This is a genomic window from Halomonas sp. I1 (genome assembly GCF_032334135.1).
GTDB lineage: Bacteria > Pseudomonadota > Gammaproteobacteria > Pseudomonadales > Halomonadaceae > Halomonas.
This window is the reverse complement of the sequence record NZ_JAVXUS010000018.1, coordinates 1-57,671: the sequence shown is the minus strand read 5'-3', so window position 1 is coordinate 57,671 and position 57,671 is coordinate 1. Positions and strand designations below refer to the sequence as shown.

The 57,671-nt window shown below is 64.2% G+C and carries 47 protein-coding genes (1 of these 47 running past the window's edge); 26 read left to right on the top strand and 21 right to left on the bottom strand.

Going from position 1 to position 57,671, the window contains the following annotated elements; genetic code table 11:
* The 4 genes from RSO41_RS15750 to RSO41_RS15735 all read left to right on the top strand — a co-directional run.
* Positions 1-235: the 3' portion of a spermidine/putrescine ABC transporter substrate-binding protein gene (locus tag RSO41_RS15750; protein WP_315620147.1), read on the top strand. The gene continues 830 nt to the left of window position 1, outside the view; only the last 235 of its 1,065 coding nucleotides appear in the window; its start codon lies beyond the left edge, outside the window; its stop codon occupies positions 233-235.
* Between the two features lie 160 nt (positions 236-395).
* Positions 396-1,763 (top strand): glutamine synthetase family protein, encoded by a 1,368-nt coding sequence (locus RSO41_RS15745; protein ID WP_315620146.1) that lies wholly within the window; start codon positions 396-398, stop codon positions 1,761-1,763.
* 73 nt (positions 1,764-1,836) lie between these two features.
* Complete coding sequence (locus tag RSO41_RS15740) at positions 1,837-2,901, top strand: spermidine/putrescine ABC transporter substrate-binding protein (protein WP_315620145.1); 1,065 nt, start codon at positions 1,837-1,839, stop codon at positions 2,899-2,901.
* 156 nt (positions 2,902-3,057) lie between these two features.
* Entirely contained in the window at positions 3,058-4,350 is a 1,293-nt protein-coding gene (locus RSO41_RS15735; protein WP_315620144.1) for an FAD-binding oxidoreductase, read from the top strand.
* 66 nt (positions 4,351-4,416) lie between these two features.
* On the opposite strand, the gene RSO41_RS15730 is transcribed toward RSO41_RS15735, so the two are convergent.
* The gene (locus RSO41_RS15730; RefSeq protein ID WP_315620143.1) at positions 4,417-6,984 is read right to left on the bottom strand and encodes an FAD-dependent oxidoreductase; all 2,568 of its coding nucleotides are present in this window, start codon (positions 6,982-6,984) and stop codon (positions 4,417-4,419) included.
* A 332-nt stretch (positions 6,985-7,316) separates the two neighbouring features.
* Between RSO41_RS15730 and RSO41_RS15725 the strand changes: the two genes are divergently transcribed.
* Complete coding sequence (locus RSO41_RS15725) at positions 7,317-7,865, top strand: glycine zipper 2TM domain-containing protein (protein WP_315620142.1); 549 nt, start codon at positions 7,317-7,319, stop codon at positions 7,863-7,865.
* Between the two features lie 408 nt (positions 7,866-8,273).
* On the opposite strand, the gene RSO41_RS15720 is transcribed toward RSO41_RS15725, so the two are convergent.
* The 5 genes from RSO41_RS15720 to RSO41_RS15700 all read right to left on the bottom strand — a co-directional run bounded on the left by RSO41_RS15720 (position 8,274) and on the right by RSO41_RS15700 (position 14,759).
* On the bottom strand, positions 8,274-9,305 hold the full coding sequence (locus RSO41_RS15720) for a leucyl aminopeptidase (protein WP_315620141.1): 1,032 nt from the start codon (positions 9,303-9,305) through the stop codon (positions 8,274-8,276).
* Positions 9,306-9,549: 244 nt separating this feature from the next.
* Positions 9,550-11,076 carry a sodium:solute symporter family protein gene (locus RSO41_RS15715; RefSeq protein WP_315620139.1) on the bottom strand — a complete coding sequence of 509 codons (1,527 nt, stop codon included), beginning with the start codon at positions 11,074-11,076 and terminating at the stop codon, positions 9,550-9,552.
* Entirely contained in the window at positions 11,069-11,257 is a 189-nt protein-coding gene (locus RSO41_RS15710) for a hypothetical protein (protein WP_315620138.1), read from the bottom strand. Before RSO41_RS15710 ends, RSO41_RS15715 begins: the two co-directional genes overlap by 8 nt.
* Before the next feature lie 24 nt (positions 11,258-11,281).
* Positions 11,282-14,272 carry a c-type cytochrome gene (locus RSO41_RS15705; RefSeq protein ID WP_315620137.1) on the bottom strand — a complete coding sequence of 997 codons (2,991 nt, stop codon included), beginning with the start codon at positions 14,270-14,272 and terminating at the stop codon, positions 11,282-11,284.
* A complete protein-coding gene (locus RSO41_RS15700) occupies positions 14,265-14,759 on the bottom strand; it encodes a (2Fe-2S)-binding protein (protein WP_315620136.1) in 495 nt (164 codons plus the stop codon). The genes RSO41_RS15705 and RSO41_RS15700 overlap by 8 nt, the downstream gene beginning before the upstream one ends.
* Positions 14,760-15,162: 403 nt before the next feature.
* Here RSO41_RS15700 and RSO41_RS15695 point away from each other — a divergent pair, with 403 nt between their 5' ends.
* From RSO41_RS15695 to RSO41_RS15665, 7 genes are all read left to right on the top strand, one after another.
* Positions 15,163-16,374 (top strand): FAD-dependent monooxygenase, encoded by a 1,212-nt coding sequence (locus RSO41_RS15695; RefSeq protein WP_315620135.1) that lies wholly within the window; start codon positions 15,163-15,165, stop codon positions 16,372-16,374.
* A complete protein-coding gene (locus tag RSO41_RS15690) occupies positions 16,371-17,189 on the top strand; it encodes an alpha/beta hydrolase (protein ID WP_315620134.1) in 819 nt (272 codons plus the stop codon). The genes RSO41_RS15695 and RSO41_RS15690 overlap by 4 nt, the downstream gene beginning before the upstream one ends.
* Before the next feature lie 66 nt (positions 17,190-17,255).
* Positions 17,256-17,957, top strand: a complete 702-nt coding sequence (locus RSO41_RS15685; RefSeq protein ID WP_315620163.1) for an Asp/Glu racemase — start codon at positions 17,256-17,258, stop codon at positions 17,955-17,957.
* 10 nt (positions 17,958-17,967) lie between these two features.
* The gene (locus tag RSO41_RS15680) at positions 17,968-18,603 is read left to right on the top strand and encodes an N-carbamoylsarcosine amidohydrolase (RefSeq protein ID WP_315620133.1); all 636 of its coding nucleotides are present in this window, start codon (positions 17,968-17,970) and stop codon (positions 18,601-18,603) included.
* 20 nt (positions 18,604-18,623) lie between these two features.
* Entirely contained in the window at positions 18,624-19,589 is a 966-nt protein-coding gene (locus RSO41_RS15675) for a tripartite tricarboxylate transporter substrate binding protein (protein ID WP_315620132.1), read from the top strand.
* A gap of 2 nt (positions 19,590-19,591) precedes the next feature.
* Positions 19,592-20,116, top strand: a complete 525-nt coding sequence (locus RSO41_RS15670; protein WP_315620130.1) for a tripartite tricarboxylate transporter TctB family protein — start codon at positions 19,592-19,594, stop codon at positions 20,114-20,116.
* Between the two features lie 11 nt (positions 20,117-20,127).
* Complete coding sequence (locus tag RSO41_RS15665; protein ID WP_315620129.1) at positions 20,128-21,660, top strand: tripartite tricarboxylate transporter permease; 1,533 nt, start codon at positions 20,128-20,130, stop codon at positions 21,658-21,660.
* On the opposite strand, the gene RSO41_RS15660 is transcribed toward RSO41_RS15665, so the two are convergent.
* A complete protein-coding gene (locus RSO41_RS15660) occupies positions 21,657-22,151 on the bottom strand; it encodes a MarR family winged helix-turn-helix transcriptional regulator (protein WP_315620128.1) in 495 nt (164 codons plus the stop codon). The genes RSO41_RS15665 and RSO41_RS15660 overlap by 4 nt on opposite strands.
* Before the next feature lie 263 nt (positions 22,152-22,414).
* Between RSO41_RS15660 and RSO41_RS15655 the strand changes: the two genes are divergently transcribed.
* Entirely contained in the window at positions 22,415-24,685 is a 2,271-nt protein-coding gene (locus RSO41_RS15655) for a xanthine dehydrogenase family protein molybdopterin-binding subunit (protein WP_315620127.1), read from the top strand.
* Complete coding sequence (locus RSO41_RS15650; protein WP_315620126.1) at positions 24,685-25,662, top strand: XdhC family protein; 978 nt, start codon at positions 24,685-24,687, stop codon at positions 25,660-25,662. Before RSO41_RS15655 ends, RSO41_RS15650 begins: the two co-directional genes overlap by 1 nt.
* Before the next feature lie 302 nt (positions 25,663-25,964).
* Here RSO41_RS15650 and RSO41_RS15645 read toward each other — a convergent pair whose 3' ends face one another.
* Genes RSO41_RS15645 through RSO41_RS15625 form a run of 5 tightly spaced genes read right to left on the bottom strand, consistent with a single transcriptional unit; the run spans position 25,965 to position 31,968 of the window.
* Positions 25,965-26,207, bottom strand: a complete 243-nt coding sequence (locus tag RSO41_RS15645; RefSeq protein ID WP_315620125.1) for a formate dehydrogenase subunit delta — start codon at positions 26,205-26,207, stop codon at positions 25,965-25,967.
* A gap of 10 nt (positions 26,208-26,217) precedes the next feature.
* Complete coding sequence (gene fdhD / locus RSO41_RS15640; RefSeq protein WP_315620124.1) at positions 26,218-27,042, bottom strand: formate dehydrogenase accessory sulfurtransferase FdhD; 825 nt, start codon at positions 27,040-27,042, stop codon at positions 26,218-26,220.
* A complete protein-coding gene (fdhF, locus tag RSO41_RS15635; protein WP_315620123.1) occupies positions 27,039-29,924 on the bottom strand; it encodes a formate dehydrogenase subunit alpha in 2,886 nt (961 codons plus the stop codon). Before fdhF ends, fdhD begins: the two co-directional genes overlap by 4 nt.
* Positions 29,925-29,944: 20 nt before the next feature.
* Positions 29,945-31,480, bottom strand: a complete 1,536-nt coding sequence (locus tag RSO41_RS15630; protein ID WP_315620122.1) for a formate dehydrogenase beta subunit — start codon at positions 31,478-31,480, stop codon at positions 29,945-29,947.
* Positions 31,477-31,968 carry a formate dehydrogenase subunit gamma gene (locus RSO41_RS15625; RefSeq protein WP_315620121.1) on the bottom strand — a complete coding sequence of 164 codons (492 nt, stop codon included), beginning with the start codon at positions 31,966-31,968 and terminating at the stop codon, positions 31,477-31,479. Before RSO41_RS15625 ends, RSO41_RS15630 begins: the two co-directional genes overlap by 4 nt.
* Positions 31,969-32,095: 127 nt before the next feature.
* On the opposite strand from RSO41_RS15625, the gene RSO41_RS15620 reads away from it, so the two are divergent.
* A complete protein-coding gene (locus tag RSO41_RS15620; protein ID WP_315620120.1) occupies positions 32,096-33,157 on the top strand; it encodes a substrate-binding domain-containing protein in 1,062 nt (353 codons plus the stop codon).
* 39 nt (positions 33,158-33,196) lie between these two features.
* Here RSO41_RS15620 and RSO41_RS15615 read toward each other — a convergent pair whose 3' ends face one another.
* Together RSO41_RS15615 and RSO41_RS15610 are read right to left on the bottom strand one after the other, a co-directional pair.
* The gene (locus tag RSO41_RS15615) at positions 33,197-34,687 is read right to left on the bottom strand and encodes a Na+/H+ antiporter NhaC family protein (protein WP_315620119.1); all 1,491 of its coding nucleotides are present in this window, start codon (positions 34,685-34,687) and stop codon (positions 33,197-33,199) included.
* Between the two features lie 215 nt (positions 34,688-34,902).
* A complete protein-coding gene (locus tag RSO41_RS15610; RefSeq protein WP_315620118.1) occupies positions 34,903-36,279 on the bottom strand; it encodes a glutamine synthetase family protein in 1,377 nt (458 codons plus the stop codon).
* Positions 36,280-36,535: 256 nt separating this feature from the next.
* On the opposite strand from RSO41_RS15610, the gene RSO41_RS15605 reads away from it, so the two are divergent.
* The 3 genes from RSO41_RS15605 to RSO41_RS15595 all read left to right on the top strand — a co-directional run bounded on the left by RSO41_RS15605 (position 36,536) and on the right by RSO41_RS15595 (position 40,297).
* Complete coding sequence (locus RSO41_RS15605; protein WP_315620117.1) at positions 36,536-37,312, top strand: gamma-glutamyl-gamma-aminobutyrate hydrolase family protein; 777 nt, start codon at positions 36,536-36,538, stop codon at positions 37,310-37,312.
* A 67-nt stretch (positions 37,313-37,379) separates the two neighbouring features.
* Positions 37,380-38,777 carry an aspartate aminotransferase family protein gene (locus tag RSO41_RS15600; protein ID WP_315620116.1) on the top strand — a complete coding sequence of 466 codons (1,398 nt, stop codon included), beginning with the start codon at positions 37,380-37,382 and terminating at the stop codon, positions 38,775-38,777.
* Complete coding sequence (locus tag RSO41_RS15595) at positions 38,774-40,297, top strand: aldehyde dehydrogenase (RefSeq protein WP_315620115.1); 1,524 nt, start codon at positions 38,774-38,776, stop codon at positions 40,295-40,297. The genes RSO41_RS15600 and RSO41_RS15595 overlap by 4 nt, the downstream gene beginning before the upstream one ends.
* A 129-nt stretch (positions 40,298-40,426) precedes the next feature.
* Here the strand turns inward: RSO41_RS15595 and RSO41_RS15590 are convergent, their stop codons facing one another.
* The 6 genes from RSO41_RS15590 to gatC form a co-directional block, all read right to left on the bottom strand.
* Positions 40,427-40,636, bottom strand: a complete 210-nt coding sequence (locus tag RSO41_RS15590; RefSeq protein ID WP_315620114.1) for a 2-hydroxymuconate tautomerase — start codon at positions 40,634-40,636, stop codon at positions 40,427-40,429.
* 132 nt (positions 40,637-40,768) lie between these two features.
* Complete coding sequence (locus RSO41_RS15585) at positions 40,769-41,320, bottom strand: cupin domain-containing protein (protein ID WP_315620162.1); 552 nt, start codon at positions 41,318-41,320, stop codon at positions 40,769-40,771.
* Between the two features lie 72 nt (positions 41,321-41,392).
* Positions 41,393-41,920 carry a DUF421 domain-containing protein gene (locus RSO41_RS15580; RefSeq protein ID WP_315620113.1) on the bottom strand — a complete coding sequence of 176 codons (528 nt, stop codon included), beginning with the start codon at positions 41,918-41,920 and terminating at the stop codon, positions 41,393-41,395.
* A gap of 57 nt (positions 41,921-41,977) precedes the next feature.
* A complete protein-coding gene (gene gatB / locus RSO41_RS15575) occupies positions 41,978-43,432 on the bottom strand; it encodes an Asp-tRNA(Asn)/Glu-tRNA(Gln) amidotransferase subunit GatB (RefSeq protein WP_315620112.1) in 1,455 nt (484 codons plus the stop codon).
* Positions 43,432-44,892, bottom strand: coding sequence for an Asp-tRNA(Asn)/Glu-tRNA(Gln) amidotransferase subunit GatA (gene gatA, locus RSO41_RS15570; protein WP_315620110.1), 1,461 nt, complete (start codon positions 44,890-44,892; stop codon positions 43,432-43,434). Before gatA ends, gatB begins: the two co-directional genes overlap by 1 nt.
* Before the next feature lie 45 nt (positions 44,893-44,937).
* Positions 44,938-45,225: an Asp-tRNA(Asn)/Glu-tRNA(Gln) amidotransferase subunit GatC gene (gene gatC / locus RSO41_RS15565; protein ID WP_315620109.1), complete on the bottom strand. Its 288-nt coding sequence runs from the start codon at positions 45,223-45,225 to the stop codon at positions 44,938-44,940.
* Positions 45,226-45,396: 171 nt separating this feature from the next.
* Here gatC and RSO41_RS15560 point away from each other — a divergent pair, with 171 nt between their 5' ends.
* The 7 genes from RSO41_RS15560 to tldD all read left to right on the top strand — a co-directional run bounded on the left by RSO41_RS15560 (position 45,397) and on the right by tldD (position 55,346).
* Positions 45,397-46,434, top strand: a complete 1,038-nt coding sequence (locus RSO41_RS15560) for a rod shape-determining protein (protein ID WP_013331666.1) — start codon at positions 45,397-45,399, stop codon at positions 46,432-46,434.
* A 58-nt stretch (positions 46,435-46,492) separates the two neighbouring features.
* Positions 46,493-47,383 carry a rod shape-determining protein MreC gene (gene mreC, locus RSO41_RS15555; RefSeq protein WP_315620108.1) on the top strand — a complete coding sequence of 297 codons (891 nt, stop codon included), beginning with the start codon at positions 46,493-46,495 and terminating at the stop codon, positions 47,381-47,383.
* Positions 47,383-47,871: a rod shape-determining protein MreD gene (mreD, locus tag RSO41_RS15550; protein ID WP_315620107.1), complete on the top strand. Its 489-nt coding sequence runs from the start codon at positions 47,383-47,385 to the stop codon at positions 47,869-47,871. The genes mreC and mreD overlap by 1 nt, the downstream gene beginning before the upstream one ends.
* Before the next feature lie 11 nt (positions 47,872-47,882).
* On the top strand, positions 47,883-48,479 hold the full coding sequence (locus RSO41_RS15545; RefSeq protein ID WP_315620106.1) for a Maf family protein: 597 nt from the start codon (positions 47,883-47,885) through the stop codon (positions 48,477-48,479).
* Between the two features lie 70 nt (positions 48,480-48,549).
* Positions 48,550-50,013, top strand: a complete 1,464-nt coding sequence (gene rng, locus RSO41_RS15540) for a ribonuclease G (protein ID WP_315620105.1) — start codon at positions 48,550-48,552, stop codon at positions 50,011-50,013.
* A gap of 3 nt (positions 50,014-50,016) precedes the next feature.
* Positions 50,017-53,895, top strand: a complete 3,879-nt coding sequence (locus tag RSO41_RS15535) for a YhdP family protein (protein WP_315620104.1) — start codon at positions 50,017-50,019, stop codon at positions 53,893-53,895.
* Entirely contained in the window at positions 53,892-55,346 is a 1,455-nt protein-coding gene (gene tldD / locus RSO41_RS15530; RefSeq protein WP_315620102.1) for a metalloprotease TldD, read from the top strand. Before RSO41_RS15535 ends, tldD begins: the two co-directional genes overlap by 4 nt.
* A gap of 126 nt (positions 55,347-55,472) precedes the next feature.
* Here the strand turns inward: tldD and yjgA are convergent, their stop codons facing one another.
* Positions 55,473-55,979: a ribosome biogenesis factor YjgA gene (gene yjgA, locus RSO41_RS15525; protein ID WP_315620101.1), complete on the bottom strand. Its 507-nt coding sequence runs from the start codon at positions 55,977-55,979 to the stop codon at positions 55,473-55,475.
* Positions 55,980-56,105: 126 nt separating this feature from the next.
* Between yjgA and pmbA the strand changes: the two genes are divergently transcribed.
* The gene (gene pmbA, locus RSO41_RS15520) at positions 56,106-57,446 is read left to right on the top strand and encodes a metalloprotease PmbA (RefSeq protein ID WP_315620100.1); all 1,341 of its coding nucleotides are present in this window, start codon (positions 56,106-56,108) and stop codon (positions 57,444-57,446) included.
* Positions 57,447-57,671 lie beyond the last annotated feature (225 nt).

Here is a 57,671-nt window from a genome sequence, read left to right as displayed (position 1 = left end):
GGCCTACAAGTTCATCGATTTCATTCTCGATGCCGAGATTGGTGCCCAGCTTTCCAACTACAACTACTATGCCAGCCCCAACGCTGCGGCCCGTCCCTACCTTGACGAGGTGTTGACCCAACCCCCGGTCCAGCCAAGTGAAGCGGATATGGAGCGACTGCGCTTCACGCCGACCCTGGAAGGGGAAAAGCTGCAGACGTTCCAGCAGCTGTGGTCGGAAGTGAAGTCGCGTTGATGCGTTGGTCCCTGTGAGATGCGAGCCACGAGCCACGAGCCACGAGCCGAGAGCTCTGGTTGGTGGGGGGAGGGTCTCGCATCTCGCATCTTGCCGCTCGCCTGTCGCGAGCGGCTATCGATGGAACCTGGCGCCCGTATTCAGCAGCAAGGATATTCCCATGAGTAACCGTCAGGAGCTTCCGCTCCTCAACGATTGGTTTCAACAGCACGGCATCACCGAGGTCGAGTGCCTGGTTGCCGACCTGACCGGCATTCTGAAGGGCAAGATCATGCCCGCCGGCAAGTATCTCAATGGTGGTCGCCCGCGACTGCCGGATTCGATCTTCATTCAGACCGTTACCGGCGGCTATCCCGATGACGAGGATACCCAGTTCTGGAATCCCGTGGAACGTGACATGGAGCTGGTGCCCGACCCGAATGCTGTCTACCTGGTGCCCTGGACGGAGGATGCCACCGCTCAGATCATCCACGACTGTCACTACCTGACCGGTGAAGCAGTGGAGCTGTCGCCGCGTCATGTTCTCAAGCGTGTGCTGTCACTGTACGAGGCTCGAGGCTGGAAGCCGGTCGTTGCGCCCGAAGTGGAGTTCTTTCTGGTCAAGACCAATACCGATTCGGATTATCCGCTGGAGCCGCCGATCGGCCGCAATGGGCGGCAGGAAAGCAGCCGCCAGTCGTTTTCCATCGACGCGGTCAACGAGTTCGATCCGTTGTTCGAGGAAATGTACGACTACTGCGAGGCCATGGGGCTGGACCTGGATACCCTGATCCACGAGGAGGGGGCCGGCCAGATGGAAGTCAACTTTCAGCATGGTGATCCACTGACACTGGCCGATCAGGTGATACTCTTCAAGCGAACCCTGCGTGAGACGGCATTGCGCCACGGCATGTATGCCACCTTCATGGCGAAGCCCATGGCGGGAGAGCCGGGCAGCTCGATGCATCTTCACCAGAGCCTGATGGATGCCGATAAGGGCCATAACCTCTTCTCCGGCGACGATGATCAGCCCAGCCGTCTTTTCCACCATTTCATCGGTGGTCTGCAACGTTATCTACCGGCTGCCATGCCGCTGCTGGCGCCCAACGTCAATTCCTATCGACGGTTGCTGCGAACCGAAAGCAGTGGTTCGGCGCCGATCAACGTGGAGTGGGGCATGGATAATCGCACCGTGGGTTTGCGGGTACCGGTATCCACGCCCGAGGCCACCCGGGTCGAGAATCGGCTGGCCGGCGCCGATGCCAACCCCTATCTGGTGATGGCTGCCTCGCTGGCCTGCGGTTATCTGGGCATGCTCAGCCAGCTCGAGCCGCGTCCTCCCATGGTCGGTTCGGCCTGGTCCCAGGGTAACAAGCTGCCCGACGATATCGGGCCGGCACTGGAGCTGTTGCGGGAGTGCAAGCCTCTCGCCGATATCCTGGGGGAACGTTTCACCAACAGTTATCTGGCGGTCAAGAGCGCCGAGCACCGCGAGTACTTCCAGGTCATCAGTTCCTGGGAGCGGGAGCACCTGCTCCTGAGAGTCTGAAGCGCAGCGGGACGGCCGGCATGTCACCAGCTAGGCTGGAAGGGTCTCTTCACCACACCACGGAGGTACTTTCATGCGACCCTTCCTGACCGTAATGGCCGGCGCCTGTCTGCTCGGTGCCGGCAGCATGGCCATCGCCGCCGACGGCGACAAGCTGTATGTGTTCAACTGGACCGAATACATGGACCCCGAGGTCGTGTCGGACTTCGAGGAAGCACACGATGTGGAGGTCGTGCAGAACTACTTCACCTCCAACGCCGAGATGTTCTCGAAGCTTTCGGCAGGCGGTGATGCCCAGTACGACGTCGTAGTGCCCACCGACTACTTCGTGCCCAGGCTTATCGAAGCGGGGCTCATCCAGCCGCTCGACCCTTCCTTGCTCCAGGGGCGCGAGCATTTGATGGAGGCATTTCGGCACCCTTCTTATGACCCGGAGGAACGCTATAGCGTGCCCTATCTCTGGGGCGTGACCGGCATCGTCTACAATACCGAGACTTTCCCCGATCCGCCGACCTCCTGGCGTCTGCTTTTCGACCCGGAAGCGAATCCCGACCAACCGTTCGCGCTGCTTGGCGGCGATCCTCAGGTTGCGTTGGGCATGGCTTGTGCCTATCAGGGGACAGGTTTCGATTGCGTTGGCCAGCAACCCTGGGTCGAGGCAGCGAGCCTGGTCGGCGAGACACTGGACCGTCCCAACTTCACGGGCTTCGTCGATAGCACGGCGGCCGTCGAACAGGTGGCCAGGGGTGTTGCTCAGGTTGCCGTGACCTACAGTGGTGATGTGGATTACCGCAAGGCGGCGTCTCCGGAGACTTATGAGCATCTCGAGTTCTTCGTGCCCGAAGAAGGCTCGCAGCTGGGTGTGGATACGCTGGTGATTCCCGCCCGGGCACCACATCCAGAACTGGCCCATGCCTTCATCGATTTCCTGATGCGCCCCGAGAATGCTGCGCGCTCGGCCAACTACGCCTACTATCGAACGCCCAACGAGGCGGCGCTCGAGCGACTGCCTCAAGCGCTCGCCGAGAGCTCGCGGCTGGAGGACGGTCGTCGTGATCGCCTGGTCACCACGCCACTCATCGAGGGGGAGCAGTTGCAGCTGCTTCAGCAGTTGTGGTCGGAAGTGCGTAGTCGCTAGGCTCCGATCCCGGTCATGTCCCTGCAAGCCAGGCAATGGACTATCCCATTGCCTGGCTTTTGGTGATTATTATATGTCGTAATATTTGCCTTGACGCGGAATGATGCCTATCATCGGCGATATTGTGTTGAATAAAATAACCACCTGGAGGTCTTCATGACAGGCACCTCACCCATGGAACACGTCGCATCCTGGTATGCGGCATCCGCGAACCCTGCGCCGCGGCGTCCTCCTCTGGAAGGAGAGGTCGACTGTGATATCTGTGTGGTCGGCGCCGGCTTCACCGGCATCTCGGCGGCTTTGCACCTGGTCGAGAAAGGGTTCGACGTGGTGGTGCTGGAGGCCTCCAGAGTGGGGTTCGGCGCGTCCGGACGCAATGGCGGACAGATCGTCAATAGCTACAGCCGTGACATGGACATGATCGAATCCCGGTATGGTGCCGAGACGGCCCGGGCCCTGGGCGACATGGCGTTCGAGGGCAATCGTATCATCCGCGAGCGCGTGGCCGATTATGACATCGCCTGCGACCTGCGCGATGGCAACCTCTTTGCGGCCTGCAACGCCAAGCAACTCGACGGGCTACGTGAGCACAAGGCGCTCTGGGAGCGCTATGGCCATCGGGAGCTGGAGTTGCTGGAGGGGGCAGCGGTCAAGCGCGAGGTGAATTCGGACCGCTACACGGGCGCGCTGGTCGATCATTCGGGCGGCCACCTGCATCCGCTCAATCTGGTGCAGGGGCAGGCTGCTGCCTTCGAGTCGCGAGGCGGCGTGATCTACGAACAGACACCGGTAAACCGTCTGACGCATGGTGACCCGGTACAACTGACGACGCCCGCCGGCATGGTGCGTGCCAAACGTGTCGTGATGGCCGGCAATGCCTATCTGCAGGGCGTGCTGCCCGAACTGGAAGGCAAGTCCATGCCCTGTGGTACCCAGATCATCACCACTGAGCCGCTGGAGGAGGATCGCGCCCGAGCCCTGCTGCCGAACGGCATGGCGGTAGAGGATTGCAACTACCTGCTGGATTACTTTCGTCTCACCGCCGATAACCGGCTGCTCTATGGCGGTGGTGTCAATTATGGCGGTCAGGACCCGAACGATATCGAATCGGTGATCCGGCCGAAGATGGAGAAGACCTTTCCCGGCCTTAAGGGGGTGGGGGTCGATCATGCCTGGAGCGGCACCTTCCTGATGACGCTCAATCGGTTACCCCAGTTCGGCGTGCTCAATGACAACGTCTATTATGCTCAGGGCTATTCAGGACATGGCGTGACCTGCACCCACCTTGCCGGGCGCCTGATCGCCGAAGTCATGACCGGTCGCGACGAACGCTTCGATGCCTTCGCCGGTCTGCCGCACCTGCCGTTCCCCGGCGGCCGAATGTTGCGCGTGCCGCTTTCGGCCATCGGTGCCTGGTATTATCAGGTGCGCGACCGCCTGGGGATCTGAAATATTCATGCATGCCCCGGCTCACTCCTCACTCCCTTACCCCGGCAATGACCTCCGGGACGCCTTTCAGCTCTTGGGGCGCAGGTTGTCGGGGTCGTAGAGCGGTTTGTAACCCACTGCTTCGATGCGCAGTGGATAGCGCTCGCCGAAATATTCCATCAGCACGCTGTCGCCTTCCCGGGCGGCTTCCACCGGCAGGTAGCCGAGGGCGATGTTCTTGCCTACCGAGGGGCCGAAGGCGAAGCTGGTCACGTAGGAGCGCCGCCCCAGTGAATCCACCAGCACCTCGCCGCTCTCGGGGTCGAGGAGCGGCGCATGGCCCACGGGGAAGCGGGGGTGTCCCCGGGCATCCAGACGATCTTCCAGGGTCAGGGTGCAGAGATAGGCCGGCTGGTACTGGCGTTCGCGTTGCTCCAGGTAGGCGGCTTTGCCGTGGAAGTCCTCGGCCTTGACCTTGGGACGAGCGAGACCGGCTTCGTAGAGGTTGTAATCGGTGAGCAGGTCGGCATTCTGCAGCCGCAGACTCTTCTCCAGGCGCCGGCTGTTGGCGTAGGTCTCGATGCCTACCGGTATGACGCCCTCGTCGAAGAGCAGATCCCAGAGGGCCAGGCCGTAGCTGAAGGGCACATAGAGCTCCCAGCCCTGCTCGCCCACGTAGGAGATGCGGAAGGCCCAGACCGGCAGGCCGCGCAGCCGAATCTCCCGGGCCGTGGCGAAGGGGAAGTGCTCCTGATCCAGTGCCTGGGGGTCGTCGGCCACTCGCTCGAGGGTGCGCCGGGCATTGGGGCCCCAGACGCCCAGGGTGGCCAGGCCATCGCTGCGGTCTTCCAGGCGCCAGTGGGTCAACCCCTGGCACTCGGCCATGCGGTTGATCCACACCAGGTCCCGGGGCCCGGTGTCGCCACCGCAGACCACCCGGAAGGCATCATCGGCCAGGCGGATAATGGTCAGGTCCGAATGGACGCCGCCTGCCTCATCGAGGAAGTGTGTGTAGATTCCCTTGCCGACGGGCGTCGTACCGCCGATCCTGGCGACCGAGAGGTATTCCAGCAGGGCCTCGGCATCGGGCCCGATGAGGTCGTAGATGGCGAAGTGGGAGAGGTTGATCATGCCCACGTCGTCGGAGAGGGCCAGGTGTTCGGCGTTGGAGACTCGCCAGAAGTGTCGTGCGTCCCATTCCACCGGGCGTTCGGGGATCCGTTCGCCGTAGCGCTCCAGCAGGTGGTCGTTGGCGGCATAGCCATGGGCGCGTTCCCAGCCTGCCGCCTCCATGAAGTGGCCGCCGAGTTCCACCTCGCGGGGCCAGAAGGGCCCGCGACGCAGGTTGCGACCCGATTCGAAGGGCTCGCGGGGGTGGACCGCCGGGTCATAGATCTTGCGGGCGATTTCCTGGCAGCGACCGTAGACGTAGTCCGGGGTCTTCTGTACTGGATAGAAGCGGGCGATGTCGATGCCGTGGGGGTCGAGCTCGGGGCGACCGGTGGTCAGCCAGTCGGCCAGCACCTTGCCCATCCCCGGGCCGTCCTTGACCCAGACCGCTTCGCAGAACCAGAGGCCTCGGGTTTCCGGCGATTCGCCGACCAGCGAGCCGCCGTCATTGGTCACCGAGAGCAGGCCATTGAAGGAGTGCTTCTCGTCCCAACCCAGCTCGCCGAGAATCGGAGTGAGCTCGATAGCCCGCTCGAAGGGTGTCATGACCTGGTCGAGCTCCAGGTCGCGCATGGAGGGCGAGAGCCTTGCCTGATGGCGCTCCAGTATCTCGCCGGGGCGCACCAGCCGTGGTGTGGTGGTCTCGTAATAGCCCCACTCGATCTGCCCCCCCTCGGTGGTGGCGGGGTCGCCGGTGTCGCGTAGATAGGCCGAGTTGCCCTGGTCGCGCAGCAGTGGGTAGCCGATCTCCTTGCCGGTCCCGGAAAAGGTATCGAAGGGGCCGAAGAACAGCAGCGGATGTTCGACGGGCATGAGCGGCAAGGTGGCGCCACCCAGGGCCGCTGGAACGGGGCCCCAGATGCCGGCGGTAAGGATGACCACAGAGGTTTCGATATAGCCCCTGGGTGTCTCGACGCCCTGGACGCGGCCGTCGCGGACATCGATATCGATCGCCGGGGTGTCGGCAAAGGTGGTGAGCTTTCCAGAGGCCTTCGCCATCTCGACCAGCTCGCCGGCGACCTGTTGGGACCGGGGGACCACCAGTCCGGCATCGGGGTCCCAGAGAGCCCCCTGGATCTGCGTCCTGTCCAGCAGAGGGAAGTGCTCGGCGGCCTCGTCGGGACCGATCAGCCGGGCTCGGGTGCCGAAGGCCTTGCCAGAGTCGACCTTGCGAGCCAGTTCCGCCATCCGGGCGTCGTCGTCGACCCGGGCCACCTCCAGGCCGCCGATTCTGGCGTAATGGCCCAGTGCCTCATAGAAGCGCTGGCTGTAGGTGGTGGTATAACACGACATCTTGTCGTGAGCGGTCATGAAGCAGAAGTCCGATGCGTGAGCCGTGGAGCCGATGTCCGAGGGGATCGACGACTTGTCTATTCCCACCAGGTTACTCCAGCCCAGCTCGATCAGATGATGGGCCACGGAGGCGCCGACGATGCCCCCTTGGCCAATGATCACCGCGTCCGCCTGCGTGGGAAAGGTCGCCATGGTCGTGCTCCTCCGTTGCCGCGTGGCCCGAGTGTGCCATCTTCCTGTCAAGCTAATGCACCCCGGCAGACCTGGCTGCTCCATCACGACGCCGGCATGTGTCGTGGCGACAGGCAGGGTCGGTCGCAGACGTCGTCAACCGGCGACAGGCGCGCAACAACTGTGAAACCCCGCCGCAGTGCCTGGAGCGGCGGGTGATGAGGGGCGATACTACCCGACGTCAAAAGCGGCGCAGGAGGCGCCGTGGTCGACCATCGCAGCCGTCTGGAGCGATTCCCAGGATTTCAGCGAGTGGCGCCCCGGGCGCCCGACAACCCGACAAGAGGTGGAACATGAGCAAGTCGATCATGGTGGGGAGCGTCCTGGCGGTACTGGGTCTCGGCGGCATGGCCTTTGGCGCCTGGCAGGTCCAGGAAAGTCGTCAGCCCCGGTTTGCGGACATCACCGGGGTAGAGCCTCTGACTCGCACCGTGGAGACCCCGCGGGAAGTGTGCAAGGACGTGGTGGTGCAGCGCCAGGCACCGACCCGTGACCCGCACAGCGTGGTCGGCACGGCAGCCGGCGCCATCGTCGGAGGCCTTCTCGGCAACCAGATCGGTGGGGGAAGCGGCAAGAAGATCGCCACCGTGGCCGGTGCGGTCGGTGGCGGCCTGGCGGGACGAGAAGTCCAGCGCCGCGTCGAGGCCGGTCAGACAGTCAGCACCACCGAGCGACGTTGCCAGACGGTAACCGACTCCCGTCAGGAAACCACCGGTTATGAGGTCAGTTGGCGCTACGACGGCCAGGTGCATACCAGCCGCCTGGATCGTCGCCCCGAGGGCGAGACGGTCCGTGTGGTCAACGGTGAGCCACAGTGGAGCGAGCCTCGGACTCAGGGGTAAGCGTTCTCGATACTGGAGGGCGTGGTATATCTTGATCTGCTATGCCTGATGCTAGGTGGACGTCGATATAGCGCTCTCTGTCGGATGTGTTGGCGACTCGTACGATAACCTGTACGGTCCTGTCGGTCGCAACATGAAGGGGTGACGCCCTATGCCGCCTTCAACAAAGGACTCCCCAAGGCGACGAAGAAGGGGCCCAGGAAAACGGCAGAAAACACTGCTTAACTATAGGGAGCCCACGAGGGCATGTGTCAGGCGAATACCATCACTGTACACTGTCTAACGTCGTGGCTTTCCGGCTCCATGCCTTTGGAGCCGGATTTGTTGGTCCGAAGAGATGAAACGCCTGGATACCTATTGGTATCCCTTATGAGAAACTCTATACTCGATACCTGAGGGTTCTAGAGGCTATCTTCTCTCGATGCTGATCTCTTTATCAACGATATCGCCGTCGATGACAATGGGGGTGTCATCTAAGAATAGAGAACAGTTTCTCATGGGAATGTCCAAGTGACAGGCCGTGTCATTTTTTCCACCCAGCTCATTGTTGGGGCCTGTCGAGAACATCACATTTCCATAAAAACTTCTAGGTTCCATTCCCATGCCGCCGGGAAACTCTCCGGGCACCATTCGGTGCCATTCGGCATTCCGGTTCATTCCCCATCCCACATGGCTCATGCCGAAGCCCCGTTCATCATTGAAGCTTGCCATGTAGGACTTGACTATCTCGGCTTCCAGCCCGCCTCGGATATCCGTGATCCATCCCTGTTCAATCGTGTATGTAATGGGTTCTCGAACATAAATGCTCTGTGGGAGAAGGATGTCACCTGGTGCCACTACGATGGTACCGTTCACCCCGTCATCATCCCCCCCTGTGAACACGAAGCCCGAGGGCCAGTGATCCCAACGGCCTGGTTCATCGGTACAGGCATACTCGGTAACGGTCGGATAAGTATTCAGTTGATAGGTAACATCCGTACCATGCGGTGAAGTGATTCGCATCGCCTTGGCTTTTGACAGGATCTCACCGGCAACCTCCACCTTTTCCTTCAGCTCCTGGCTCGGGAGCATCCTGGCCAGAAGCTCTGGAGGCTCCACGGCCGTGAGGACACGGGTACCTGCTTTTTGTATTGCCATTTGCTCGGGAGAAAAGAGCAAAAATAGGCAATCAATGAGCATATCGCATTTTTTTAAGGCTTCTACGGCTTCTGGCATATCGGCGAGGCCGTTAACCCCGACAGCCCATCCTCCAGTGGGCAGAGGGGCGGGTAGGCGCATATGGTACATCTTGGCGCCGAGCCGTTGGCCCGCGGCCATGAAGGCATCTGCATAGTCGATTCGCTCATTGCCTTGAGTGAGAACAGCGACTTTTTCTCCCTCATGGACGCCTGACATCTTGAGTTGATGAAGGCAGATTTCCGTAAAGCTTGTATGGTCCATGTGATGACCTCCTGAGTGATTGTTCTGAGTGGCCAGTGTTGACTTGATATATAAGTCTCAGGGCCAATGGCATCTGTGTGGCTTGAATCACTACTCGTGAAGCGCCAAGGCTGATATGGCGTGATTCCGTTCATGATGGATGCTGGGGGGAGGGGGGGAGTACCCCCTCCCTGTGTTTGTGGCTGCAGGTAAATCGTTGAGTGCGCCGATGTGGCTAGCCAGCGATGCTTGGTGATTCACGCCATCATGGTGTCTTTCCAGGAGAAGCTGAGAGTCCTTCATAAGTGGGAGACTCTTTCTTTCCCTTATTTCTGGAGAGCTCGTTGTCGACGGCCTGCATGAACGCATCGGCAGACGTTCGGCAAGGCTGAGTCGCCAGGCTCACTCCGACGAAGAGCGCGCTGGAAACGATGATCCCCCATACTCCAGCGGGGAGTCCCAGGAAGGAGTTGCCAATGGCGTAGATGAACAGTACGAAGGCACCGGTGCCCAGCACGCTTACCAGAGTGCCGGCGGCGGTACCGCGCTTCCAGTAGAAGGCACCGATGATCGCCGGCACCATGGCCACCAGTCCGGAAGAGGCGGCTACCGACAGTACCGCGATCAGATCGAGCTCGAGTTCGGCGAAGCCCAGTGCCAACAGGGCGATCATCGGCATGACGATCTTGCCGACCAGCAACTGGCGCTTCTCGCTGGCACCCGGTTTGACATTGGCATATACGTCACGGGCCAGCATGGAGGAGAGGGTCAGCATGATCGAGTCGATGGTGGAGACCGCCGCGGCCATGATGCCGATCATCACGATGACACCCAGTACCGGTGGCACGAATTCGGACGCCAACAGCGATGGTGTGGCCAGATCGGCACTTTCCAGATCGGGGAAGGCGGCCAGAGCCGAGAAGCCCCACAGTACTGACACCAGGGTGTAGATGAAGCCAAAGACCAGAAAGCCGATCAGCATCTGGCGCATGGAGCGCAGCGAGGCGGGCATGAACAGCCGCTGGCTGACCTGGGGATTGGACAGACTGAAGAAGAACCAGGGAATGGTCAGGCCGAGGAAGGTAATGAAGCTGAACAGACCAGTGCCGGGTACCGTCAGCGACTGCGGGTGTTCGGTGGCCAGCGTATCGAACAGCTCGGTGAAGCCGCCGAGGCCTTGGATGACCAGGAAGGCGACCAGGGTCGAGGCGACGATCATCATGATCGCCTGCAGCGAATCGGTCCACATGACCGAACGGATGCCCGCCACATAGGAGAAGAAGATCGCGATCGCCGTGGCGAGCATTACCCCGGTGGTGAATGGGATGGCGCCGTTGGTCGTGCCCTGTAACAGGTAGCCGACGCCTGCCAGCTGTACTGCCGCATAGGGGATCAGGAAGAGGCAGCTGGCGATCGACACCGCCATGGCGACTCTTTTGCTGTTGTAGCGATGCCCCAGCATCTCGCTTGGGGTCACGAAGCCGAACGTCTTGCCCACGGCCCAGAACTTCGGCCCGAAAATAGCCACCAACGAGACACCCGCAAAGTAGATGATCTCAAAGCCAAGGGCGCCCACGCCGCCAGCGTAGGTAAGCCCAGCCAGCCCCACCATCATGAAGGCGCTGTAGGTGGTGGCACTGTAGCTAAGCGCCGATACGAAACCGTTCATCTGTCGGTTGCCCAGGAAGTAGCCCGACATGCTCTCCGATTTGCCTTGGCGCGACAGGATCGCAATTCCTACGGCAATCAAGAGGTAGATGGCGATGGACCACCAGATCAGTGACTCAGTCATTGCCGTGCTCCTCGAATTCCTTGGTGATGAATAGGTTCAGAGCGATGACCGCGAGACCGGCAACCGTCCAGAACAGGAAGCTGCCGTACCATGCCTGCACATGGGTCAACAGCGCGTAGGGCACCAGGTAGCAGAGCAGGACCACTGCCCAGACTAGCCATATCCACTTGTTTCTTTTCATGGAGAACCTCGTCTTGTTGTTGCGCTAGGGGTGTGTGGATGGGTTGTTGTTGTTCTGGCGAATCGCTTCCACGTGAGAAGCGACGTCCTGCCAGGGAGGTTGGTCGGGTGCAAAGCGTGCTCGAAGGTAGGCCGTCAGAGTGATGACCTGGGAGTCGCTGAAACTGTCGGCGAAACCGGGCATATTGCCGAGACCGGGTATGTGCTCGGCATGCACGCCACCCAGGATTGATTGGATGACGTTGTCGGGTTGCTGACTATGCAGGTTGGTGTTCAGTGCCAGTGGGGTCTTGGCACTGGAGAATGAGGGAACACCGGTGTCCGTATGGCAGGCGGCGCAGGCTCCTTCGAACAGTCGCTCTCCTTCCGTCATGTCACCAGGGCCGCTCTCGGCTTCAGCGATGCGCGCCGCTGCATTGGCTCGTACGGCCTCGCTATCGCCCGCCGGTGCACCCATCTGGACCGCTACATAGTGAGCCAGGGCGCGCACGTCATATTCGGGAAGCTCTCCCAGACCGGCGACCACTGGCGCCATGGGGCCCGAGGCCACGCCATGCAGTGGCGTGGCGCCGTGGCGCAGATAGTCGTATAGAGAGGCCTCACTCCAGGTCACCGGCGACTTGGACTGCTGGTTGAGGGGAGGCGCCTCCCAGCCGTCCACCATGGCGCCTGATAGAGCGTATTGGCCGCTACGCTCGGCACCCATGGCATTGCGTGGCGTATGGCAGGCGCTGCAATGCCCCGGGCCCTCGGCGAGATAGGCACCACGGTTGTAGAGGTCGCTCTGGGTGGGGTCGGGCTCGAAGGGGCTGGGGTCGTGGTAGAGGGCGTTCCAGCCGGCCATCAACTTTCGGATGTTGAACGGAAAGCTCAGTGCATTGGCTGGCGTTTCGGCACTTACCGCGGGCTGTGCCATCAGGTAGGCGTAGAGCGCCTGCATGTCGGCATCACTTATCTTGGCAAAGGCCGTGTAGGGAAAGGCCGGATAGAGATGACGACCATCGCGGCCGATGCCATGACGCATGGCGCGCTCGAAGGCCGCGTAGGACCATCGACCAATCCCCGTCTCCTCGTCGGGCGTCAGGTTGGTGCTATAGAGGGTGCCGAAGGGAGTCTCGAAAGGGCGTCCGCCGACGTTTTCGCGCCCCCCCTCGGCGGTATGACAGGCCGCACAGTCGCCGGCGGCGGCCACCAGGCGTCCGCGTTCGATGGTTTCGGCGGAATACAGGTTGGTCGCGGGACGGTTGATCGGTGCGATGGCTCCCTTCCAGGGCCAGGCCATGACCGCCGTGCCGGCGACCGCGGTCACGGCCGCCGCCTTGAGCCAGCGTCGCCCGGGGCGCCTGGCCGGTCTATCGGGGGCCTCTTCTCCCAAGGGATTGGTCTGGTCCTTGAGAGCCTCACGCACGCGGCCAGCGGTGAAAGGGGGCTGTCGGAAGCGCACGCCGGTGGCATCGAACAGCGCATTGGCGATTACCGCCACGCCGGGCGCTAAATTCGCGTCGTTGAGTGACGCCGGCAGTGAGGCCGCCGCCGCGTCGTCAGCGCTCTGCCTGTTTGGCATGCCGGTACGGGGCGCCAGGGCGCCACCGGTTGTCAGATCGACATGGTGGGCGCCTTCGCTGCCATCGCCCCACTCGTCGAAGGCCGGCTCATGACCCAGCAGTGGGCGAGCGCTACCCAGCACTCGGGCCTGCAGTGTTTGCTGCAAGCGATCCGTATCTACCTCGGGGCCGGCGTCCTGGCCGGCCACCAGTCGGGTCAGGGTCACATCACCGGTGATCCGGTTGACCTCTACGTCGGCGATCCAGGCCGAACGGACGCCTTCCGGGATGCGTTGATGGCGGTCTGGCACCTGGGCATAGGCGAAGCCGCGACCGCGCAGCCGATCCGGGGTCGTGGCGGCAGCTGGCGACGGCAGCTCACCCCACCGGGCGCGCCGTGACACTGAATCGATCAGTTCGATGCCGCGGGCATCGTCGAGGTGGCGTAACCGCAGCACCAGGGGGTCTTGACCACTGCCGTGGGCCACTTCATCCAGGAAGGACTCCCGGGCAAAGGCCTGCTGAATCTCAGTGAGGTCCTCGTTGTGCCGACCGGTGCCATGATCGTCGCGGCGGGTCTTAAGGTGGGCATTACGGAAGGCATAGGGCGAGAAGGGTGATGCTCCGTCTGTCCTGGTTCGCCTGACGGGATGCCTACCGCTGAGCCACAGGCCCACGGCGGCGATATCGCCTGGGGCATGTGCCTGATGGAAGCGGTAGTCGGTAATATCGCCACTTTCCGACAGGTTGGCGCGCAAGCTCATGTGCTGTGCCTGGCCCAGGGCATGCACGTCACGGGCGTAGGTGGCATCCAGCCATACCGCCACGGGGCAACCCAGATGCCGAGACATCAGAGCTGCATCCACCGCGGCGTCATCACCGCAGTGGCGACCCAGGCCAGAGGCACGCGCAGGGGTAGTGCCATAGAGCTCGATCCGCTCGGTCGGCAGGCCGGTGAGCGTCATCAGGTCTTGGATCAAGGCCTCCGGAGTGACGGTTGCCCCCTGCAGCATCAGGTATTGACTGGAACAATCGGCCACCACCCAGCCGGGGGCGTCTCCCCAGTGCAGGCGACTCGGCCAGCCATAGTCATGTCGGTGGACCGAGGATGACTCACCATGGCCCGCCGCCAACTCCTGGGGTGATGCCTCGGTTGCCATGGGAAGCGATTCGTTGTCGCCTTGGCATACGCGGGAAGTCGCCTGCCATTCGAGCCTCAGGCGACGCGCAGCGTCTTGCACAGCCGTCAGGCTATCGGCCACCACGCCCACGAAATTGCCCTCGACGACGATCTCGATCCGCCCTGGAAGGCCCGCCACACTGGTCCGGTCCACAGCCATCAGCCGATCGCTGACGAAGTGCTCGCCGTTCCAGCCATAGTGAGGCGGCCGTACCGCTATGCCGACACGCTGGGTAGGCGCGGCGGGTGCTGTCCGTTCGGCCTGGGGGGGAGGGGGCTGCCGATCACTCATCAGGCGCCTCCGGTGATTCGGCGACGTTGATTGCCACGGCGCGATGCGCCGCCTCGAGGATTTCCACGTGAGTGCCACAACGACAGAGGTTGTACTCGAGAGCGGCCCGCAATTGGGTCGCCGATGGTCGAGGAGTGTGATTAAGCAGGGCGCGCAGGCTGATGATCATGCCATTGAGGCAGTAGCCGCATTGGGCGGCCTGCGCATCGATGAAGGCGCGCTGGACGGGGTCGAGACGATCTTCGCCGGTCAGGCCCTCCAGGGTAAGAATCTCGTGCCCGGCCGCGACCGAAACCGGCAGCACACAGGCACGGGCGGCCATGCCATCGATCAGCACACTACATGCCCCGCACTCCCCCAGGCCGCAGCCGTACTTGGGGCCATTGAGCTCCAGGTCATTGCGCAGGACGTTCAGCAGAGGGGTGTCCGGCGGTATTGCCAGCTCGTATGAGTGGCCATTGACAGTCAGGGAAGTCGCTTGGGTCATAAGGACTCGTCGTTATTCTTGGTGTTGTGCATTTCTCGGGGAAGACGCCCAGGCCCTTTTTCATGGCGTCCCATTTTGGTGCATAGATTCGCCTGTTGTTCTCTGTCTGGTGCAGAGGACGCTTCTTTTTATATGGTGTACACCATTATTTTCTGGTCTTTACACATATAGCACCTTGAGTCTTACCTCTGCAAGCTCTGATGCATATCATTCATTTCCTCCTAAAAACGCCTTTTGTTGGGGGTTGTTGATGTGATGTAAGTCAATCTGCCTCCCGGGGTGACAAGCAGATAAACAGTGCTTGACGTCAAAATAAATGGTGTATACGTTTTAATTGAGCATCATGTTACCCAGGCGCATGACTCGCTATGGAGCGGTCATCCGACGAGAGCTGGCTTTGCGCATGATGAGCATCGAGGAAACCAATAAAGCCCAACAGGTGGAGTCAATGACCAAGAGCCGGAAAATCGCTGTCATCGGTGCGGGCCTCGGAGGCGCTGCGGCGGGAGCCCTCCTTCAGAAGGCTGGATATGACACAAAGGTATACGAGCAGGCACCAGCCTTCTCGCGGCTGGGCGCCGGTATTCACCTTGGCCCCAATGTCATGAAAGTGATGCGTCGTATCGGGATCGAGGATCGGCTCAATGCCATGGGCTCCCATCCCGACCACTGGTTCAGCCGCGATGGCAACAGTGGTGAGTACCTGTCCCGCATCCCGCTCGGTGATTTCGCCCGCAAAGCGTATGGCGCCGCCTATATCACCGTGCATCGCGGCGATCTGCATGAGCTGATGGTCAGTGCCCTGGATCAGGATCGGCTCTATTTTGACAAGCGCCTGGTGGATGTCGACGACAGCGGCGGCAAGGTGACCCTGACCTTCGCCGACGGCACCAAGGATGAGGCCGATCTGGTGATCGGTGCCGATGGCGTCAATTCACGCATCCGCGAGAAGCTGCTGGGCCCCGAGGCGCCCATCTACAGCGGCTGGGTCGCCCATCGCGCGATCATCTCGGCGGAGAAGCTCAAGGCCTATGACCTCGACTTCGAAGCATGCGTGAAGTGGTGGTCGGAAGATCGCCACATGATGGTTTATTTCGTGACCGGTGACGAAAAGGAGTACTACTACGTCACCGGCGTGCCCGAGCCAGAGTGGAACCACGGCTCCTCCTTCGTGGATAGCTCTCGTGAAGAGATGCGCAGGGCGTTCGAAGGCTACCACCCGACGGTTCAGGCACTGATCGACTGCACCGAGACGGTCACCAAGTGGCCGCTGCTCGAGCGCAACCCGCTGCCGCTGTGGCATGACAATCGCCTGGTGCTGCTGGGCGATGCCTGCCATCCGATGAAGCCGCACATGGCTCAGGGCGCCGCCATGGCCATCGAGGATGCCGCCATGCTGGTGCGCTGCCTGGAGGAGGTTGGCGCCAGCAATTATCAGGATGCCTTCGAGCTGTACCGTGCCAATCGCTTCGAGCGCGCCTCTCGAGTGCAGAAGGTCTCCCACGACAACACCTGGTTGCGTCAGGACGAGGACCCGGCCTGGGTGTTCGGCTATGACGTTTACGAGGTGCCCCTCAAGCAACCACAGCGGATCGACGAGAGGAACGCGGTATGAGCAGCACCTACCTGTATGGCGCCAACGTTCAGGCCAACGGCATTCGCCAGCACTATTTGCGCTACGGTGGCGAGGCATCGACGACCCGCCAGCCGCTGGTAATGATTCCGGGTATCACCAGTCCCGCCGTGACCTGGGACTTCGTGGCCGAGCGTCTTGGTCGACATTTCGATACCTATATACTCGACGTGCGCGGTCGCGGTCTCTCCTCGAGTGGCCCCGAGCTCGACTACGACACCGATAGCTGTGCCGATGACGTGAGCGCTTTCATCCAGGCTCTGGGATTGGAGAATGTCATTCTTGCCGGCCACTCGATGGGCGCCCGCTTCGCCTTGCGTGCCCTGTCCCGAGGCGCCAGAGGCATCGACAAGCTGGTGCTGATCGATCCGCCGGTCTCGGGGCCGGGGCGCCGCGAGTATCCCAGTCAGTTGCCCTGGTACGTGGATTCGATTCGCGACTGCATCCGGGGGGCCGATCTCGAGACCATGCGACGGTATTGCCCGACCTGGGGCGAGGAGCACCTCCTCCTGCGCGCCGAGTGGCTGCATACCTGCTACGAGCCGGCCATCGTCCAGGCCTTCGAGGAGTTCCATAGCGTGGATATCCACCAGGATATTCCCGGTGTGACGGTGCCGACGCTGTTGATCCGTGCCGGCAAGGGTGGAGTGATTCAGGATCAGGATAGTGCCGAGATCCGCGACCTGCTGCCGTCAATCCGCATCACCACCGCCGACGGGGCGGGACACATGATTCCCTGGGACGACTACGAGGGCTTCTTCGCCGCCTTCGAAGACTTTCTGGGCACCGAACTCTGAGGGAGGCCTAGCGCCATGAACAAGACATACCGTATCGGCCAGATCGTGCCCAGTTCCAATATCACCATGGAGACCGAAATTCCTGCCATGCTGGCTGCGCGGCAGTTGATTCGTCCCGAGCGCTTTACCTTTCACTCCAGTCGCATGCGTATGAAGACCGTCAGCAAGGATGAGCTGGCCGCCATGGACGGGGAGTCCGATCGCTGTGCGCTGGAGCTCTCCGACGCGGCAGTGGACGTGATGGGCTATGCCTGCCTGGTGGCGATCATGTCCATGGGGCCGGGTTATCACCGCGAATCCCAGCGGCGCCTGCGCAGTCGCACCGAGGAGAACGGTTGCGATACCCCGGTGGTCACCAGTGCTGGCGCCCTGGTGGACGCCTTGGAGGTCATGCGCGCCAAGCGCGTCGTCGTGGTGGCCCCTTATATGAAACCCCTGACCGAGATGGTGGTGGATTATATCCGCCAGGAGGGCATCGAGGTGCGCGACTACCGGGCCCTGGAGATACCCGACAATCTGGAGGTGGCCCGCCACGATCCGGCCAGGCTACCGAAGATCGTCGCCAGCCTGGACCTGAGCGAGGTCGACGCCATCGTGCTGTCGGCCTGTGTGCAGATGCCCTCGCTGGATGCGGTCTCCAAGGTTGAAGCACTGAGCGGCAAGCCGGTGGTCACCGCGGCCATTGCGACTACCTACGCCATGCTCAAGGCCCTGGATCTCGAGCCGGTGGTACCGGGGGCCGGTGCTTTGCTGTCGGGCGCCTATTGAGGGGGGCGAGATGACACAATGCACTCAAGCAGCCAGTGACAACTACAAGGGCGTCTGGGATGGCCGGATCGGCTTCGGTGACAAGGCCGCCCTACTGGTCGTTGACTTCATGCAAGGATACACCACGCCGGGCTCGCCGCTCTATGCTCCGGGTGTGGTGGAAGCGGTGGCCAGGATGCCGGCGCTGTTGGCGGCGGCGCGCGAAGCCGGCGTGCCGGTCATCCATACCAATATCCTCTACCTGGCACCGGACCAGCGTGACGGTGGCATCTGGGTCAAGAAGGCGCCGGTGATGCGTGCCATGGTGCCGGGCAATCCCTATGCAGAATTCTGCCAGGAGGTGAGTCCGTCCGACGATGAACTGGTGATGACCAAGCAGTATGCCAGCGCCTTCTTCGGGACCTCGCTGGCTTCGACGTTGGTGGCCATGGGGGTGGATACACTGATATTGACGGGTTGCTCGACCAGCGGTTGTATTCGAGCCACTGCCGTGGACGGGCTTCAACACGGCTTTCGCGTGATGGTGGTGCGGGATTGTGTCGGCGATCGCCACCCCGCGCCCCACGAGGCCAACCTGTTCGATATCGACAGCAAGTACGGTGATGTCATTGGCATCGACGAAGCCATTGCTTACCTGAACTACTGATCCTCTAAGGGAGAATAAAAATGAAGATTGGTAAACTGCTCGCCACCGCCACCCTTGCCGTGGGCATGCTGCTGGGCTTGTCCGGCCCGGCCCTGGCGAAATTCCCGGAACAACCCATCACCATCGTGGTGCCCTGGCCTGCAGGCGGCGCCTATGACTTGGCCGCGCGGCTGATAGCGGAAAAACCGCCGGAGAACCTGCCGGTGTCCATGGTCGTCAACAACGTCACCGGCGCCGCCGGTTCCAACGGCGTGCGCCATGTGGCCCAATCCGATCCGGACGGCTACACCATCGGCATGATGGGTACCCACGCCATCGCGCAGAGCTACATGAACGCCAACGCCACCCCTCTTGAGGACCTGGAGCCCCTAGTGTTCATCGGTCCCGAGCCGTCCTCCCTGGCGGTAGGAAACGACACCGGCATCGATAACATCAAGGAATATCTGGCACAGCTCAAGGACCAGCCTGGTTCCATTATCAACGGCAACGATTCCCCCGGCGGCTTTTCCTACATCGCCGCCACTATGCTGGAGAATCACTTCGACGTGAAACTCAGCAAGATCCCCTATCAGGGCTACGCCCCCACCGCGTCCGCCTTGGTGTCCGGTGAAGTCATGTCTACAACCTTGCCGATTCCCCTGCTGGCCGAACAGCACAAGGCCAGCAAGGTAAAGATCATCGGCGTCGCCGCCGAGGAACGTCATCCCTTCGCGCCGGACGTACCCACCTTCAAGGAGCAGGGCTACGACTTCATCGCCGAGGACTTCTACATACTCTACTTGCCCAAGGGCGTGCCGGAAGCGCGTCGCGAGAAGCTGGAACAAGGTTTCTACGCGCTGCTCAACGACGAGGCCTTCCAGAAGAAAGCCGCCGAACTGGGCCTGGTGATCATGCCCCGTGACGCCGCCGCCACCCGCACTTATCTGGAGCAACGCAACCGGGAAGTCAAAGCGATCCTCGAAGACGCCAATCTGATCGAAGGCTGACCATGAGCAAGTCCACCGAAAACGCCGGTCGTGAGAACAAGGCGCAAACAAGCCCGGTGCTGGATCTGGCCGTCGGCGCGTTCTTCGCGATCATCTGCGCCGCCGGCTGGTCCTCGGTGTTGAGCGGCAAGCGCCTGATGGCCAGCCTGGACGCTGGCCTCGATCCCGGGGCCGGGTTCCTGCCCGTGCTGGTATTGGGCCTGCTTTCTCTCGGCGCCGCCTTGATCCTGATCAAGGGATGCTTCCGTCTGGTCACCGGTCGGACCGACGGCTATGGAATGGAGAGCGCTGATCATCCCGCCGCCGTCTCTCTGTTGCTCAGCATGATCGCCCTGTGCGCGGGGGTGGCCGTGATCGGCTTCCTGCCCGCCACCTTCGTATTCAGTGCCGCCTGGACCGCCTGGTTGAGTTGGCGGCGCACCGGTCGCCTGGCGCGCGCCCTGGTCAGTGGTCTGATCCTGAGCGTGCTGCTGTGCGCTTTCCTCTACGTGACCTTCGTGTCGGTGCTCAAGGTGCCAATCGGCTAACGAGGTATACCATGCTGAATGATTTCCTTTCCGCGTTGGGCACCACCCTGATGTCGCCCTGGGGCCTGATGCTGGCCGTGCTCGGTACTGTGCTTGGCGTGGTGCTGGGCGCCATGCCCGGCATCAGTTCCACCATGGCCCTGGCCATTCTCCTGCCGATCAGTTTCAGCATGGATCCGCATTTGGCCATCCTGTTTCTGCTCGCCGTGTTCGTGGCCAGCGTTTACGGCGGATCCATCTCTGCCATCCTGATCAATATTCCCGGCACCCCCGGCGCCATCGTCACCCAGCTGGACGGTTACCCCATGGCCCGTTCCGGCCGGGCTGGCGAAGCTCTCACCTTCGCCCTGGTATCCTCCACCCTGGGCGGGCTGATCGGGCTGCTGGTGCTGGTACTGGTGGCGCCCATGCTGGCCGCCGCGGCCATGGAGTTCCGTAGCCCGGAATTCACCGCCGTGGCGGTGTTCGGCCTGGTGCTGCTGGCCTATGCGTCGCCGGGTTCGACCATCCGCGGCATGATGGTGGGCGGTCTGGGGCTATTGTGCGGCATGATGGGCTTCGACAGCCTCACCGACATTCCCCGCTTCACCTTCGACAGCCCTGTGCTGGAAGGCGGCATCGAGCTGGTGCCGCTGTGCGTGGGGTTGTTCGGGTTCGCCGAGGTGATGAAGAACATCGGTACCGCCGGGCGGTCCTACACCAAGAGCGTGATGCCCGCCATCGGCCGGCTGTGGCCGCCCATGAAGGAATTGCTGGGCCAGTGGAAGACGATGCTGCGCGGCTCGTTCATCGGCGCCTCGGTGGGCGCCATTCCGGCGGCCGGCTCGGCCATCGCGGTGGCCATCGCCTACGCCCAGGAGGTGCGTTTCTCCAAACGGCCGGACGAGTTCGGCAAGGGCGTCACCGAAGGCGTAGTGGCGCCGGAGTCCGCCAACAGCTCCAGTATCGGCGGCACCCTGATCCCGATGATGACCCTGGGCATTCCCGGCGACGCCATCACCGCGGTGTTGATGGGCTCGCTGCTGATTCACGGGCTGCGCCCGGGGCCGGAGCTGTTCGCCAATAACCCGGAGTTCGTGTCCGGCGTGTACTCGTCGTTCTTCCTGGCGCTGATCCTGACTCTGGTGATCGGCCTGCTGCTGATGCGCTGGGTGGCCTGGGTGACGCGGATTCCCTCCCACATCCTGCTGGTGGTGATCGCGGTGCTGTGCGTGGTGGGGTCGTTCGCCATCCGCAACACCATGTCCGACGTCTACATCATGCTGGCGTTCGGCCTGATCGGTTATCTGCTCAACCTGTTCCGATTACCGGCGGCGCCCCTGGCGTTCGGTCTGATCCTCGGCCCCTTGCTGGAAGAAAATCTGCGGCGCAGCCTGATCCTGGGCCGCGGATCCTGGGACATCTTCATCAACAGCCCGATTGCTCTGACGCTGTTGCTGATGTCCCTGGGCGCCATCCTCCTACCCCTGGTGGCGCCCTGGTTCGTGCGCCTGCGCGACGACCTGCGTCGCACCTACCCGACGCTGGGGCGCCGTCGGCGCTAGTCGTCCTCGTCGGGGCCCCAGTTCATCTTCTCCAGCAAATGCAGCAAGGCGATGCGCTCGGCGGGGTTGAGGTTGCCCATGGTTTGGTCGCTGACTTGCTTGGCGATGGGCACCATGGTTTCCACCAGGGACTCACCCGCCTCGGTGATGACGACCATCACCTTGCGCTGATCGTCGGGGTCGGTGGTCAGGGCGATCCAATCCCGCGCCTTGAGCCGCTTGATCACTCCGCGGATCGTGGCGGGGTCAATGGCAGTGGCATTGACGATCTCGGTGAGCGAACTCGGCCCACGTTCCATGACCGTGCACAGGGTGACGAACTGGATGGCGGTCAGCTGCTTGTCGCAGCTGTGGCGCTGGAATATCGCCGTATGGCGCTGGTAGGCCTTGCGCAGCAGGTGACCGACCTGTTCGGAGAAGTCATAACCCTGCTCGGCGGGGGTGCGGTGGTCGCTGGTCGTGGCGGCGTCAGCTGACGTCTCTGTGGTCATGGGGCATCCTTGGTGTGCTGTCGACGACCTCTGATTATTACGGTGTCACCGCCGAGTATGAGCCTGATGGCAGGACACGGCAGCCTCGAGTGTCAACGCATGCGCGGCATGGGCTTGCAGGCGGTGGGGAAGTCGTGCTTATTTGTGGTGTGTACACTATAACTAAATGGCGGGCAGGGCAAGCGAGCCTTGCCCCCTCGATGCGATGCCGTTGACAACAGCGTATCGCGCACTTGGTCACCGACAACAGCAAAGAGGCTTGAATGGCGTCCTCATCCCTGCCAGATCGGCACTCACTCCTCCATGGAACCGACTTGCTGGTGGTCTATCGGGAGCCCGTGGTGCCACCCAAGCCGGCGCCGGGCCAACCGGGTACACACTCAGATTATGTGCCCACGGAACCCGAGCTCTTCATCGCCGTGCTCGAGGATGGTCGGGTGATGGCCTTCAACGGCCACGTGGATCTTGGCACCGGTATTCGTACGGCCCTGGCCCAAATTGTCGCCGAGGAGCTCGACGTGGACCTCGAACGGGTCACCATGGTGCTGGGGGATCCCTTCGAGGTGCCCAATCAGGGACCGACCATCGCCAGTGCCACTATCCAGATTACCGCCGAGCCGCTGAGGCGTGCAGCGGCCCAGGCTCGCGAATACCTGCTGGACCTGGCCGCCAGTTACCATGACGTGGCACGAAGTGGCTTGCGGTGTGTCGAGGGAGCCATTGTGTCGACGGAGAGTGACCGGCCCGCCGTGAGTTACGCTGAGCTGCTCCATGGCAAGCGTCATGCCTTGAAGCTGGCCGATCAGGTACCGCTCAAGCCTGTCGGCGACTACCGATTGGTGGGGCGAGCGACGCCGCGGGTGGATATCCCCGACAAGGCGGTTGGCAAGCTGACCTTCGTGCATGATCTGCGCCTGCCCGGCATGCTGCATGGCCGAGTGGTGCGCCCGCCCTATACCGGCCATGATCGCGGCGATTTCGTCGGCACCAGCCTGGTGGCGGTGGATGCGTCCTCGGTGTCCGGCATGCCCGGACTGGTCCAGGTGGTGGTGATCGGCGATTTTGTGGGCGTGGTCGCCGAGCGCGAGGAACAGGCCGCGGCGGCGGCCAGGCGGCTCAAGGTAAGCTGGCGCGAACCGGAGGGCTTGCCCCGGTTCGACGACCTGGAGAAGGCCCTGCGAGAGCTGCCGGCCCAACGGCGCCCCCTGCTGGATGAGGGCGATGTGGAAGGGGCCCTGGACCGGGCCGTGCATCGGGTGCAACGCACCTATGTCTGGCCCTTCCAACTGCACGGCTCTATCGGCCCCTCCTGCTCGGTGGCCGACTATCGTGACGACCAGCTGCGGGTGTGGTCCGGCACTCAGAATCCCCATAGCCTGCGTGCCGACCTGTCACGATTAGTGGGGCTCGACGAAGGAATGATCACCGTCACTCGCATGGAGGCCGCCGGCTGTTATGGTCGCAACTGTGCCGACGACGTTGGGGCCGATGCCGCATTGCTGTCGCGGGCGGTGGGGCGGCCGGTACGCGTACAGCTGACCCGGGAGCAGGAGCATGGCTGGGAGCCCAAGGGGGCTGCCCAACTGATGGAGGTCGAGGGCGGGCTGAATGCCGATGGCAGTCCCACCGCTTATCGCTTCGTCACCCGCTATCCCTCGAACAATGCCCCGACCCTGGCCCTGCTGTTGACAGGCGTCGTCCGGCCCAGCGATATCCCCTTCGAAATGGGCGACCGTACCTCGGTCCCACCGTATCGCTACCCCCACCGGCAGATCGCCTGCGATGATGTGCCCACCTTGGTACGCGCCTCTTGGCTGCGCGGTGTATCGGCCATGCCCAATACCTTTGCCCACGAGAGTCATATCGACGAGCTCGCCCAACTGGCTGGCGAGGATCCGGTGGCATATCGCCTGCGCCATCTTAGCGACTCTCGAGCGGTGGAACTTACCAACGCTGTGGCCGCGCGAACGGGTTGGCAGCCGCGGGTTGCCCATTCACTGCCTCGGGTAGTCGATGGTTGGCATCATGGCCGCGGGGTGGCCTATGCCCAGTACGTGCACAGTAAGTTTCCCGGCTTCGGCGCGGCCCTGGCGGCTTGGGTAGTGGAACTGAAGGTGCACCCCGAGAGTGGTCGCATCCTCATCGAACGGCTGGTCGTGGGGCAGGACGCTGGCCTGATGGTCAACCCGGCAGGGGTGCGGCATCAGGTGCATGGCAACGTCATCCAGACGCTGAGCCGGACCCTCAAGGAGCGGGTTGCCTTTGAGGATGGCTTGCCGGTGAGTCGTGAGTGGGGTGGCTATCCGATCCTGCGGTTCTCCGAGCTACCGGAGATCGACGTCATGCTCCTCGAGCACCCCGAGGCACCCCCGCTGGGAGTAGGGGAATCCACCTCTCTACCCGGCGCCCCGGCCATTGCCAATGCCCTCTACGATGCCACCGGGGTGCGCTTCACCCAGCCTCCCTTCACACCTGAGGTGGTGCGCCGAACCCTGGCAGCCTCTCACGCGGCGCCCACGGAGGCGGTCGGCTGATGCAGCATCTCGACCTGCAGGTCATCGAAGGTGCCCTGCGATGGGCCAACCTGGGCCATCGCCTATGGCTATGCACGGTGCTGGCCACCTTCGGCTCGTCGCCCCGGGCACCCGGCGCCATGCTGGTGGCACGCCAGGATGGTGAACATCTGGGCTCGCTGTCGGGTGGTTGCGTGGAAGAGGACTTTCTCGAGCGGCTGCGCCAGGAGGAATTTGACGAGCCGGTGCAGCAAGTGCGTTATGGTGGCCAAGGGAGCGAGCCGAACGCGAGCCGAGTGCGGTTGCCCTGCGGCGGTCGCCTGGAGCTCCTGGTGGAGCGACTCGAGCCTAGCGTGGCCACCCTGACCCACCTGGAGGTTATGCATGCCACCCTGCTCGGGCGACGAGCGCTGACACGCTACGTGCCCCTGGATGGGCGCGGGGCAACGTTCGTACTGGCCGAGGCTTCGGGCCCCGCCATCGTGTGGAAGGAGGGCGTGATCGGTGTGCGTATCGGCCCGGCGCTGCGCCTGATCATCGCGGGCATCTCGCCGGTGTCTGAGGCCTGTGCCAGCTTCGCCAGTACCCTGGGCTTCGAAGTGATCGTCTGCGATCCCCGGGAGGAGGCGCGCCGGGGGTTTGCGGTGCCGGGGGTGGAACTGCAGGCGGTCATGCCCTCGACCTTTATCGCCTCGGGTGGCTGCCATGCCGCCACCGCCGTGGTGGCCCTGACCCATGACCCGCGCATCGACGATCTGGCGATGATCGAGGCTGTGCGCACACAGGCTTTTTATATCGGTGTGATGGGCTCCAAGCGCAATTCTCAGGCACGGGCCGAGAGGTTGAGGCGCTCTGGTGGGTTGACAGAAGCGGAGATCGCACGGATCAAGATGCCCATTGGTTTAGGCCTGGGCAGCAAGACGCCGGCGGAGATCGCCCTGGCGGTCATGGCCGATATCGTGCGGGTACATCGAGGGAGGGCGCAAGATGTGCTCTAGGCACACGCTGGGCCTGATCATGGCGGCGGGTCGCTCCCGGCGCTTTGGTAGCGACAAGCGGCTGGCTTGACGAGCCACTGCCGACACCATCGTCAGACCCCTTTACTGCGACATGCCAGGACATCCGGTCTTCTTCGGTCGTGACTTCTGGTCTGCCCTGGCCACCAACCCGGACGAATGGGGTGCGCGACCGGTTCTCGAGCGATTCGCAGACAAGGTAACCGTTGTGTCGGTAACGGATCCGGTGGGCGCGATATCGACTACCCGGATGCGATTCTGCGGCCGGAGCTCTGAATCGGGCGTCAGCCGGCCTTGGCGGCCTGCCGTTCGGCCAGGCGCGTCACGGCTTGGCGAGCCAGTGGTTCCAGGCCGCTGTCGGGTTCGTCGAGGCAGGCGACGATGCGTTGTTTCATGGGCCTGGCCCAGAATTTCTCCAGGTGGGCGCAAACGCCTTCCACGGCTTCTGCGGTTTCACGGCCGCCGCTCAGGTTGGCGGCGATCTGGTTGACCATGTGCACCAGTGTCTGGCCTTGATCGTGCGACATTCTTGATTCCTCAACCGTGGGCCCGCGCCGGTGTCATGCCGACGGGGCGATGATAGACCAGATGACGGCCAGGGCGGGCGAAGCCGACCAGCAACAGGCCCGCCGCTTCGGCCTGTGTCACCGCCAGGCTGGTAGCCGCCGAGACAGCGACCAGGGCACCGATGCCGACGCTGGCACACTTGTGCACCATCTCGTAGCTGGCTCGACTGGAAACCAGCGCGAAGCCGGCCTGGCGATCGGTGCCATGGCGGGACAGGGCGCCGATCATCTTGTCCAGGGCGTTGTGGCGTCCGACATCCTCGCGCGTGATGAGGATGTCACCGTTCAGGTCGCACCAGGCGGCACCATGGCTGGCCCCGGTGGCGGCCTGAATCGGCTGGTGCTCGCGCAGTCGCGACAGGGCGTGCTGGATGACGTCGTCGCCCGGGGCGGGAGCGGTGACCGACGGGATCGGTCGGATGGCCTGTTCCAGCGATTCGGTGCCACACAGGCCGCAGCCGGTCTTGCCCGACAGGCTGCGACGGCGCTGACGCAGCTCCGCCATGCGCTGGCTGGCGATCTCCAGGTGCAGGGCGATGCCATCCGCTTCGTGACGTACCTCGACATCGTAGAGCTCGTGGGGGTGCTCGAGGATGCCTTCGGTCAGGCTGAAGCCGAGTGCGAAGTCCTCGAGGTCGCCGGGGCTGGCCATCATTACCGCATGCGAAATGCCGTTGTAGACCAGGGCAACGGGGGTCTCCAGGGTCAGGTCGTCGTCACGGACGATGGCATTCCAGGCCGGCCCCCGGTGTTCTTCCACCGGAAGCCGGGCCGCGCATTCGACTGCATCCGTCACGGTGCCACTCCATGTGCGACGGGTTCCCTGGCCGCCTCGAGGAACTGGCGCTGTTCGCGATCGAAGTCGTCAAACCGCTGCTGCCAGGCCGAGGGTCGACTGACCTTCTCCACCTGCACCGCCGTGACCTTGTACTCGGGGCAGTTGGTGGCCCAGTCGGAGCTGTCGGTGGTGATCACATTGGCACCGCTGGCAGGATGGTGGAAGGTGGTGTAGACCACGCCGGGCTGCATTCGCTCGCTGAGGTGTGCGCGCAGCACGGTCTTGCCGGAGCGGCTGGTGATCCCCAACCAGTCGCCGTCGTCGATGCCGCGCATCTCGGCGTCGGAAGGATGGATTTCCAGAATATCCTCGTCGTGCCAGACCTGATTGTCGGTGCGCCGGGTCTGGGCACCGACATTGTACTGGGAAAGGATGCGTCCCGTGGTCAACAGCAGCGGGAAGCGGCGATTGGCGCGTTCCTCGGTTGCCACGTACTCGGTGATCGCGAAGCGACCCAGGCCGATCGGGAAGTCGAACTCGTGCATGGTCGGCGTGCCGTCGGGGTGCTCGGCGTTGCAGGGCCACTGCAGGCTACCGAGTCGGTCGAGCTTGTCATAGTTGACGCCGGTGAAGGTCGGCGTCAACTGGGCGATCTCGTCCATGATCTCGGCGGGGTGACGATATTCCATCGGATAGCCCAGGGCGCGCGCCAGATCGACGGTGACTTCCCAGTCTTCCTTGCCGGCGCGCGGCGGCATGACCTTGCGCACCCGGTTGATGCGTCGCTCGGCATTGGTGAAGGTGCCGTTCTTCTCCAGGAAGCTGGAGCCGGGCAGCAGTACATGAGCGTACTTGGCGGTCTCGTTGAGGAAGATGTCCTGTACGATCAGGCAGTCCAGCGAGGTCAGTGCCGCCTCGACATGCTGGGTGTTGGGGTCCGACTGGGCGATGTCCTCGCCCTGGACATAGAGTGCCTTGAAGGTGCCTTCGATAGCCGCGTCGAACATGTTGGGGATGCGCAGACCGGGCTCGTCGTCGAGCTGCACGCCCCAGAGTTCCTCGAACCGACCGCGTGCCGTGGCGTCGGCCACATGCTGATAGCCGGGCAGTTCATGGGGGAAGGAGCCCATGTCGCAGGAGCCCTGGACATTGTTCTGGCCGCGCAGCGGGTTGACCCCGACGCCTTCACGGCCAATGTTGCCGGTGGCCATGGCGAGATTGGCGATGCCCATGACCATGGTGGAACCCTGGCTGTGTTCGGTGACACCCAGGCCATAGTAGATGGCGCCGTTGGGGGCCTTCGCGTAGGTGCGTGCGGCCTGGCGGACGGCCTCGGGCGACACGCCGGTGACCGACTCGACGGCTTCGGGGGAGTGGCGCGATTCGCTGATGAAGTCTCGCCAGGCCTGGTAAGCCTCGCCATCGCAACGCTTGGCGATGAAGTCGTGATCCTCGAGTCCCTCCGTGACCACGACGTGTGCCAGGGCGTTGACCAGGGCCACGTTGGTTCCCGGGCGCAGCGGCAGGTGCTGGGCATCGCTGCGGTGCGGGGTGTCGAGCAGGTCGATGTGGCGCGGGTCGGCGACGATCAGGCTGGCGCCCTCACGTAGCCGGCGGCGCATCTGAGAGGCGAACACCGGGTGGGCATCGGTGGGGTTGGCACCGATGACGATGATGGCATCGGACTTCATCACCGAGTCGAAGGTCTGGGTGCCGGCGGACTCGCCGAGGGTGGTCTTGAGGCCATAGCCGGTCGGCGAATGACAGACCCGGGCGCAGGTATCGGTGTTGTTGTTGCCGAAGGCAGCGCGAATCAGCTTCTGTACCAGATAGGTTTCCTCGTTGGTACAGCGCGAGGAGGTGATGCCGCCGATGCTTTCGCGACCATACTTCGCCTGGGTGGCCTTGAGGCGTTCGGCGGCGAAGCCGATGGCTTCCTCCCAGCCAACTTCACGCCAGGGCTGATCGATGGAATCGCGGATCATCGGCGTGGTCAGGCGATCCTGGTGGGTCGCGTAGCCGAAGGCGAAGCGCCCCTTGACGCAGGAATGGCCGTGATTGGCGTCACCGCCCTTGTAGGGCACCATGCGCACCAGCTGGTCGCCCTTCATCTGGGCCTCGAAGGAACAGCCCACGCCACAGTAGGCACAGGTGGTGATGACGCTGTGCTCCGGCACGCCCTGGTCGACCACGCTCTTTTCCATCAGCGTCGCTGTCGGACAGGCCTGGACACAGGCGCCGCAGGACACGCACTCGGAGTCCATGAAGTCTTCCATCTGTCCTGGCGAGACCTTGGAGTCGAAGCCTCGGCCGTCGATGGTCAGCGCGAAGGTACCCTGGACCTCCTCGCAGGCGCGCACGCAGCGCGAGCAGACGATGCACTTGCTGGGGTCGAAGCTGAAGTAGGGGTTGGAGTTGTCCTTCTCGGCGGACAGGTGATTTTCACCCTCGAAGCCGTAGCGTACCTCACGCAGGCCCACGGCGCCGGCCACGTCCTGAAGCTCGCAATCGCCATTGGCCGGACAGGTCAGGCAGTCCAGCGGGTGGTCGGAGATGTAGAGCTCCATGACATTGCGGCGCAGCCTGGCCAGCTTGGTGTTCTGGGTGGTTACCTGCATACCGGCTTCCACCGGGGTGGTACAGGCGGCCGGGTAGCCACGCTTGCCCTCTACCTGCACTGCGCACAGCCGGCAGGAGCCGAAGGCCTCGAGGTTGTCGCTGGCACACAGCTTGGGAATATTGATATCGGCCAGTGCCGCTGCCCGCAGCACCGAGGTGCCTTCGGGCACGCTGATTTCAAAACCGTCGATTTCCAGACTGACATGGTTCTCCGAAAGCCTGGCGGGGGTGCCCAGGTCTTTCGAGAAAGCATCCTTGTGGGGGTCGTAATAGCCGATCATGGCGATCTCTCCCTCAGCGCTCAACGCTGCAGGTCGTCGGGGAAGTGGGTCATCACGCTCTTTACCGGGAAGGGGGTCATGCCGCCCATGGCGCACAGCGAGCCGTCCTCCATGGTTTCGCAGAGTTCGTCGAGCAACTCCAGGTTGGCGTCGCGGTCCTGGTCGGCAAGGATACGGTCGATGACCTCCACGCCGCGGGTCGAGCCGATACGGCAGGGCGTGCACTTGCCGCAGGATTCCACCTTGCAGAATTCCATCGAGAAGCGTGCCTGTTGTGCCATGTCGACGGTGTCGTCGAACATCACCACGCCGCCGTGACCGATACCCGCACCGACGCCGGCGAAGGTCTCGTAGTCCAGCGGCATGTCCCATTGGCTTTCGGGCAGATAGGCGCACAGCGGGCCGCCGACCTGTACCGCCCGCAGCGGACGTTCGGTGAAGGTGCCGCCGCCGAAGTCTTCCATCAGCTCGCGCAGGGTGGTGCCGAAGGCGAGTTCGACCAGGCCGCCACGCTTGACGTTACCGGCCAGCTGCAGCGCCAGGGTGCCGCGCGAACGCCCCATGCCGTAGTCGGCGTAGGCCTGCCCGCCATGGGCGAGGATATAGGGAATCGCCGCCAGGGAGAGCACGTTGTTGACCACGGTGGGGCGCCCGAACAGCCCCTCGATGGCCGGCAGCGGCGGCTTGTAGCGCACCATGCCGCGCTTGCCCTCGAGGCTCTCCAGCAGAGAGGTTTCCTCGCCGCAGATATAGGCGCCGGCACCGAGGCGTACCTCGAGGTCGAAGCGCCGGCCGCTGCCGCGAATGTCGGCGCCCAGATAGCCGGCCTGCTCGGCCCGCTCGATGGCCTCATCGAGAATGCGGTGGGCCAGGGGGTACTCTGAGCGCAAATAGATATAGCCCTGGGTGGCGCCGACGGCGAGGCCGGCGATGGCCATGCCTTCGATCAGCATGTAGGGGTCGCATTCCATCGCCAGGCGGTCGGCGAAGGTCCCCGAGTCGCCCTCGTCGGCATTGCAGACGATGTACTTCTGATCGCTCGGGGTGTCGTGCACGGTCTGCCATTTGATGCCGGTGGGGAAGGCAGCGCCGCCTCGGCCGCGCAAGCCGGACGTCTTGACCTCGTCGACGATGGCCTGGGTGTCGAGGGTCAGCGCGGTTTCCAGGCCGTGAAAGCCGTCATGGGCCAGATAGTCGGCAATCGAGAGCGGGTCGGTGACGCCGATCCGGGCGAAGGTCAGTCGCTGCTGGTGAGCCAGATAAGGAATCGCCTCGGTGAGGCCCTGGGCCAGCGGGTGCTCGGCCGTGCCTTCCAGAAGGCCGGCATCGAGCAGGTCGGCGACATCCTCCACGGCGACCGGGCCGTAGGCCATTCGCCCGGCTTCTGTCTCGACCTCGATCAGGGGTTCCAACCAGGCCAGCCCCCGGGAGCCGTTGCGAGTCAGCGTGATCTCGAGACCTCGGGCATCGGCCTCGGCCGTCAGCCGGTCGGCCACCTCGTCGGCGCCCATTGCCTGTGCCGTGGTGTCGCGGGGAACGAAGACGCGAACCATCATTTCACCTCCAGTGGAGCGGTGCGCAGGTCATCGACCAGACGATCGAAGGTTTCCGGGGTGACGCGGCCGTGTACCCGGTCGTCCACGCATACCGAGGGGCCGCAGGCACAGTTGCCCAGGCAATAGACGGCCTCGAGGGTGATTTCCTGATCGCGGGTCGTCTGGTGGTAGTCGACCTCGAGGCTGGCCTTGGCATGGGCTTCCAGGGCGCGCGCGCCCACCGCCTGGCATGCCTCGGCGCGGCAGATGCGGACCACGTGGCTACCCGGTCGGGCCGTGCGGAAATGGTGGTAGAAGCTGATCACGCCATGGACCTCGGCGCGGGTCAGGCCCAGGGATTCGGCGATGATCGGTACGGCGGCGTCGGGAATGAAGCCGACGCGGTCCTGGATCGCGTGGAGAATCGGCAGCAGGGCACCGGGCTTGTCCTTCAGGGCGTCGACTTCGTCCTGAATCAGCGGCGGCGTCCACTCGGCGGGAGCGCTCATCGGGCATCACCTGATTGTTGTCGTCTATATAGGCACGCAGGTTCATATTATGGAAAGTCGGCGTGCGTCACGGTTGCTTTAAAGCTAGCATTGGTCTGTCAATCACAAAATATGAAACTTGCTTCATATGAAACGCATACGCATCACGCCGGCCTGGTATTTCAGCGACGAGGCGGGCAATCAGCTCGACCCGCAGCTATTCGTGTTGCTCGAAGGGGTACACCGGCACGGCAAGTTGACCGAGGCGGCGAAGATGGCCGGGGTATCCTATCGGCATGCCTGGAATCTGCTCGGCAAGTGGCAGGAGTTCTTCGGCATCAGTCTGGTCGAACTGCAGCGTGGTCGCGGTGCCCACCTATCGCCACTCGGCGAGAAACTGCTGTGGGCGGAGCAGCGGGTGATCGCCCGCCTGGGGCCGCAACTGGAGAGCCTTGGCTCGGAACTCAACCTGGCCATCCAGCAGACCCTCGAAGGCGTGAAGCCCGTGCTGCGTCTGCATGCCAGCCATGGCTATGCGGTGGAGTTGCTGCCGGACTTTCTCGATGAACTGCGCCTGGATCTGCAGTACTGCAGTCCTCGGGAGGCCCTGATCGCCCTGAATCGCGGTGCCTGTGACCTGGCCGGCTTCCATCTGCCCCAGGGGCCGGTCGGCGAACGCCTGGCACGAGATTACCGGTCCCTGCTGAAGCCGCGCAGCCATCGCGTACTGCGATTCATCACCCGGCGTCAGGGGCTGATGATCGCCCCGGATAATCCATGCGGTATCCGAACGCTGGAAGACTTGACCCGAGGCGAGGCGCGCTTCATCAATCGGCAATCCGCTTCCGGTACGCGTGCCCTTCTCGATGGGCTGCTGCGAGCCGAGGGTCTGTCGTCTCGACGCATTCGTGGCTATGAGCTGGAGGAATACACTCACTCGGCGGTGGCCGCCTACATCGCTGCCGGCATGGCCGATGCGGGCTTCGGGGTGGAAACGGCGGCAAGGCGTTTCGGACTCGATTTCGTTCCACTGGCCAGCGAAGACTATCTGTTGCTGTGCCATCGCCGCAGCCTGGCCGAGCCGAGGCTGCAAGGCTTTCTGGAAATGCTGGCCGGTCAGGCGTTCCAGGAGGCTGTCCTGGCATTGCCGGGTTATTCGTTGAATCGGTGCGGTGAGGTCGAAGGAATCGAAGCGCTGGTCGCGGGGTAACGTCGGCCACGCCCGGGGAAGGGCGCGGCCGGCAAGGGTTCAAGCCATGGCGTACCCGAGCGCCAGGAAGCCGCCGGCGGTGATCAGGGCACCGATCAGCGCGTAGGGGAGCTGGGTGAGGCCGTGCTGCATCGGCAGACAGCCGCTGCCCTGTGAGGACAGTACCGAGGAATCGGAGAAGAAGCAGGCGTGGCTGCCAAAGCTCGAGGCCGACAGCAGCGCACCGACGACCAGCGGCATCGAGGCGTCCATGTGCTGGGCCATGGGCACCACGATGGGAATCGAGATCACGAACACGCCCCAGGAGGAGCCGGTGGCGAACACCACAACGGCCATGGAGGCGAACACCAGGGCGGGCAGTAGCGCCGGCGTCAGGTAGGGCGCGAGGGCATCGATCATGAACGGGGTCATGCCGAGCTGGTCGTTGACCTCGCGCAGCACGAAGCCCACGGCGACGATGGCCAGCGGCAGCATCATGGTGCGGAAGCCGTCCATGATGCCGTCCATCAGGCTGGCGAAGGTGGCCAGGCGCTGAACGAGATAGAGCACCAGGGTGAACAGGGTGGCGACCATCACGCCCTTGAGCAGGTCGATCTCGAAGTAGGCGCTGGCGCCGATCAACACCGCCATGGGGGCGAGGAAGTTGAACACGCCGCGCCACGGGGATTGAGTGGGCGTCGTCTCGTCCAGTGTCGCGTCCGGGGCGCCGTCGGGGATCGGCTGGCCGGCCCGGGCGCGGGCCTCGGCGGCCTTCATCGGGCCCAGGTCGGGCAGCTTGCCGCTGGCCACCAGCACCACCAGGCCCATGGCCACCCAGCCGTAGAGCATGAAGGGGATCGAGGCGATGTAGAGGCCCATGCCCGGGCCTTCGGTGGCACCGTTGGTCTCCAGCAGCTCGGCGAAGTACACCGCCCAGGTGGAGATCGGAACCAGGATACAGATCGGCGCCGCGGTGGAGTCGACGATGTAGGCCAGCTTTTCGCGGGAGACGCCGAAGCGATCGGTGAGGCGCTTCATGGCCGCCGAGGTGGCCAGGGCGTTGAGATAGTCGTCGATGAAAATAAGCACGCCCAGCACGGCGGTGCTGAGCATCGACTGGCGCCGCGTCTTGACCAGCCGGGTCATGAAGTGACTGAAGCTCAGGGTGCAGCCGGATTTCTCGAGCATGGCGATGAAGCCGCCCATCAGGCCGCAGACCAGGATCAGCCAGGCGATGGTCTCGTTGGTCATCACCGACAGCGAGATGTCGGCCAGCTCGCCGACGAAGTCCTCCGGCTGCAGCATGATCAGCCCGGACAGCGCGCCGATGGCCAACGCCTCCAGGGTGCGGTGGGTGGCGATGGCCACCACCAGCACGATCAGCGAGGGTATCAGGCTGGCCCAACCGTAGTCGCTGCCCGGCTCGTGGGTCAGCGTCAGGCCGCCGACCGTGGCCAGCACGGCGAGCACCAGCAGCAGGGTTCGACCGGTGCCGTCGCGAGCCGGCAGCGAGGGCGAGAAGGGATGGGACGAGGGTTGGGGAGCACTCATGGCGACCTCCGTTGGTGATGTTGTGAGGTACGGCCGGCCCGCAGGGGGCCTCGGGTCGTGGATTGTTATTGGAGTCCCTGGCGCAGGCACGCCGGGGCCCTGCGGGTGGCCCTTGGGCCACCCGCGGTCGATGTTCTCGGCATGGGCTTGACGTTGTCCGCGATGTCGACGTTCAACGGCCGGTGGCGGGCCGGCCTAGCGGTGTCGATCGCGGCCTAGACGTGGCGCAGGTACCAGTCGTACTCCATCTTGCTGATGGACTGCATGGCCTGGTCACGCTCGGCACGGCGGTTGGTGAGGAAGACGCGCAGGAAATCGGCGCCCAATGCCTCGGTGAGCGTCTCGTCGTGTTCCAGCAGGTCGAGGGCCTGGCGCCAGCTGTTGGTCAGGCTGGGGGCGACCTGGTCATAGGCATTTCCTGTGATCGACGGTGGCGGCGTCAGGTGATGGCGGAGGCCGTGGTCGATGGCCGCGAGCAACGTCGCCATCAATAGATAGGGATTGACGTCGGCACCGGCGACGCGGTGCTCGATGCGTCGCGCTCGGTTGTCCCCGGAAGGGATACGGACGGCCACCGAGCGATTGTCGTAGCCCCAGGTCGGTGCCATTGGGACATAGAGGCCCGGCTGGAATCGCTTGAAGGCATTGAGGTTGGGAGCCAGCAACCCCATCGAGGCGGGCATGGTATCGAGCAGGCCGGCCACCGCGCTCTGGAGTTCGGGAGTGCCCAGCGGGTCGCCGTCCTCGGCGGCGAAGACGTTGCGGCCGGCCTCGTCCAGCAGGCTGATGTGTACATGAGTGCCATTACCGGCCTCGTCGCCGTAGAGCTTGGCCATGAAGGTGGCTTCGAAGCCGTGCTGCAGGGCAACCCCCTTGATCAGACGCTTGAGCAGCACGGCGCTGTCGCAGGCGGCGAGGGCGTCGTCGCAATGGAGGAGGTTGATCTCGAACTGTCCCGGGGCGCACTCCTTCAGGGCGGTGTCCAGGGGCAGTCCCTGGCTCTGGGCGGCGTCGTGGATCGCCTCGAGGAAGTCGGCGTATTCATCGAGCTCGTTGATCGAGTAGAGCTGGCTCTGGGTCGCGCGCTCTCCGCTGATCGGGGAGAGCGGAGGCTGGATCATGCCCAGGGCGTCCCGCTGACGGTCGACCAGGTAGAACTCCAGCTCCACCGCCACGACCGGCGTCAGTCCGGCTCGCCGGAAGCGTTCCAGTACACGGTCGAGCACCTGACGGGGATCCGCGAAGAAGGGGCTGCCGTCGGCTTCCTCCATGGTCATCAGCAACTGGGCCTGCCGCCCGTCGCGTAGCCAGGGACTCGGCATCAGGGTACCCGGCACGGGACGGCAGACCCGGTCGCTGTCGCCGCTGTCCAGCCCCAGGCCGGTCTCTTCCACGGTGTTGCCGTGAATGTCCAGGGCGAATACCGAAGCGGGAAGGTTGACGCCGTCGCGGTAGACCTTCTCGAGATTGTCCCGGGGAATGCGCTTGCCGCGCAGCACACCGTTGAGGTCGCTGATCAGGAGGTCGACGCTGGCGACGTCGGGGTGGCGCTCGAGAAAGCCCTGGGCTTCGTCGACGGGATTGGGTGACATGGTGGCACCTGTTGGAGTCTGGTTGTTGATGATGGTGTCATCTTTGAATCAACTCTTCGTGTTGTCAAATTTTTTACGTCATATCGTTTCCTGTCGCTTTTCATCTCTCGCGATTTCTGGAGATTTCCATGAAAATCAAATGCATATTAATGGAAAGGCGGCGCTTTTTAGGTCGAGAGTTGGCAAGCGTCGCCAACCTGTGTATGTTGATTAAAACATAACAAGCATGATCTCGATTCGATCTAAGGAGGCTGCCATGCCGACTCGCCCCCTGGTAGGCGTGATCGCCTGTCGTCGTGAGGTGGAAGGCCATCCGTCGCACATGGTCACCGACAAGTACCTGAGTGCCCTGCGCGACTACGGGCTTGCGCCGGTGATGCTGCCGGTCTGGGAAGATATCGCGCCGGCGGAGGTCGCTGCCCTGGTATCACGGCTCGATGGCCTGATGCTGACCGGCAGTCACACCAATGTGGCTCCGCAGCGCTACGGGGCCCAGCGGGCCCCGGAGAACACCCGAGCGGATCGTGATCGCGATGCATTGGCCCTGGCCCTGGTGTCGGTGGCGCTGGAACGGCGTTTACCCTTGCTGGGCATCTGTCGGGGGTTCCAGGAGATCAATGTGGCGCTCGGCGGCAGCCTGTACCAGGCAGTGCAGAACCAGCCCGGCAAGCTTGACCACCGAGAGCCCGAGGGTGACAAGGCGACGCGTTATGCGCCGGTGCATGATCTGGAAATCCGCCCGGGCGGAGCCTTGTCGCGGTTGTTCGGGGCGTCCCGCTCGCGGGTCAACTCACTGCACCAGCAAGGGATCGATCGGTTGGCCGAGGGGCTGACGACCGAGGCAGTGGCACCCGATGGTCTGGTCGAGGCGGTGTCGGTGACCGGTGCCGAGGGGTTCACCCTGGCGGTGCAGTGGCACCCCGAGTGGCAGCCCCGGGAGCACCCGCTCCATGACGCCATCTTCCGCGGCTTCGCCCAGGCCTGTGACACATATCGGCAGCGGCTGGTCGAGGGTGCCCTCAGCGACGAGTAGAGAGCCCTCAGCGATGAGTAGAGAGCCTTCAACAATGGAGGGCTTTCAGCGAATGGAGAAAATCAGCATGCAGACCGAGGAATATCAGCGCCGGGATCGCGACCATCACCTGCATCCGTTCACCGACTTCAAGGCGCTGGGTGAAGAAGGCTGCCGTGTCGTCACCCATGCCGAGGGGGTCTACATCCACGACAGCGAGGGTAACCGCATTCTCGATGGCATGGCAGGGTTGTGGTGCGTGAATCTCGGCTATGGTCGTCGTGAACTGGTCGAGGCGGCGACCGCTCAGCTCGAGCAGCTGCCTTACTACAATACCTTCTTCAAGACCACCCATCCGCCGGTGCTGCGCCTGGCCGACAAGCTCTGCGAGCTCGCGCCGGCGCACATCAATCACGTCTTCTTCACGGGGTCGGGCTCCGAGGCCAACGACACCGTACTGCGTATGGTACGGCGCTACTGGGCACTCAAGGGCCAGCCCGACAAGCGCTGGATCATCGGCCGCGAAAACGGCTATCACGGTTCCACCTTGGCTGGCATGAGCCTCGGCGGCATGGCGCCCATGCACGGCCAGGGCGGTCCCTGCGTGCCCGAGATCGCTCATGTCGCGCAGCCCTACTGGTTTGGTGAAGGGCGCGACCTGTCGCCGGAGGCCTTCGGCCGCCAGTGTGCCGCCGCATTGGAAGACAAGATCCTCGAGCTCGGCGAGGAAAACGTGGCCGCCTTCATCGCCGAGCCGGTGCAGGGCGCTGGCGGCGCCATCATGCCGCCGGCGAGCTACTGGCCGGCGGTCAAGGCGGTGTTGGCCAAGTACGATATCCTGCTGGTCGCCGACGAGGTGATCTGCGGCTTCGGCCGCCTCGGTGAATGGTTCGGCAGCCAGCACTTCGGCCTCGAGCCGGACCTGATGCCGATCGCCAAGGGGCTTTCCTCGGGCTACCTGCCGATCGGCGGCGTGCTGGTCGGCGACCGGGTGGCCGACACCCTGATCGAGGAGGGCAGCGAGTTCTTCCACGGCTTTACCTATTCGGGGCATCCCACCTGTGCCGCCGTGGCGCTCAGGAACCTGGAGTTGCTCGAGGCCGAGGGCGTGGTGGATCGCGTCCGCGATGATCTCGGCCCCTATCTGGCCGAGCGCTGGACCAGCCTGGCCGATCATCCCATCGTCGGTGAGGCACGCTCCCTGGGCCTGATGGGGGCCCTGGAGCTGGTCGCCGACCAGGGAACCGGTATGCGCTTCGACAAGCCGCTCGGTGCCGGCAACCTGTGCCGCGACCTGTGCTTCGAGGCCGGATTGGTGATGCGTTCGGTGGGCGATACCATGATCATCTCGCCGCCCCTGGTGATTACCCACGACGAGATCGATGAACTGGTGCGCCTGGCCCGCCGGGCGCTCGACGAGACGGCACGGCGCCTGGCCGAGCATGTGGTGACCGACGACGCCCCACGAGAGGAGATTCGCGCATGAGCCCCACCCCGATGACCCGCGACGACTGGCAGGCGCTGGCCGAGCACTTGACGGCCGAAAAGGGTCTCGAGACCCGCGCTTATATCGACGACGCCTTCGTCGACGCTGCCGATGGCGCGACCCTGACCACGATCAACCCGGCCACTGGCGAGACGCTCGCCGAGGTGGCGAGCTGCGACGCCGCCGATGCCGAGGCGGCGGTATCGGTGGCCCGACGCGCCTTCGAGGGCGGCGCGTGGTCGCGACGGGCGCCGGGTGAGCGCAAGGCCGTGCTGCTTCGCCTGGCCGAGCTGATGGAGGCCAACAAGCACGAGCTGGCACTGCTCGATACCCTGGACATGGGCAAGCCGGTGAATAGTTCGCTGGGCGACATGGCCGGTGCCATCGGCTGCATTCGTCACCATGCCGAGTCCATCGACAAGCTCTACGGCGAAGTCGCGCCCACCGGCGAGGAAAGCCTGGGCCTGGTGCTGCGCGAACCGCTGGGTGTGGTGGCCTCCATCGTACCGTGGAACTTTCCGCTGATGATGACCGCCTGGAAGATCGCCCCGGCCCTGGCCGCCGGCAACAGCGTCATCCTCAAACCCTCGGAGAAGTCGCCGCTGTCGGCGCTGCGTCTGGCGCAACTGGTCCGCGAGGCCGGCCTGCCGCGGGGCGTTTTCCAGGTGTTGCCGGGCTTCGGCCACACCGTGGGCAAGGCGCTGGCGCTGTCGATGGACGTCGATTGCCTGGCCTTCACCGGCTCCACTGGCGTCGGCAAGCAGCTGATGCAGTACGCCGGCCAGTCGAACCTCAAGAAGGTGTTCCTGGAGTGCGGTGGCAAGAGCCCGAATCTGGTGTTCGCCGACTGCAAGGACCTGGACCGGGTGGCCGAGCACGCCGCGGGGGCGATCTTCCACAACCAGGGCGAGGTGTGCATCGCCGGCTCGCGGTTGCTGGTCGAGAATTCGATCCGCGAGGCCTTCGTCGACAAGGTGCTGGCCGCCGCCGAGCGCATGCAGCCCGGCGACCCGCTGGACCCCGAGAGTTTCATGGGCGCGATCGTCGATGACACCCAGCATGCTCGCATTCTCGAGTACATTCGCCGCGGTGTGGCGGAGGGCGCGACCCTGCGCACCGGTGGCCAGGCGCTGGGTGGCGAGGGGCCGAATGGCAAAGGCCTGTTCATCGGCCCGACGGTGTTCGACGGCGTCACCGACGCCATGGCCATCGGCCGCGAGGAGATCTTCGGCCCGGTGCTGTCGGTGTTCGGCTTCGACAGCGAGGACGAGGCCGTGCGGCTCGCCAACGACAGTGACTACGGCCTGGCGGCCGGTCTGTGGAGCCAGGACATCGACCGCATCATGCGCGTCACCCGCCGGCTGCGCTCGGGCCAGGTGTTCGTCAACAACTGGGCGGACATGGACCAGACGGTGCCCTTCGGCGGCGTCAAGCAGTCGGGCAACGGCCGCGACAAGTCCCACCACTCGCTGGAGGAGTACTCCGATCTGAAGAGTGTATGGATGACGCTGACAGCGTGAGGCGTGAGGCGTGAGGCGTGAGGCGTGAGGCGTGAGGCGTGAGGCGTGAGGCGTGAGGGGGAAAGTGCCCCAGCGCAAGCGGAACAAGGCCGGCCGCGGCGAACTGCGGTCGGCCTTTTCGTGCTGGGGTCAGGAAGCCGTCTGCTTGTCGGCGCGGCGCTTGGCGACCGACTCGCCGGCGACGCCGAAGTCCTGGGTGGCGACGTCGGAAAGCAGGATGCGCACGCTCTCCGGCGTGCAGTCGATGGACTCGACGCAGGCGGCGGTGACCTTCTCGATCAGTGCTTCCTTCTGGGCGTCGCTGCGACCTTCGATCAGTTGGATATTGACGATCGGCATGAGGCTTGCTCCTTTTTTGGAAAAAGTTTCCAAATAATCCCATCGCTGCGGAAGGCTGTCAAAGCAAGGCGGATGAGCGACTAGGCCGGCGGACCGGCCTGTTGCGCTGGTATGGCGGGCAACGGGGTGGGATCAAAAGCTGCGGGCGGGAGTCGCGCAGCTGACCAGCCGACAGGCAACGTCGCCGATGTTGCGGAAGCGATGAGGCACGTTGGTGTCGAAGTAGTACGCCTCGCCGGCACCCAGCACGCGGGTCTCGGCGCCGATGGTGATTTCGATCTCGCCTTCCAGCACCACGCCGGCTTCCTCGCCCTGGTGGGCGATCATTTCGCGACCGGTGTCGGCGCCCGGCGGGTAGGTCTCGACCATGAAGCCCAGAGCACGGCTGGCGCGGTTGGCACCGACCAGCTTGTAGACGACATCTCCGCTGCCGACATCGGCGAGCTCTTCCGCCGAATAGAACACCTGATCGCGACTCTCCAGGTCCATGGTGAAGAAGTCGCCGACGCTCATTGGGATGGCGTCGAGGATCTTCTTCAGGGAGCTCACCGAGGGGCTGACCTTGCCCTGCTCGATCAGTGACAGGCTGGAATGGGTCACGCCGCAGCGCTTGGCCAGTTCCCGTTGCGAGATGTCACGAAGGTTGCGAAGGGCGCGCAGTCGCGCGCCGACATCGTCGGCCATGGTGTCTTCCTCGATTGTCATCTCAGTCATGTTGCAGGCAACTGATCGTGTTCGTGTGATGAGTGGTAGGTGTCAGCGGCGAACCCCCTGGAGTATCCAGGCATCGCGAGGGATCGGAGCGCCATGGCCGTGCAGCACGCGCAACCCGCCGGTCCCCTCCATGACGACGGCCTGCACGCTCCGGGGGTTGATGACGTTGGCGGCTCGCATGGCCGTGCGCAGGTCGTCCTCGGTGACCCGGGCGCAGTCCATGTTATCCCAGAGAATCTCGCCGCCTTCCTGCATCAGAAGAATGGGCGGCGAGTCGATGGCGCGACGCACGGCATCGCGACGCCGTCGCCAGCCGGAGACCAGTACCTGCAGGCCGTAGAGGGTAGTGAGCCCGATGGCACCGGGCAGCAGCGCCTTGGGACCGGTCACCACCGTGGAGGCCATGATCGAGCCGATGGCGATGGTGGCAGCGATGTCGAAGGACGAAAGCTGGGCAAAGCTGCGCACACCGCAGATCTTGGCGAGAACCAGAATGAGCAGGTACATCGCAAGCGCCATGCCCATGGTCTGCAGTATGTCGATCACGGCCGGCGGCAGGGCGCTTGTCATGAAGCCTCCATGAACGGCGACTCGTTGGTCGCCGTACGAGTGATTGCCGAGTCTGGCTCAGCACAGGGCATCGAGTTTTTCCTTCAGCATGGCATTGACCTGCTGCGGGTTGGCGGTGCCTCGGGAGGCCTTCATCACCTGGCCCACGAAATAGCCGATCATCTTGCCGCGCTTGTCCGGTTCGGCGTCACGATACTGGGCCACCTGGGCGGGGCTGTCCTCGATCACTTGATCGATCATCGCCTCGATGGCGCCGGTGTCGGTGACCTGCTTGAGACCCTTGGCATCGATGATGGCGTCCGCAGCGTCGCCCTCGCCGTGCCACAATGCCTGGAAGACCTGCTTGGCGGCCTTGCCGTTGATGGTATCGTCCAGCACTCGGACGATAAGCTCGCCGAGCCGGTCGGCGGAGACCGGGCTGTCGGTGATGGCCAGGCCCTCGCGGTTCAGGGCGCCTGAGAGCTCGCCCTGCACCCAGTTGGCGGCTTGCTTGGCGTCGCCGCAGACGTCCTTGACCCGTTCGAAATACTCGGCCATGGCACGGCTGGCCGAGAGTACGCCGGCATCGTAGGCCGACAGCCCGAGCTCACTCTCGAAGCGGGCGCGCTTGTCAGCTGGCAGTTCCGGCAGGGTGTCGCGGAGATGGTCGACGTAGGCCTGGTCGAGCACTACCGGCAGCAGGTCGGGGCAGGGGAAGTAGCGGTAATCGTTGGCTTCCTCCTTGGTGCGCATGCTGCGGGTCTCGTCGGCTTCGGGGTCGAAGAGGCGAGTCTCCTGCACGACGTCACCGCCATCCTCGATCAGTTCGATCTGACGCTCGACCTCGAATTCGATGGCGCGCTCGACGAAACGGAAGGAGTTGACGTTCTTGATTTCGGCACGCGTCCCGAAGGCTTCCTGGCCCGCGGGGCGTACCGAGACGTTGACGTCGCAACGCATCGAGCCCTCGGCCATGTTGCCGTCGGAAATTCCCAGGTAGGTGACAATCGAATGGATCGCCTTGAGGTAGGCCGCCGCCTCCTTGGCCGAGCGCATGTCGGGCTCGGAGACGATTTCCAGCAGCGGGGTGCCCGCCCGGTTGAGGTCGATACCCGTCATGCCGTGGAAGTCTTCGTGCAAGGACTTGCCGGCGTCTTCCTCGAGGTGGGCATGGTGCACACGGATGCGCTTGGTAGCGCCCTCGTCCAGCGTGATTTCCACCTCGCCTGGCCCGACGATGGGCTGGTACATCTGGCTGGTCTGGTAGCCCTTGGGCAGGTCCGGATAGAAGTAGTTCTTGCGGTCGAAGACCGAAATGTCGGGAATCTCGGCATGGATGCCGAGGCCGAACTGGACGGCCATGGCCACCGCCTGCTCGTTGAGTACCGGAAGCACACCGGGCAGCCCCAGGTCCACGGCACAGGCCTGGCTGTTGGGCTCGGCGCCGAAGGCAGTTGAAGCGCCGGAGAAGATCTTGGAGCGGGTGGCGAGCTGGACGTGGACCTCCAGGCCGATCACGGTTTCCCATTGCATCAGACGGACTCCTCGGCGAAGGCGGGACGGCGCAGGTGCCAGTCGGTGGTTTGCTGGAACTGATGGGCGACGTTGAGCAGGCGTGCCTCGGCGAAGTGAGTGCCGAGGACCTGCAGGCCGACGGGGCGGCTGCCGGCGAAACCGGCGGGCACACTGATGCCGGGGATGCCGGCCAGGTTCACGGCGATGGTGTAGATGTCCTGCAGGTACATCGACACCGGGTCCTTGTTGGCGCCCAGGTCGAAGGCCGGGGTCGGCGAGGCCGGTCCCATCAGCACGTCGACCTCGTCGAAGGCGTCGAGGAAGTCCTGGCGGATCAGCCGCCGAACCTGCTGGGCCTTCTTGTAATAGGCGTCGAAGAAGCCCTCGGAAAGGGTGTGGGTGCCGATCAGGATGCGTCGCTTGACTTCTTCGCCGAAGCCTTCGGCGCGGCTGCGCTTGTAGAGGTCGATCAGGTCGGCCGGGTCATCACAGCGGTGGCCGAAGCGCACACCGTCATAGCGTGACAGGTTGGAGGACGCTTCTGCCGGTGCGATGACATAGTAAGCCGGGATGGCGTAGTGGGTATGCGGCAGGCTGACGTCCATCACCGTGGCGCCGAGGGATTCGAAGACCTTGATGGCTTCGCGCACGGCGTTGGCCACCGACGGGTCGAGGCCGTCGCCGAAGTATTCGGTGGGCAGGCCGATCTTGAGGCCGCTCAGAGGGGCTTCGAGGTCGGCGGTATAATCCGGCACCCCGCGTGCCGCACAGGTGGAGTCGCGCACATCATGGCCGGCGACGGCGCCGAGCAGGTGGGCGCAGTCGGCGGCCGAGCGCGCCATGGGGCCGGCCTGGTCGAGGCTCGAGGCATAGGCGATCATGCCGTAGCGCGATACTCGCCCGTAGGTAGGCTTGAGACCGGTGATGCCGCAGAAGGCGGCGGGCTGGCGGATCGAGCCGCCGGTGTCGGTGCCCATGGCGGCAGGTACCAGGCCCGCGGCCACGGCAGCGGCGCTGCCCCCCGACGAACCGCCGGGCACGGCGTCGAGGTCCCAGGGATTCTTCACCGGGCCATAGAAACTGTTCTCGTTGGACGAGCCCATGGCGAACTCGTCCATGTTGGTCTTGCCGAGGCTCACGGTGCCGGCGTTGGCGAGTCGTTCCACGACATCGGCATCGTAGGGGGCGGCGAAGTTGTCGAGCATGCGCGAGCCGCAGCTGGTCTTGACGCCTCGGGTGCAGAAGATGTCCTTCAGTGCCAGGGGCAGGCCGGTCAGCGGGCCGGCCTCGCCCGCGGCGCGGGTGGCATCGGCGCGATCCGCTGCTTCTAGCGCGGCATCGCCAGTAACGGTGATAAAGCTGTTGAGGCGACCGTCCAGACGGTCGATGCGCCCGAGCAGGTCCTGGGTCAGCTCGCGGCTGGAGAACTCCCCGGCGCGCAAACCGGCGGCGAGTTCGGTCAATGTCTTATCGTGCATGGGCCCTGGGCTCCGTGATGACATGGCGGTGACGGCGGTTGAGGGTCATTCGACGACCCGTGGCACCAGGTAGAGGCCGTTTTCCACGGACGGTGCGCAACGCTGGAAGTCGTCACGCTGGTCGGTTTCGGTCACCTCGTCGGCGCGCAGGCGCTGGGTGGCATCCAGCGGATGCGCCATGGGCGTGACGCCTGCGGTATCCAGTGCCTGCAGCTGATCGACCATCTCCAGGATGCGGCCGAGATCATCGAGGTAATGGGCGGCTTCGCCCTCGTCAAGGCCGAGACGGGCCAGATGGGCGGCCCTGAGAACGTCTGCGTGTTCGATCGCCATGATCGGGTGTCCTCGCGGGGGTGGAGAAAAGAGGGCAAAGTTACCACATCCTCGCCGATGCTGGCAGGGGCGTGGCACGGCATTGACGCGCGGAACGCTTGCCGCCTACGGGGTGCAGTGATACCGTTTGCTCCCGCACAGGGCTTCCGGACTGCACTAGGTAACGAGTTCATGTTCAAACGTTTGAGGGGGTTGTTTTCCAGCGATCTGTCGATCGACCTGGGAACGGCCAACACACTGATTTATGTCCGCGGCCGCGGGATCGTTCTCGACGAACCCTCGGTCGTGGCGATTCGCCAGTCCGGCAGCATGCGCAGCGTGGCTGCGGTTGGCGCCGATGCCAAACGGATGCTGGGGCGCACGCCCGGCAACATCACTGCCATCCGGCCGATGAAGGATGGTGTCATCGCCGACTTCACCGTCACCGAGCAGATGTTGCAATACTTCATTCGCAAGGTGCACCAGAGCACCTTCCTGACGCCGAGTCCCAGGGTGCTGGTCTGTGTTCCCTGCATGTCGACCCAGGTCGAGCGTCGTGCGATCAAGGAGTCCGCCGAAGGGGCCGGTGCCCGCGAGGTGTTCCTGATCGAGGAGCCGATGGCCGCGGCCATCGGGGCCGGCCTGCCGGTCGAGGAGGCGCAGGGGTCGATGGTCGTCGATGTCGGCGGCGGGACCAGCGAGATTGCCATCATCTCTCTCAATGGCGTGGTCTATTCGGAATCCATTCGCATGGGGGGCGATCGATTCGATGAGGCCATCACGGCCTATGTGCGGCGCCATTACGGTAGCCTGATCGGCGAATCCACTGCCGAGCGGATCAAGGAAGAGATCGGCTGTGCCTATCCCGGCGGCGAGTTGCGCGAGATCGACGTGCGGGGTCGCAACCTGGCGGAGGGCATTCCCCGCAGCTTTACGCTCAACTCTCATGAGATCCTCGATGCCCTGCAGGAAACCCTGGGGTCCATCGTCGCGGCGGTGAAGAGCGCGCTCGAGCAGTCGCCACCCGAGCTGGCCTCGGACATCGCCGAGCGTGGCCTGGTGTTGACCGGCGGTGGCGCCTTGCTACGCGACCTGGACAAGCTGATCGCCGAGGAAACCGGTCTGCCGGTGGTGGTGGCCGAGGACCCGCTGACCTGCGTGGCGCGTGGTGGCGGCAAGGCACTGGAAATGATCGATCAGCGTACTTTCGAGCTGCTCTCCAGCGACTGACCGGGGGAGGTTCCCTATCAAGCCGCTGTTCTCGCACGGGTCGGTGCCGGGGTATCGCATGCTGGTGTGTGCGATCCTCGCCATCGCCTTGATGTTCGTCGACCTGCGTTTTACACGCATGGAAACCGTGCGGGCCCAGCTTTCCACGCTGGTCGCGCCGGTGCAGTGGGCCGTCAGTCTGCCCAGCGACGTGCTCAACTGGGGCGCGCTCGCGCTGTCCGAGCAGCGTGCCCTGGTGGAAGAGAATCGCCGTCTGCGCGAGCAGATTCTGACGCTGTCGCATCGGGTTCAGCGCATGGCCAGCCTGACCGCCGAGAATGTGCGATTGCGCGAACTGCTGTCGGCGACCAAGGAACGCGACATCCCCTTCATCACCACCGAGCTGCTCTCCCTGGATCCGGACCCCTTCACGCATCGCATGGTGATCGACCGTGGGCGACGCGATGGTGTCTTCGTGGGCCAGCCCGTCATGGATGCGTCTGGGTTGGTCGGCCAGGTCACGTCGGTGTCGGCCTATTCGAGTCGGGTCCTGCTGGTGGCAGATGCCAGTCATGCCCTGCCTGTTCAGGTCAATCGCAACGGGCTGCGTTTCGTGCTTCAGGGCGCGGGGCGTTACCAGAGCCTCAACGTGCTTCATGTGCCGGATACAGCCGACATTCGCGAAGGGGACCTGCTGGTGACCTCGGGGCTGGCGGGTCGCTTCCCGCCGGGCTACCCGGTGGCTCGGGTGGACAAGGTGGTACATGATCCCGGTGAACCCTTTGCCAGGGTCGAGGCGGACCCGGTGGCGAAGCTGCAGCGTTCCCGGCACTTCCTGCTGTTGTTCCCGCCCGAGCCGCGCTCCCCCGATGGCCGGGGGGGCTGGATCGCGTCGCCCGACCCGGTGGCCATCGAGATGGCCCGCCGCATCGCCACGGGTGGAAGCGAGAGCGCCGAGGAGGAGGAATAATGGCGCGCACGACATCCGCCGGCCTGCCCTGGATCTGGTTGACGATGCTGCTGGCGCTCTGCCTGCAGGTCATGCCCCTGGCTGATGGCTGGCAGATCTGGCGTCCCGACTGGCTGGGCTTGATGCTGATCTACTGGTGCATGAAGGCGCCGGAGCGGGTCGGTGTCTTTCATGGGTTCGTGCTGGGAATCCTGCTGGATCTGATCGAGGGCGTGCCGCTTGGCCAGAATGCCCTGTTGCTGTCGCTGCTGGCCTTCCTCTGTGCCCTGGTCTATCCCCGCTTTCGCGCCTATTCGCTGTTGCAACAGGCCGTGTTGATTCTGGTTCTGCTGGGGACGGTGCAACTGGTCGAGCAATGGCTGCGTACCCTCCTGGGCCCCTTTTCCATCCATCTTTCCTTCCTGCTGCCCTCGGTGATCGGCGCGGTGTTGTGGCCATGGCTGACGACACTGTTCCGGGCCTTTCGCCGTCGCGCCGCGAAAGGATGACCGGCAGCGCCATGTCGGCACCTCGTCCGCCCCGTATCCGCCTGGCATCGGCGTCGCCGCGTCGACGCGACCTGCTGGCCGGTATCGACGTCGATGTCGAGGTGCGGCCGGTGGATATCGACGAGACGCCGTTTCCCGGGGAGGTGGCCGAGGCGTACGTCACGCGGCTCGCTCGCGAGAAGGCGCTGGCAGGGCACTCGTCGGGCGGGATGCCCACACTGGGGGCGGACACAGTCGTGGTACGGGACGGCGAGATTCTCGGCAAGCCGTTGGACGCGGCGCACGCTGCGGCCATGCTGCGCTCCCTGGCGGGCCGCTCCCATGAGGTGATGACGGCCGTGACGGTGGTCGGGCCCGCAGGCGTGCTGGTGAGCGCCGTGCGTAGCCGGGTGACCCTGCGCGATATTGAGGCGGCGGAGATCGACGCCTATTGGCTCACGGGGGAACCCGCCGACAAGGCTGGCGGTTATGCCATCCAGGGTCGTGGTGCGATATTCGTGACGCACCTCGACGGCAGCTATTCGGCCGTGGTGGGGCTGCCGTTGTGTGAAACGGCCGATCTGTTGTCTCGGCAGGGCGTGCCGCTCTGGAATCACCCTGTGTCATAATGGCGCGAGTTTTCGTCAGGACCCTTTTCAGGACTTTTTCCAGGATTTTCCTCCAGGACAAGGATTCCGCATGAGCGGTGAAGTACTCATCAATTTGACGCCGATGGAGACTCGTGTCGCCGTCGTGGAAAACGGTGTGCTGCAGGAGGCCTTCATCGAGCGCGCCCGGCGTCGCGGTATCGTCGGCAATATCTACAAGGGGCGGGTCGTACGGGTGTTGCCTGGCATGCAGGCTGCCTTCGTCGATATCGGTCTCGATCGTGCCGCCTTCATTCATGCCCATGAGGTGATGCCACCGGGTACACCGGCCGACGAGCAGGTCTCGATTTCCCAGTTGCTCCAGGAAGGCCAGTCGTTGGTAGTGCAGGTGACCAAGGATCCGATCGGTTCCAAGGGGGCACGCTTGACCACGCACCTCTCCGTGCCTTCGCGTTATCTGGTCTACATGCCGGATTCGCCGCACAACGGTGTTTCCCAGCGCATCGAGGACGATGGCGAACGCGAGCGTCTGCGTGCTCAGGTCGAATCGGCCCTCGCGGAACAGACCCTCGAGGTCTCCGGCGGCTTCATCGTGCGTACCGCCGCCGAGGGAGTGACCGACGAGGAGCTCGCCGGCGACATGCATTTCCTGTTGCGCCTGTGGCGCAAGGTCAGCGAGCGTCGCGTCACGGCATCCACGCCGAGCGTCATCTACGACGACCTGCCGTTGTTCATGCGCACCCTGCGCGACGTCATGCGCGATGATATCGAGAAGGTACGCATCGATTCCCGCGAGAACCATGTCAAGCTGCTCGAGTTCGCCGAGGAGTTCATGCCCGATGCGGTTGAGCGCATCGAGCATTACGCCGGCGAACGGCCGATCTTCGACCTGTTCAGTGTCGAGGACGAGATCCAGAAGGCGCTGGCGCGCAAGGTGCAGCTCAAGTCTGGGGGCTATCTGGTCATCGATCCGACCGAAGCGATGACCACCATCGACGTCAACACCGGCGGTTATGTCGGCCATCGCAACCTCGAGGAGACCATCTTCAAGACTAACCTCGAGGCGGCCACGGCCATTGCCCGTCAACTGCGGCTGCGAAACCTGGGTGGCATCATCATCATCGATTTCATCGATATGGAAGATACCGAGCACCAGCGGCAGGTGTTGCGGGTGCTGGAAAAGGCCCTGGAGCGGGACCATGCCAAGACCAAGTGCACCGGCGTGACCGAACTCGGCCTGGTGCAGCTGACCCGCAAGCGGACCCGGGAGAGCCTGGAACAGACGCTGTGCGAACCTTGCCCGGCCTGCGAAGGGCGAGGCACTCTCAAGACGCCCGAGTCGGTGTGCTATGAGATCTTCCGAGAGATCCTCCGCGAAGAGCGGGCCTATAGTGCCGAGACCTATACCGTGCTGGCCGCCCAGTCGGTGGTGGATCGGTTGCTCGACGAGGAATCGGCCGCGGTGGCGGATCTCGAGGAGTTCATCGCCAAGACCATTCGCTTCCAGGTGGAATCCCATTATTCCCAGGAGCAGTACGATATCGTACTGATGTGAGCCATGTCGCCGAGCCGCCTGGTCTTCCGCTGGTCGTTGACGCTACTGGCCCTGGCCCTGACGCTGGCGGCAGTACTGTTGATCGTCATGCGCCTGTTGCTGGCGCAGGTCGACCGACTGTCGCCGCAGCTGGAATCGATGCTGGCGTCGCGCTTTTCCGCCGAGGTCTCGCTGGACGATGTGCGGGGCGGCGTGGCCGGGCTCGACCCCTGGTTTGAGGTGGCGGATCTGGACTTTCGTTCCCGCGAAGGCCTGGGCGATGTACCGCTGCTGGAAGTCGAGCGGGCGACGTTGCGTCTCGATACCGCGGCCAGCCTGCGCCGTGGCATGCCGGTACTCGAAAAGTCGCGGATCGATGGCGTCACCCTGCATCTCTATCAGGACGAGGACCTGACCTGGCAATGGCCGGCGCCGGCCGATGTGCCCCCGGAATTGGTTCCCGCCGGTGAATTCGACTTGTCGCGCCTGGACTTCTGGATCGGCGTTTTGCTGCGCCAGCGTGCCTGGGCCGACGACACGCGCGTGGAGCTGCATGGCCGCAAGCGTGTGGCCGTGCTTCATTCGCCGCGTCTGCTGATGACGAGCAGCGAGGGGCATGCCCACCTGGAAGGGGAGGTGCAGCTGCAGGGGCAACCGGGCACGGCTTTCCAGGCGGTGATGGAAGTGATGCACGATGGGGGTGACGACGCTGGATTTGATGCCGCCCTGCAGGCGGACATGCAGCTCGAAAGTCTGATCGGGCTGTCGGCATTGCTCGGGTTCGATGACAAGCTGCGCCTCGACGATGCGAGCGGCGAGGCGCGCTTGTGGGGGCGCTGGCAGGATGGACGACTGGCCGACGTGCGCCTCGATATGACGTCGCCACGCCTGGCGCTGAACCGGGATTCCCCTGTCGAGGCCGGGCAGGCCGGTATCGTGCTCGATGACGTGAGCCTGCGTGGTCAGTGGCTGCGCGCCGCCGAGGGGGATAGCTGGGACGCCTGGTTCGCGGGTGATGCACGCAGCGTCGATTCGCCCCATGAGAATACTTCCGGGCCGCCATTGCCGCGTTTCTGGCATGCACGAGGCGATGGCGAAGACTGGTGGCTCACCGGGAGCGGCTTCGAACTCGGGGCGTTCTCCGCCTGGCACGACCGACTGCCTTTGCCCGAAGGCCTGGCTCGCACGGTTCGCGCGCTGTCGCCGCGAGGTCGGGTCGATGCCCTTGGGGTCGGGCGTCGCGATGGTCAGTGGCAAGCTCGCGTCAGTGCCACGGAGGTATCGGTATCGCCCTGGGAAGATGCGCCGGGGGGTGGGCCGCTGGATGTCTGGCTGGAGGCCGAGGGTACCGAAGGGCGGGTTCGCTTCGTCGACAGCGGCGGTGCGGAACTCGCCTTCCCCGAGGTCTTTTCCGATCCCATGACGCTCGACAACGCCAGCGGCGAGGTCGCGTGGTCTTACGCGGGTTCGCATAGTTCCGTCAGTGGACGCAACCTGAAAGTCGGATGGAACGGTGCCACCGTGGAAGGTGCCTTCGGCCTGGCCATGAGGGGCGAAAAGCGTGGTGGCTTCGGCCTGCAACTGGACTTCCGCGATGTCGACGCCCTGAAGCGTCCGCTGACCGATTGGCTGCCCATGCCGGTGCTGCGCGAAGAGGTCGACGCCGAGCTTGCCGACTGGCTGGCCAGTGGCCTGGCGGGAAGGGTGCCGCGAGGCGCGTTGAGTCTGCATGTGCCGATCACCGAGACGTCCGAGGAGGCGAGTGACGAGGCCGATGCGTCATTGCAGCTCGAGCTCGATATCGAGCAGGGGGTCTTGCCTTTCGATCCGGCGTGGCCGGCGCTGGAGGACGTGCGAGGGCACCTGAGCGTGACCGAGGAGTCGCTCAGTGCCGATGTCGAGCATGCCGAGAGTCTGGGGGTCCTGACCCAAGGGGCGAGTGTGGAGATGGCGGATGAGCTGCTTCGCGTCCGAGGGCCCTTGTCCGCCTCGGCGACGGCACTGTCTCGCTACCTCGCCGCGATACCCGCAGAGGGCATGGAGGCCGTCGCCGACTGGCACGGCGAGGGGGAAGTGACGGGCACACTGGATGTGTCGGTGCCCTTGTCCGATCCTGATGCCCTGAAGCTCGATATCGACGGACAGACCTCGCTTTCGACCCTGACGCATGCGCCGACCTCGCTGACCTTCGAGTCGCTCACGGGGCCGCTCGCCTGGCGGCAGCGCGGCGAGGAAGGCGGGCTGAGCGGCCGGCTGGAAGGGCGCCTGCTGGGCGGTCCCTTCGAGGCCGATATCGACACGGCCGACCAGGGCATCACCATGTCGGGCACCGCCACTGCCGAGTCGCTTTCGGGTCTCGGTATGCCGCCGGGTGCCGCGTCGCTGATCAACGGCGAGACCTCCTGGCGGGGCCAGCTCAGGATCGATGGACCGAATCCGGCCCTGACGCTGGACAGCGAATTGCGTGGCCTGGGTATTGCCTTGCCTGAGCCGCTCGGCAAGGCGCCTTCTCTCCCTCGCGCCTTGCATCTGGACATATCACTGGCTGATCGGATGCGCCTGTCGGGGCGGCTGGGGTCGCGTCTCGGCCTGCGCTGGCAGGAGGGTGATAGCGACCGCGGGCAAGTCTGGATCGGCCGTGATGCACCGTCCGGCTGGCCGGCCGAGCCCGGCTGGTCGGTGCAGGCCTATCTGCCCCGCGTGTCGCCGGCGGACTGGGCGCATGCCCTGTCGCCATTGGCGGGTGCCGGGTCGCTTGGCGGCGGTAGTGGCGGTCATGGTGTCAGTGTGTCGCGACTGACCCTGGATACTGAATGCCTCAGCGTCAATGATCGCTGCCTGGGGTCGTTGGTCGTCGATGGCGCTCCCCTCGACGACGGCTGGCGACTGGCCCTGGATGGCAGTCTGCTATCGGGGCGGCTCGAGTACCGGCCGCGTCGGCACGCGCCCCTGGATATCACGTTGAATCGCTTGCGCCTGGACGACCTGGTGCCGGATGGTGCCGCCGGTACGGACCGCCAAGGCTCGGGGACGTTGTTCGCGGAGCTCGATGTGCCGCCGACGCCGGCATCGATGCCGGATGGAATCGGGAACGTACCGGCCGGGCGGCTCAGCGTCGAGTCGTTGCGCTGGCGGTCTCGTTCCCTCGGCCCTTTCAGTGCCAGCTGGCGGACAACGCCTGACCAGCTTGTCCTGGACCCTGTGGAGCTCAGCCTCGGCGAGATCGATGCTCGAGGCAACTTGACCTGGGAGGCCTCCGGTCCCGAGGCCAGCCTGACTCGCTCGCGGCTAGCCCTGGAAGGCGGGGATATCGGCACGGCGCTGCAAGCCCTGGATCAGCCGGTGGCGGTGAGCAGTGCCGATACGCGAGTCGATAGCCAGCTGGCCTGGCCCGGGGCGCCCTGGCAGTTCGCTCTGGCGCGGTCCCGGGGCAATCTGGGCATCGAATTGCGCGATGGGCGCTTCGCCAATCTCGAGTCACCCTCGGCTCGACTGGTCGGCCTTCTGAACGTGGACAATCTGTTGCGTCGCCTGCGACTGGATTTTTCGGATGTGACCGGCCGCGGCACTGCCTTCGACAGTGTCAGCGGCGACGCAACCCTGTATGGTGGAGTGCTGGAAACGCGCGGCCCGGTGACGATCGATGGAGCCGCCACTCAGTTCACGCTGGAGGGTAGTGTCGACCTGGTGCGCCGGGAACTCGACCAGCGGCTCGGCGTCACAGTGCCCGTGAGCAACAACCTGCCCCTGGCGGCGGTGATTGCCGGCGCCCCGGTGGTGGGTGGTGCCCTGTTCGTCGCCGACAAGATATTCGGCGATGTCATCGACCGCGTGACCCGAATTCACTACCGCGTGCGGGGCCCATGGACCTCGCCGCGCATCTCTCTGGAAAGTGCCGAATGACATCACAGACGTCTTCCATGTTCGATCGGGTCGGCGAGATACTGCTCGCGCCCGGTGGCCTCGACCTTGATACCCTGGATGCCGGGCTGGGCCATGCCCTGGGACCCGGTATCGATTATGCCGATCTCTATTTCCAGCGCAGCTGGCATGAGGGATGGTCGCTCGAGGATGGTGAAGTCAAGGACGCCAGCTACAACATCGATGGTGGCGTCGGTGTGCGTGCCATGGCCGGTGAAAAGACCGGCTTTGCCTACTCCAACCAGATCACTGCCGATGCCCTGGCCGAGACGGGTCGCACCGCATCCGGCATCGTCAGGCACGGTGATCGCCTGGCGACGGCGCCATGCATTCAGGTAGGGGCCGAGGCGCGTTATGCCGGTCTCGACCCGCTGGCGGGGCTGTCCGCCGAGGACAAGATCGCCATGCTCAAACTGGCCGATCGTGTAGCCCGTGCGGCGGATCCGGCCGTGGAGCAGGTCAGTGCCTCGCTGACCGGCGTCTACGAGGCGGTACTGGTGCGGGCCAGCGACGGTACCCAGGCGGTGGATATCCGTCCCCTGGTACGCTTCAACGTCAGCGTCATCGTGGTTCGCAACGGGCGTCGCGAACGTGGCAGTGCCGGCGGCGGCGGGCGTTACTCCATGGCCCGTCTGCGCGATGACAACGTCGCCGAGCGGTTTGCCAAGGAAGCCGTGCGGCAGGCATTGGTCAATCTGGAAGCGGTCGACGCGCCGGCGGGGCAGATGCCGGTGGTCCTGGGAGCCGGCTGGCCGGGCATCCTGCTTCACGAGGCGGTAGGTCATGGTCTTGAAGGCGACTTCAATCGCAAGGGCAGCTCCGCCTTCGCCGGTCGCATGGGCGAGCGCGTGGCGGCCCCCGGTGTCACCGTGGTCGATGATGCGACCCTGGCCGACCGTCGCGGCTCGATGAGTGTCGACGATGAGGGCACGCCGGGGCAGTGCACGACCCTGATCGAGGATGGCATCCTCACCGGCTACATGCAGGACAAGCTCAATGCTCGTCTGATGGGTATGGCGCCCACCGGCAATGCACGCCGTGAGTCCTTTGCCCACCTGCCGATGCCGCGCATGACCAATACCTACATGCAAGCCGGTCAGGATGATCCCGCCGACATCATCGGCAGCGTCGAGCGTGGCATCTATGCAGTGAGTTTCGGCGGCGGCCAGGTGGACATCACCTCCGGCAAGTTCGTGTTCTCGGCCAGTGAAGCCTATCTGATAGAGGGCGGCCGGATCACCGCGCCGGTGAAGGGCGCGACCCTGATCGGCAATGGCCCGGAAGCCATGGGCCGAGTGTCGATGATCGGTCATGACCTGGAACTGGATACCGGCATCGGGGTCTGCGGCAAGGAAGGCCAGGGCGTACCGGTCGGCGTCGGCCAGCCCACCTTGAAACTGGATGAACTGACCGTCGGCGGGACGCAGTCATAAGCTACGAGCTACGAGCTACGAGCTACGAGCTACGAGCTGAAGGGTTGACGGTTTAGAGGGCGGTGGCACCATCCAGCTCGCGGCTCGCGGCTCGCGGCTCGCGGCTCGCGGCTCGCGGCTTACGGCTTAGAGGCCGGCCGTCTCGCGGATCAGTTTGAACAGCCGGCGGGCGTTGGTGGGGGGCTTGCCCTGGTCACGTTCGCGGCGGGCGTTGCGGATCAACTGGCGCAGAGCCTGGCGGTCGGTGTCGGGGAAGGCGTCGATGAAGGCGGCGACGGCGTCGTCACCCTCGTCGATCAGGCGGTCCCGCCATTTCTCGAGTCGATGGAAGGCGTGGTCGCGTTGCAGCTGTTCGCGGTCGAGTTCATCGAACACGGCTCGGATACCGTCGAGGTCTTCGCGGCGCATCAGTTTGCCGACGTATTGCATGTGACGCCGACGGGCTTCCCGGGCGCGAATGCGGCCGGTTTCGTCGATGGCGGCCAGCAGTTCGTCGGAGAGGGGGAAGCGGGCCCGCTCGGCGTCGTTCATGGCGATGAGCCGCTCTCCGAGTGACTGGAGGGCGTGCATTTCTCGCTTGAGCTGGGACTTGCTGGGCCGCTCGTCGGCCGGGAAGGAATCATCCTGGGTCATGCCGTGTCCTGGGGGTCGTGGAACGTGGAGTATCGGCCCAGTATACCAGCCCGTCACCATGGGCTGGATAATCGCGATATTGTGGAGTGCCGGTCCTGAGAGCCGGCCGAGTGAGGAGACAGATCGATGACACAGGCTTTTGATGCCGCCGATCAGCAGGCCCTGTTGGAAACCCGTGCCGAAGAGGCCCTGGCGCTGGCGCGCCGGCTGGGGGCTGATGCCTGCGAGGTGGGAGCCAGCGTCGATCAGGGTATCGGCGTCAGCGTGCGCGAGGGTGATGTGGAAACCGTGGAGCTGTCGCGGGACCAGGGCATCGCCGTGACCGTTTACGTGGGGCAGCGCAAGGGAAGTGCCTCATCGTCCGATGCCAGCGAGGCGTCGGTTCGCGATGTGGTCGAGAAGGCATTGGCCATCGCGCGTTATACCGGTGAAGATCCCGCCGCCGGCCTGGCGGATGCCTCGTTGATGGCGACCCGTTTCCCGGATCTGGATGTGCACCATCCCTGGCCCCTCTCCACGGAGGAAGCCATCGAGCTGGCTCTCTCCTGCGAGAGTGCCGGGCGTGGCGTCGAGGGGATTCGCAGCTCTGAGGGAGCCAGTCTCTCCAGTGGAGAGGGGGTCAACGTCTATGCCAATAGTCATGGTTTTCTGGGGGGGCAGCGCGGCAGCCGACATTCGCTGTCATGCCTGCTGATCGCCGAAGATGCTTCGGGCATGCAGCGGGACTACGATTACACGACGGCGCGTGATCCGCGCGCGCTGCGTGACCCCGCTGCCGTGGGGGAGAGCGCGGCGCAGCGCACCCTGCAGCGTCTTGGTGCCGGGCGTCCGGCCACGGGTCGCATGCCGGTGCTGTTCGATCCTTCGCTCGCATCCGGCCTGGTCGGGCACCTGTTGGGTGCCATTGCCGGCGGCGCCTTGTATCGCCAGTCCTCCTTCCTGTGCGAGCGCCTGGACACCCAGCTGTTCCCGGCGTGGTTTTCGCTGAGCGAGCGCCCCATGGAAGTCGGCGCGATGGCCAGCAGCCCCTTCGATGCGGATGGGGTTCAGACCCGTGACAATGTCTTCATCGACCAGGGGCGTCTGGCCAGCTATCTGCTTTCCGCCTACAGCGCGCGACGCCTGGGCATGTCGACCACCGGCAACGCCGGGGGCGCTCGTAACCTGCGCATCGCCGCACCGCTGGAATCGCTCGAGACGCTTCTGGCGCGCATGGATCGTGGCGTGCTGGTGACCGAGCTGATGGGGCAGGGCGTCAATGGCGTGACCGGGGATTACTCCCGCGGTGCCGCCGGCTTCTGGGTCGAGAACGGCAGGATCCAGCACCCGGTGGAAGAGTTCACCATTGCCGGCAACCTCGAGACGATGTTTCAGGGGCTGGTGGGCATCGGCGACGACATCGACACCCGAGGCAGCATTCATACCGGCAGCTGGCTGATCGACGAGATGACCGTCGCGGGCGGCTGAGCCGGGCTGCGCCCGGCCCGGCTGCGCCGGGAGCTGTAAGCTATAAGCTTTAAGCTGTAAGAAAACCCGCCCGGCTGCACCGGGAGCTATAAGCTGTAAGCTTTAAGCGGTAAGAAAAATCTTGACCCACCGGGGGTTAGAAAGTTTTCTGGCTTACGGCTTACGGCTTACGGCTTACGGCTTACGGCTTACGGCTTACGGCTTACGGCTTACGGCTTACGGCTT

Bases quoted from the DNA above. Each gene is read 5' to 3' on its own strand.
- RSO41_RS15655 (WP_315620127.1), top strand. From the start codon at position 22,415: ATGGCGTCCTCATCCCTGCCAGATCGGCACTCACTCCTCCATGGAACC.
- gatC (WP_315620109.1), bottom strand. From the start codon at position 45,225: ATGGCGATCGAACACGCAGACGTTCTCAGGGCCGCCCATCTGGCCCGT.
- RSO41_RS15685 (WP_315620163.1), top strand. From the start codon at position 17,256: ATGGAGACCGAAATTCCTGCCATGCTGGCTGCGCGGCAGTTGATTCGT.
- RSO41_RS15590 (WP_315620114.1), bottom strand. From the start codon at position 40,636: ATGCCGATCGTCAATATCCAACTGATCGAAGGTCGCAGCGACGCCCAG.
- RSO41_RS15695 (WP_315620135.1), top strand. From the start codon at position 15,163: ATGATGAGCATCGAGGAAACCAATAAAGCCCAACAGGTGGAGTCAATG.
- RSO41_RS15670 (WP_315620130.1), top strand. From the start codon at position 19,592: ATGAGCAAGTCCACCGAAAACGCCGGTCGTGAGAACAAGGCGCAAACA.
- mreC (WP_315620108.1), top strand. From the start codon at position 46,493: ATGCTGGTGTGTGCGATCCTCGCCATCGCCTTGATGTTCGTCGACCTG.
- RSO41_RS15620 (WP_315620120.1), top strand. From the start codon at position 32,096: ATGAAACGCATACGCATCACGCCGGCCTGGTATTTCAGCGACGAGGCG.
- RSO41_RS15725 (WP_315620142.1), top strand. From the start codon at position 7,317: ATGAGCAAGTCGATCATGGTGGGGAGCGTCCTGGCGGTACTGGGTCTC.
- RSO41_RS15710 (WP_315620138.1), bottom strand. From the start codon at position 11,257: ATGAAAAGAAACAAGTGGATATGGCTAGTCTGGGCAGTGGTCCTGCTC.
- RSO41_RS15735 (WP_315620144.1), top strand. From the start codon at position 3,058: ATGACAGGCACCTCACCCATGGAACACGTCGCATCCTGGTATGCGGCA.
- RSO41_RS15740 (WP_315620145.1), top strand. From the start codon at position 1,837: ATGCGACCCTTCCTGACCGTAATGGCCGGCGCCTGTCTGCTCGGTGCC.
- RSO41_RS15580 (WP_315620113.1), bottom strand. From the start codon at position 41,920: ATGACAAGCGCCCTGCCGCCGGCCGTGATCGACATACTGCAGACCATG.
- RSO41_RS15715 (WP_315620139.1), bottom strand. From the start codon at position 11,076: ATGACTGAGTCACTGATCTGGTGGTCCATCGCCATCTACCTCTTGATT.
- gatA (WP_315620110.1), bottom strand. From the start codon at position 44,892: ATGCACGATAAGACATTGACCGAACTCGCCGCCGGTTTGCGCGCCGGG.
- RSO41_RS15700 (WP_315620136.1), bottom strand. From the start codon at position 14,759: ATGACCCAAGCGACTTCCCTGACTGTCAATGGCCACTCATACGAGCTG.
- tldD (WP_315620102.1), top strand. From the start codon at position 53,892: ATGACATCACAGACGTCTTCCATGTTCGATCGGGTCGGCGAGATACTG.
- RSO41_RS15560 (WP_013331666.1), top strand. From the start codon at position 45,397: ATGTTCAAACGTTTGAGGGGGTTGTTTTCCAGCGATCTGTCGATCGAC.
- mreD (WP_315620107.1), top strand. From the start codon at position 47,383: ATGGCGCGCACGACATCCGCCGGCCTGCCCTGGATCTGGTTGACGATG.
- RSO41_RS15585 (WP_315620162.1), bottom strand. From the start codon at position 41,320: ATGGCCGACGATGTCGGCGCGCGACTGCGCGCCCTTCGCAACCTTCGT.
- RSO41_RS15690 (WP_315620134.1), top strand. From the start codon at position 16,371: ATGAGCAGCACCTACCTGTATGGCGCCAACGTTCAGGCCAACGGCATT.
- RSO41_RS15615 (WP_315620119.1), bottom strand. From the start codon at position 34,687: ATGAGTGCTCCCCAACCCTCGTCCCATCCCTTCTCGCCCTCGCTGCCG.
- RSO41_RS15705 (WP_315620137.1), bottom strand. From the start codon at position 14,272: ATGAGTGATCGGCAGCCCCCTCCCCCCCAGGCCGAACGGACAGCACCC.
- RSO41_RS15535 (WP_315620104.1), top strand. From the start codon at position 50,017: ATGTCGCCGAGCCGCCTGGTCTTCCGCTGGTCGTTGACGCTACTGGCC.
- RSO41_RS15630 (WP_315620122.1), bottom strand. From the start codon at position 31,480: ATGATGGTTCGCGTCTTCGTTCCCCGCGACACCACGGCACAGGCAATG.
- gatB (WP_315620112.1), bottom strand. From the start codon at position 43,432: ATGCAATGGGAAACCGTGATCGGCCTGGAGGTCCACGTCCAGCTCGCC.
- RSO41_RS15650 (WP_315620126.1), top strand. From the start codon at position 24,685: ATGCAGCATCTCGACCTGCAGGTCATCGAAGGTGCCCTGCGATGGGCC.
- rng (WP_315620105.1), top strand. From the start codon at position 48,550: ATGAGCGGTGAAGTACTCATCAATTTGACGCCGATGGAGACTCGTGTC.
- RSO41_RS15645 (WP_315620125.1), bottom strand. From the start codon at position 26,207: ATGTCGCACGATCAAGGCCAGACACTGGTGCACATGGTCAACCAGATC.
- RSO41_RS15665 (WP_315620129.1), top strand. From the start codon at position 20,128: ATGCTGAATGATTTCCTTTCCGCGTTGGGCACCACCCTGATGTCGCCC.
- RSO41_RS15545 (WP_315620106.1), top strand. From the start codon at position 47,883: ATGTCGGCACCTCGTCCGCCCCGTATCCGCCTGGCATCGGCGTCGCCG.
- RSO41_RS15680 (WP_315620133.1), top strand. From the start codon at position 17,968: ATGACACAATGCACTCAAGCAGCCAGTGACAACTACAAGGGCGTCTGG.
- RSO41_RS15595 (WP_315620115.1), top strand. From the start codon at position 38,774: ATGAGCCCCACCCCGATGACCCGCGACGACTGGCAGGCGCTGGCCGAG.
- RSO41_RS15720 (WP_315620141.1), bottom strand. From the start codon at position 9,305: ATGGACCATACAAGCTTTACGGAAATCTGCCTTCATCAACTCAAGATG.
- RSO41_RS15660 (WP_315620128.1), bottom strand. From the start codon at position 22,151: ATGACCACAGAGACGTCAGCTGACGCCGCCACGACCAGCGACCACCGC.
- RSO41_RS15605 (WP_315620117.1), top strand. From the start codon at position 36,536: ATGCCGACTCGCCCCCTGGTAGGCGTGATCGCCTGTCGTCGTGAGGTG.
- fdhF (WP_315620123.1), bottom strand. From the start codon at position 29,924: ATGATCGGCTATTACGACCCCCACAAGGATGCTTTCTCGAAAGACCTG.
- RSO41_RS15625 (WP_315620121.1), bottom strand. From the start codon at position 31,968: ATGAGCGCTCCCGCCGAGTGGACGCCGCCGCTGATTCAGGACGAAGTC.
- pmbA (WP_315620100.1), top strand. From the start codon at position 56,106: ATGACACAGGCTTTTGATGCCGCCGATCAGCAGGCCCTGTTGGAAACC.
- RSO41_RS15675 (WP_315620132.1), top strand. From the start codon at position 18,624: ATGAAGATTGGTAAACTGCTCGCCACCGCCACCCTTGCCGTGGGCATG.
- RSO41_RS15730 (WP_315620143.1), bottom strand. From the start codon at position 6,984: ATGGCGACCTTTCCCACGCAGGCGGACGCGGTGATCATTGGCCAAGGG.
- yjgA (WP_315620101.1), bottom strand. From the start codon at position 55,979: ATGACCCAGGATGATTCCTTCCCGGCCGACGAGCGGCCCAGCAAGTCC.
- RSO41_RS15600 (WP_315620116.1), top strand. From the start codon at position 37,380: ATGCAGACCGAGGAATATCAGCGCCGGGATCGCGACCATCACCTGCAT.
- RSO41_RS15745 (WP_315620146.1), top strand. From the start codon at position 396: ATGAGTAACCGTCAGGAGCTTCCGCTCCTCAACGATTGGTTTCAACAG.
- RSO41_RS15610 (WP_315620118.1), bottom strand. From the start codon at position 36,279: ATGTCACCCAATCCCGTCGACGAAGCCCAGGGCTTTCTCGAGCGCCAC.